Below are 57671 nucleotides of genomic sequence, written 5' to 3' on the forward strand. Positions count from 1 at the left end.
AATTCTCGGTACTTGCTGCAGCAGCTAGGCAAGCATTGATTATATCCATGCAATGTTGCAGCTTTTCTTCTTCAGAAGGCTCTTTTTCCTTATGCAGATCCATATTATTCAATGAAAGAACGGTTGATTGCTTAGAAATGTGTTTCATCAAGCGCCCAAGCACTTGTCCTGGTCCCAGTTCGATAAATTCATCTGTACCCTGGGCCAGCAGAAATAACATAGAGTCGTACCACTTCACTGTATTTGTCATCTGTTTTGTTAATGTCGGCACGATGTCTAGTTCATTTTTATACGGCTTGGAGGTTACATTGGATACGACCGGCCAATGCAAACGATAATAAGTATACTTCTTCAATTCCTGATGAAGATCGAGCGCAGCCCTGTTCATCAGATGGCAGTGGAACGGAGCACTTACTCTCAACGGGATACTTTCCCCTCCTGCTTGTCTAATCTCCTGATCTATAAGGCGTATGGGTTCAACTTCTCCTGAAATGACAAATTGTTCAGATGAATTGTAACATGCAATCTCAACTCCCCTCTTGTTCTTCATCCAGGTTGTATCACAAAGCTGATTTAAAAGCCGATAGGAAATTCCACGCACTGCCAGCATCGATCCTTCACCTTTGGGTACAGCTTGCTGCATAATCTTCCCCCGGCGGCTTACCAATTTTACAGCTTGAAAAAAAGGAATAGCGCCACTGCATGCTAACGCAGTATATTCCCCAAGACTATGGCCTGCCAGATAGTCCGGTTCGATCCCCCTTTCGTCCATATACACCTGGAACATGCTGTAACTTAATGTCAATAAGGCCGGTTGGGTAAATTCTGTATTCGCCAGTTTATTCTCATCTGTTCCAAAGCTCAATGCAGCAAGATCATAGCCCACAGCTTCAGATGCCTCTTCATAAATCTTTTGTACTCTACTATATTTGTCGTAAAGAGGTTTTCCCATTCCCGCAAATTGAGATCCCTGCCCTGGAAATAAAAATGCCGTTTTCCCCATGTTACCCCTCCTTGATTAAATTAAAGACCATATCCGCCAGATCATCGAATGACTCCTTTACTGCTGGCTCTTGCATTCTTCTTGGTTCAAAATAACAAACAACTTTTATACTGTTAAAAGCAAGTTCAAACTCTATAACGATATCAAAACAAGTCAATAAATTAACCCCGGATCTTTTTAGAGCCCTGTCATACATAAAAACGGCAGCTTCACTTAACTCTTTCTTTAACTTAATCTTTCGCAAATCGTCCAATTTAAAATAGGACTGTCCACCTTTTTGCAATTCCATATTCAAAGTATCCACAAATGATAGCTCTACACTGTTCTCTTGTTCCAGCATTGTATTAAGTACAATATTCTTCGCGTCTGCCAATTTAGAGAGGACCATGCCATAGCAGAACGCTAAATATTCCCCGATTGTAATTTGTTGCTCAGAACACACTATGGATAAGTTATTAAATGCATCATCAGAAATTTCGAAATGGAATATTTTAGCATGCTGTGCACTTGTCGAGTGCTTCACAAAGAACGCTGATGGTAGTTGGATGCAGGGGATACTAAATGCATCCCGGCTGGACAAAAACCTCGCCATTTTCACAATTGTAGGATTTGCAAATAAATCTGTTACAGAAATATTACGGTTATATGTGTTTTCAATTTGATCAGCCATTTGGTTAACAATCAATGATGTGGCTCCTGCTTCAAAAAAGTTGTCATTCACCCCAAGCTTGATATCCGGACAACACCTTCTCCATAGCTCCAACAGTTCACTTTCCAATCCTATTGATGGTGATTCAAGAGAAGAAGCTGATTCCAAATGACCTTGTAACTGCTCCATCTGTTGTAGAATAGAGTCGAATTTCCCTTCTTTATACCACTGTTTCAACATGAAACGTTGAATTTTCCCGCTCGTTGTTTTTGGCATATCGCTTACAGGAAGCACATGACTAACTTCCAGGCCCGTTTTCCAGCTTATAAGCCGTTTTAACACTACAGATTGTGCAACAAACGGTTCCAATGTTTGTTTGTGCCAGATAAAAATTAAAAGCTCGTCACTTTGCAGTTCATTGTTCCATATTCCGCAGGCTGCTATCTTGCCTAATTCAATACCATCGAGCTGTTGTGCCACGGTCTCTATATCCGAAGGATAAAAATTTTGACCATTTACAAATAAAATATCTTTTGCTCTTCCAGTCACGATGAGGCGCCCATTAAGAATGAATCCTAAATCCCCAGTATTTAACCAGCCATCAGTGCTGATGATTTCAGCACTTCCCTCCGGATCATTATAATAACCCGATGTTACATTATCACCTTGGATATGTATGATTCCGACATGCCGTTCAGGCAGCGCGGCATTCTTCTCATCACAGATGCGTAACCTGCAATGCATAACGGAATACCCTAAATCCACCAATCTCCAATGCTCCTCATGCTCTTCAAGTTCATTAATTTCAGAGCCGATAAACAATTTGCTGCGGTCCAGAGCAACAGTAGAAAGCCCCTCGTTAACCGGAGAAAAAGTAACAGCAAGGCTTGCTTCTGCGAGACCATAAACATTGAATAAACTTGATTTACTTAGTTGAAAGGGCTTCATTCTATCCATAAATTCCCAACAAATTCCTGGGGATATTGGTTCTGCACCATTAAATATTAGCCGAACGCAGCTAAGATCCCAATTTTTCTCTTGTTCATTCCTAAAAGATTGCAAAAAGTGTTTATATCCAAAATTAGGCGAGGAGGTTAAGGTAATCCGGTGTTCATTGATTTTGTCAAACCATATAGACGGCCTTCTAATAAAAAGATCAGTGGGAATAAGAAATAAATCTACACAGTTAGCCAGAGCACCTAAATGAAATCCAATTAGTCCCATATCATGAGTTAATGGAAGCCAACTTAAGGCTCTATCCCGAGACGAGATTTCTGCACCTGCCGTAATACCCTCCAAATTAGCAATTAAGTTACGATGTGTAAGCATTACCCCTTTGGGAGTCCCAGTCGACCCTGACGAGAATTGTATAAACGCAATATCATGAGGCTCAGGCCTATGGATAGATTTGTCGGAAACAAGAGCCTTATAATTTCCCGTATCTTCAAAATCTGATTCAAGAATAATTGATCGTTCTCTTATCGCCTCCAGGCTTCTAGACAAACTGTTTTTTTGAGCGAAGCTCTCCAGTTCAGTGAAGGTTCTTTCCACTCCAATTATGTAAGGATGAATCAGGATTTCCCAAATATTAAATATTTTTCGTTTATGTTCATCATTATGTCCGACTGATACAGGTACAGGTATAATCCCACCTATAATACATGCCCAAAATACGGTCAGAAATTGTTCATTATCTTCAATTTGCATAATTAACTCTTCACCATACTTAATTCCTCTTGAATGAAGAATATGTAAAGCCTTGCGTGCGTTTTGCATCAAGTCATTATAGGAAACATACTTCTCAAATCCGTTTCTTGAAATAAACGTAATTCCCCGTTCTGTCCCGGCATGACTAATCATCTCAACTAAACTTCCAAATGCCATAGCGTACTCCCCTTTATCATTTAAATACAATTATGTGCTTTACTCTCTGCTTCTTAATATTTCCACTAGTGAAATTTCCTTGACATGTCTGGACAGCATGATCTGAACGATCAGATAGGATATGAAAATAATTCCAATAGTAACAGCGTATAAATTCAATGGAATGACACTTTCAAATCCGGCAGCAACATTAGTTATCATATAAGGCCATATCAGCTTTACAAACCATGTACTTGCAGGTATCCCTAACAAGACAGCAAGTGCAACCGTATAAATTGTATTTCCAAGATATAATTTCCGGATTTCTTGTTCGTTATAACCAAACATTTTAATTAACGCAATACTGGAAATAGCCTTATCCACCATCATTTTCAGCAAAAGATATAGCACCAAAATAAAGATCACAATGGAAACTGTAAGGAGCATGGAAATTAAACTTCTCATAATATCATTGAATTTCGAAGCAGAGTCAGCCATATCTTCAAGTGTTATGATTGAAGCCACAGCATTCTGTTCTATATTCAATTCATTGGCAGATAACAAGGTGTTATAATATTCCCCGCTCTGCCCAAACACCTCCTTCATATGATCTATATTTGTAAAAATATATAGTCCTGGAGCGAATGGCACTACAGCTTTGACTTTAAAAGTGTAGCTTTTATCTACAATAGGATCTTTTAAGTTAATTGTGTCATTAGGCTCTAAACCATATTTATAGGCTACAGCGTTGGAAACATAGACATCATTGCGCTCCCCGCCCACTGTAAATTTAAAATATGGATTTCCCGGACGAATTCCAAAGAGATTAACCTCTAAATCTTTACCTGCCATATCCAGGTAACTGTATAACGGCTTGATATATGCCTTCTCACTATCCAATGGAGCTTCACTAAGTGGATATTTCAAGGCATACATATAGTTGTACTTCGCGTCTTCTGTTGCATGGGTGACATAATTATTGATTGTCCCTTTAATGCCAAAGCTGAATATCATTAATAGAATGGCCAGCATCAGTCCGGCAACAATGGTTATATTGGCTTTAAGTTCTCTCAGAAATTGACGAATACGGAAGCGCGAAATGAAACCTAAATTTCCCAGATTTATATTTATAATTTTGCTGTATTTCTTTTCTTTTCTCAGTAATTGAAGAGGCGGGGAAGATAACTTTCTGTTAATTGTCAGCATGTTCACAGACCAGGTTATTAAAATAGGGATTCCTATTCCATAAACCATAAGGTAGGGGCGGAGCACTGGCTGGATTTCTGGAAGAGAGTAGTACGAGGAAGTATCCTCAAGATAAGGTATCAATAGATAGCCTAGTACTGTCCCTACCAAGGATGCGGCAAAAACAAGAACACAAGGTAATATCATGTAGTGCTTCATCAGATCATTCTTACGGTAGCCTAAAGCGTACAGAGCGCCAATTACTGAACTTTCCTTAACAATGTTATGAGTAACAAATATGGATATCATATAAGCAACTAGCATTAATACAATGACACCTGCTATAAGTGAACTTGACTTATTGATTTGAGAATCCGACTTCACGCCATCAATTCTTGAGTTATCCTTCGCCTCCATGTAGTAAGTTAAATCCCCCTGTATGTATTCCTTCAGCTCCTTTGTGGTCGCCCCTTCATTAAGAAGGTAGCTGTAGTTATAAGTGATGGTATTTCCCTGATCCGACAATTCCTCAAATGCATTTTCTGAAACAAAAGCGATACTGAATTTGTCCGGATCAGCAACAACATCAAATGGATTTTTAAGCACTAAAGAATAGTCGGGTGCCGATCCTATGCCTGTTACAGTATAGCTTTCAGTCCCTAAATCAAGGAGATCATTTATTTTAATATGCTGGCTTTTGGCATAATTTTTATCTATTGTTAGTTGATTCGTTGAAACTGCAGGATTACCACTATCCAAAGTAACAGTATTCATGAGTACCCTGTTCTTGAAGATCCGAAGTACACCGCCGCTTAAAGTATCCAGATCAATATAAAAGTTCTCAGCCAAGGTCACACCAAGTTGCTCTACCTTGGTTTTCTGCTCATTTGAAAATGGAGTGATTACCGTAAATTCCCCATCCTCTATCAGATTGTTTTTTTTATTGGTATCGACTGTATAAAACACGGAATCAGCCGCTGCAGCCATACTTACAACAACACTTACGCTAAGAACTACGAGAAAGAATAAGGCGCCGTAACGATATTTATTTCCTTTCAATTCCCTTGTAATTCTTTTGTTAATAATCATTTTTGTCACCTACCATTCCAAATTCCCAGCAGGAGTCAGGATATCATTCCTGTAATCCTCAATGATCCTTCCATCCTTAATTTTTATTACTTTATGTACCATATCTTTGATTGCAGTATTATGTGTGACAATCAACATCGTAGTTCCATACTTTTCATTTATGTTTTCAAGCAGCATCAGCATTTCTATGGATGTTGAATAATCCAGTGCGCCTGTCGGTTCATCACATAGTAAAAGCTTAGGATTCTTTATTAATGCTCTTGCTATGGCGCATCTTTGTTGCTGCCCTCCAGACAATTGGGAAGGGAATTTGTTCTGGTGCTCTGCAAGGCCCAACGTATCCAGTAATTCTTGAATATCCAAGGGACTATCCGTCAAGAATTCCAGGACCTGAATATTTTCTTTTACTGTTAAATTAGGGATAAGATTATAGAACTGAAAAATAAAACCGAGATAATCCCTTCTGTACAGGCTCAACTCTTTTGGCTTTAAATTAGATATTTCCAGGTTCTCTATGGTGATGGTTCCGGATTCAATCTGATCCAATCCTCCTATTACATTCAATAATGTGGATTTGCCTGAACCACTTGGACCTAATATCACACACCGTTCCCCTTCTGCAAAAGAAACGGAGACCTTATCCAATACTTTGGTATGACTGGTGCCTGAGCCATAGTACTTTTCGACGTCTCTAATCTCCAGAAACATAGTAATCCCCCTTCATCAAGTGAAATAAATCACTAATGTATTCGCTAATACCTTATATTATTAATTGAATAAATGTTCATGCTTTAGATTAATTATATTTTCGACGGCATATTATGTCAATTATTTTTAATATGTAGAATATTATGTTATTTTTTTACTTTTCATACTCGAGTCCCCTTCCATTACAACAGCCAATTTAAGTTCACTTATTCCACTTCACTTCATTGTACTTCACTTCCCCACCCCGCGATTCCGGTTAGCTCCTCAAATTCCGCCGTTCCTTCTGCAATGCGCAACCCACAGGTTCAGAAAAATTCCCATATATTTTAACTTATACTAAAATTTATGTACATCTTATCCACAGCAAAAGCAATTCATAATTTCCTAAACAATAAAAAAAGATCGCATTGCCCCCAATACCCCATGAGAGTCATGCGATCTTCTCCTAGTCCTCTCCTCCAGAAAAAAGAGAGCACAACAAAAGAGAACTCAATAAGTTCTTTCCAAGCTGCTTCTAAAACAAGGTTTTAAAAAAATTTATGAATCAAGGATGCCAGGACGTGGGTAGGACCTCATAATGTATCATATCCCGTAGGATTAGAGCGCCATTGATCAGTCTCATTTTGATGTTATAAACAGTCTCAATTTACGTTATAAGCAACACGCCCTGACTTTACTTCCGGAGATTCCCCCGCTGCCTCATCCCCTCAAACAGCAGGATTGTCGCTGCCATCGCTGCGTTGAGCGATTCGGCGCGGCCGGCCATCGGAATGATGATGCTTTTGTCGACGAGGGCGGCGGTTTGCGGGGAGATGCCCTGGCCTTCACTGCCGATCAGCAGCCACTGGCTGCCGTGAAAATCATGGGTGTAGCAGGAATCCACACCCGTCAGCGAAGTGCTGACCAGCAGGGATCCGCGTTCCCGGGCCTGCGGCAGAATGCCGCTTAGCTCCCCCTCCACTACCGGAAGATGGAACATCGAGCCCATCGTGGACCGGATGGTCTTCGGGTTGTACAGATCGGCGCAGCCCTTGCCGAGGACCACACCGTCCGCGCCTGCGGCATCCGCGCTGCGGATAATTGTTCCCACGTTGCCGGGGTCCTGGACCCCGTCCAGCACTACTGCCCAGCTATCCTGCTTGGCAAGGATGGCCTCCAGTCCCTGCTGCTCCTTGCGCACAATGGCAAACACCGGCTGCGGGGTCCCCGTGCTGCTGCACTTGGCAATAACCGCCGCCGAGACGCCGATGACCTCCATGCCCTGAACCGCCTGAAGCAAAGGCTTCAATTCGGCAGGCATGCCTTTATCCAGATCATAAGCCAGGCACTCCACATCGGCTTCGGCCAGCAGCGCCTCCTGCACCAGGTGGATGCCTTCAACAATGTATTTATGGGTTTTGTCGCGGTGCTTCTTCTCCTGAAGTCCCGCCCATTCCTTCACCCGCGTATTTTGCGGAGATACTATTTCCATAAGGCCCTGCCTTTCTGTTCCTTAACACACTTATTGATACGCCATCTCCAGCTTTGTCAGGTTATCCTTATGGCCCACAATGACAAGCACATCGCCTTCGATCAGGCGGTCCTCCGCTCTGGGGGAGATGTTCATTTCCTCGCCCCGGCGGATGGCCATAACGTTGCAGCCGTATTTGGCGCGGATATTCAGCTCCTGCAGGTTTTTGCCCAGCATCGGCCCTGACACCTTCATATCGAGGATACTGTAATCCGGCGACAGCTCTATGTAGTCAAGAATATTGGGCGAGGCCAGATGATGCGCCACCCGCATGCCCATATCCCGCTCAGGGTAGATGATTTTGTCCGCACCGATTTTGCTGAGCACCTTGCCGTGCAGCTCGCTTTTGGCCTTGACCAGAATCGCCGGAACGCCAAGGTCCTTCAGAATCAGCGTCGTCAGAATGCTGGCCTGGATATCTTCTCCGATCGCCACCACCACCACATCGAAGTTGCGGATGCCCAGTGCGCGCAATGCCTCTTCATCGGTGGAATCGGCAGACACGGCATGGGTTACAATACCCGAGATTTCCTGCGTGCGCTGCTCATCGGCATCGATTGCCAGCACATCGAAGCCCATGCCGCTTAGCGCCTTGGCGACACTTGAGCCGAAACGCCCCATTCCGATGACGGCATATTGTTTTTTTGCAGCCATTTCTGTTCCTCCCGCTCACATTTTGCATCTCACACAGTATAGCATAAGGAGCCACAAACTTGAATTTTCGCCGCGCTCTCAGGGTACATTATAACGAGGCAATCCCCCTCAGAAGCAAGCTTTCGGAAACCGGGCTTTTGCTGTCCGAAAAAAACTTGCTGTACGGGGCAGAAGGTCCTAACCCAAACCAACTAAGGAGGCTCTACTTCATGCCGGTTACCATTGATTTGCGCCAGGCCATTATCCACAAGGTGCACGGGCAATCCGAAGCCGATCTGCGGCAGATGATTGAAGGCTCCGTGGACGGGCCGGAAACGGCACTCCCGGGACTCGGCGCTGTATTCGAAATGATGTGGAAGGATCTCGATCACGCCAAGCAGGATGCGCTGGTCTCGATGCTGCACAAACACCTGGAGAAGCTCACCCCCGGGTCCATCACCTCCTAGCAAGGGGCATTCAGCTAAAAAACTCCGCTATACACGGTGCAGCAACGCACGTGTAAGCGGAGGTTTTTGGCAAAAGGATGTCTCTTTATAGGCACGGCACAGGCTGGAGCACGTTACTCTCTCATCCCAAAATCAGCGCACACGATCTGTCCTCAATCTATAAATCCCTTCACTCAGGGAGCGGTTTCCAGGAACTTGGCGGTCGGGTTCTTCTCCATGGCGGTACGCATCGCATATTCGTTCTCGAACAGCACGACATAGTTGCCTTTCTTGTCTGTGACCAGTGTGGAATTGATGCGGAACTTGCTTGCGTCCGGTTTGCTCTCATCCACGATCCAGCGCGCAAACTGATAGCTCATCCGCTGCAGCTGGACATCTACGCCATATTCGCCCTTCATCCGGTATTCAAACACCTCGAACTGCAGCTGCCCGACTACTCCCAGCAGAATATCGTCGAAGCTGACTGTGCGGAACACCTGAATCATGCCCTCCTCGGTCAACTGGTCGATCCCCTTCTGGAACTGCTTCGATTTCAGCGCATTCTTGATGCTCACTTTGGAAAAAATTTCCGGCGAGAACGTCGGCAGCTCATCGAACTCGATATCTCCGGCTTGGCTCAGTGTATCCCCGATGCGGAAAATGCCGGGATCGAACAGCCCGATAATATCTCCGGGAAAAGCCTCCTCGACAATATCGCGGTCCTGAGCCAGGAATTGCTGCGGCTGGGACAGCTTGATCTCCTTGCCTGCACGCACATGCTTCACGCTCATTCCGCGCTCGAACTTGCCCGACACAATCCGCAGGAAGGCAATCCGGTCACGGTGGGCCGGGTTCATGTTGGCCTGGATCTTGAATACATAGCCGGTGAACTTCTCGTTGGTCGGCTCTACAGAACCGGCGGTGCTGCGGCGCGGCTCCGGCTTCGGTGCCAGCTCCAGGAAATTGTCCAGGAAGGTCTGCACACCAAAATTATTAATTGCACTGCCGAAGAATACCGGTGTCAGCTCCCCGCGCAGCACCTTATCATAGTCAAAAGCATCCCCCGCCACGTCCAGCAGCTCCAGATCCTGGCACAGCTGGTCATGCAGGTAATCGCCGGCCATCTCGCGGATGATCGGGTCATTGTAGCTTTCTACCTTTTGCACCTTAATTACAGAATGGTCGTCGCCCTGGAACAGCTCTACCTGATTCTTCATCCGGTCATATACACCGCACAGCTCGCGCCCGCCGCCGATCGGCCAGTTCATGGGTACGGAACGGATGCCGAGCACATTCTCCAGCTCTTCCATCAGCTCGAACGGGCTTTGGCCCTCGCGGTCCAGCTTGTTGATGAACGTGAAGATCGGAATGCCCCGCTTGGCGCATACCTGGAACAGCTTGATCGTCTGGGCTTCCACGCCCTTTGCCACGTCAATGAGCATGACCGCGCTGTCAGCAGCCGTCAGGGTACGGTAGGTGTCCTCACTGAAATCCTGGTGGCCCGGGGTATCCAGAATGTTCACCCGGTGATCCATATAGTCAAATTGCATTACCGATGAAGTGACCGAGATGCCGCGCTGCTTCTCGATTTCCATCCAGTCGCTTGTCGCATGCTTGCTCGCTTTGCGGGCCTTGACTGAACCCGCCAATCGGATCGCGCCGCCGAAGAGCAGCAGCTTCTCCGTTAATGTTGTTTTACCCGCATCCGGGTGGGAAATGATCGCAAACGTCCTGCGTTTGTCCACTTCCTGTTGCAGCTTCTGATCCGGTGCCTTATTCATTGCACATATCCCTTCATATATAAATTCATGCTTCTCTTCAATTGCCGGGAGTCATCAGATCGGTGCTCTGCCCATTTGTACAAATCCCTTCATTGGTGAATTTGCCGTTGCCCACAATACCTTAACAGTTACAATTCCGCTTCTAGTGAAAGCATCCTTTTTAGTATAGCAAAATCCGGTGAAGATTATCTACAAAAAAGCGGTTGCGGGCAAATTATCTTGAAACCGGACTTCAAACAGAATGGCCGGGCCAGCTTCATTCATCTCTTCAACAAAGCGCACTTTAATGCTGGAATTCTTCGGGTTGTCTGCTTTTACCGTCCGGTTCGCGGACTCGGCTTGATCAGAAGCTAAGTGGAAAAAGTAAAACTAAATCGCTTGAATCGTGGCTACAACCGGCGTTAGCGGGATTTTGTACACCTAATTGCAGACATTTCTCCCAATACAGCAGGTTTCAGCAGAAATAGTGATACTTTTTCCCACTATGAGTTCTCCACAGCCAAATGAAGTCCAGTTAGTGATACTTTTTCCCACTAAGAATGGCTACCTAGGCAGGAGTCGTGGCTACGGTGAATGTTTGGACTTTCTTAAAAAATCCCCCTGCAGCCATTGGGGGCCACTGCAGGAGGATTCTCTTCATGCCATATATCATTTACAGGTTAACTACCCGTTGACCTGCCATACCACATTGTCTTCATCCTGTCCGTTGACCGGCCACCAGTGGAAGCCTTCGCGGGCCAGCAGCTGATCGGCCTCAACAGGTCCCCAGGAACCGGCGGGATAGGAGGCCAGGTCGCCGGCGCCTTCCTTCCAGGCCGCGGCAATGCGGTCCACGAAGGACCAGGCCGACGACACTTCATCCCAGCGGGTGAAGTAGGTTGAGTCGCCGCGCGCGGCATCGTGTAGCAGACGCTCGTAAGCTTCAGGCGAATTGATGCCCACCATGCAGCTCTGGCAGAAGTCCATGGCCAGCGGCTGGATTTCCGACTCCGAGCCAGGCTTCTTGGCGTTGATCTTCACGTAGATGCCTTCCATCGGATTGACGCGGATGACCAGAAGGTTCGGCTCCAGCTTATGCTTTTGACCCAGATAGACGTTGGTCGGCATACCCTTGAACTCCACAACCACCTCCGTTGTCTTCACGGGGAGGCGTTTGCCGGTACGGATATAGAACGGTACACCCGCCCAGCGGAAATTGTCCACAAACACACGGGCTGCAAAATACGTTTCTGTATTCGACTCCGGATCAACCTTATCTTCCTGGCGGTAGGCCGGAAGGGTTTTTCCTTTGTAGAGGCCTTGTGTGTATTGTCCGCGCACCACGTTCTCACGGACATCGTCCGGGGAAGCATAAGGCCGCAGCGAGCGCAGCACTTTCACCTTCTCATCACGGATATCTTCAGCCAAAAGGCGGCTTGGCGGCTCCATCGCGATCATCGTCAGCAGCTGCAGAATATGGTTCTGGCCCATATCGCGCAGAGCTCCGGCATGATCATAATAGCCGCCGCGCTCTTCCACGCCTACGGTTTCCCCGAGAGTAATCTGAATGTTGGCAATATGCTTGTTGTTCCAGAGCGGCTCGAAGAAGGCATTGGCAAATCGGATGACTTCAATATTCTGCACCATTTCCTTGCCCAGGTAATGATCGATCCGGTAAATCTCTTCTTCCTTGAATACCTGGCGGATCTGTTCGTTCAGCTCCTCAGCGGATTCAAGGTTGTAGCCGAACGGCTTCTCGATCACGAGGCGGTTCCAGCCCCGGGTCTGCAGCATACCGCCGGCTTTAAGGTTGAACGAGACACTGCCGAACAGCTCGGGAGCGAGGGCGAGATAGAACATCCGGTTGCCCGGAATATGGAACTTCTCTTCCAATGCCTCTGTCTGCGCGTTCAGCTCACGGAAGCCGTCAATATTGTTGATGTCCAGGGACTTGTATTCAAAATGCTGCACGAACTCATTCCACTCGCCTGCATCTCCGGCCTGGTAGCGGCAGAATTCACGAATGGACTCCTTCACATCTTCACGGAATTCATCTTGGGTACGGGGACGCCGAGCCACGCCAATTACCGCAAAATCATGGGTCAGCTTGCCCTCACGGTACAAACTGTAAATCGCCGGGAAAAGCTTGCGCCGGGCTAGATCTCCGGTTGCCCCAAAGATAAAGAATACAGCACCGGGTGTATGCAGTGCATCAAGGGTTTGATTTTCAGCCATGGCTCCTCATCTCTCTGTATGTAATATAGTTGACAATCATTCTCAACACCGGACAGTTTATAAAATAATATGTCAACGGCGTGATGTCATTTTATCATATTCGCTGAAAGGATGCTATCAGATTTCTGACAGTTTTTCTCGGGATTTCGCAAATTTCCATTACTCTTTCTTATCCGTTTATGCGTTCCCGCTTATAGGACAGTACAGCCTGCCAATCACAAACATATTATAACCTCATGCCAAAAGCTCCGCAAACGCGGAGCCTGCGCGTGGAGCTTAGAGTGGGGATAAACAGCTTGACCGTCACAATTCTCGATAATATATCAGGCTTGGCATGAAACGGTTGCACCGGGGACGCCGCAGCTCAATATTCAATGGTAATCAAAGGAAATCCAAGTGTCACGCGGTTTGTATTATTGTTGCCGTTCTTATGAACCGCCAGCTGCAGCGCGATCAAATGGCTGCCGCTGCTGACCGCGCGCTCAAGGCCCGGCACACTGTAGGAGCGGCTGTATGTAGCGTTGTCTTCATAGCTCTCTTCCGGATTCATGCCGGGCAGCCGGGGCTGTAAAGATTGCTCGATGGAAAACAGTGCGGCCTCAGGCCCGCTCTGGTCCTTCGCAGCGCCCTGCAGCGAGACATTCCATTCGGCGGCAATGCCTGCCTGAAGCAGCTCCTTCCCGGCTGACACTGCAGCGGCCGGAAGTTCCGGCGCCTTCAGCAGGTCCGCCGTTTCGTAGGTCACGATCACATAGCTGCGTCCGCCACCCAGCTCGCTCCAGAACAGCGAGGCCTGCGCTCCGGCCAGAGCGGCAGCCGCGCGCGAGGTCATATGCCCGTCTTCATCAGACCGGCTGGCGTTTCCAAGGCCGAGCTTCCCCGCAAGGCGCTCTGCTGCATCTGCTGCGGAGGCATCGCTGCTGTATTCGCCCTGCCACTTCAGTACGAGCCGAAGCGGGGAATCCGGTTGGGTGGCAGTCATGCCAAGAGTAGTTAAAAGTGCAAGAGAATCAGCGAGACCGTCAATGCCCGCTTCGGCCGGGGATGATGCGTGAGGTGCGGCGGGGGAAGAGACTTCTTGCGGGGCCGCAGTTTGATAGGCAGGCGCTTGTGCCAATGATATGCTCCCAATTGAGCCAGCACCTCCGGCAGCGCCTGCACTGCGGAATCCGGCCGGCACTATGGCCGCCACGCACAATCCGATCAGCAGCAGCGTTCCCCTGCTTGTCCCTCTGTTCCCCATCGTCAATCTCTCCCTCTCTATCCTGGTCTAGCAATCTATTAAACAGGATATCCAGGAAGAGAGATTATATACCTGCGGCTATTCCGCAAGTCCATTCTTATAGGCATAAATGGCCGCCTGGGTGCGGTCTTCGACCCCCAGCTTGGCGAGAATATTCGTAACGTGGAATTTCACAGTCTTAATGCCGATAATGAGCTGGTCGGCGATATCCTGATTGGATTTACCCTGAGCCAGCAGCTTCAGCACTTCCATCTCGCGTTCTGTAAGCTCCTTGTAGGCCGGCGCTTCGCCGCCTTTGGCATTCGAGCGGAACCGGTTCATCATTTTGGAGGCGACCTGCGACTCCAGTACCGACTGGCCTCTGGCGGCGGCACGGATCGCATCCGCCACTTCGCTGGCCCGCGAGGTCTTCAGCAGATAGCTGAACGCGCCGGCCTCGATGACCGGATACATCTTCTCATCATCCAGATAGCTCGTCAGCACAATGACCTTGCAATCCGGGTACAGCTTCAGAAGCTGTCTCGTCGTTTCTATCCCGTCCATGCCATCCATGACCAAATCCATCAGGACGACATCAGGGTTGTATTCCTGGGCCAGCCGTATCCCTTCTTCCCCGCTTCCGGCCTCGCCCACCACTTCAATGCCGTCCTCGGTGCCGAGCACCGCGGCAAGCCCGATCCGGACCATTTCGTGATCATCCACCAGCAGTACTTTAATCGCTTCCTCCATCTCCATGGCTGCCCTTGCCTCCTATTCATTGACTAGCGGTACAGTAATCTCGATCCGCATGCCTTTGCCGGGAGCGGTAATGAATTGGATCGAACCCCCGGTCTCATTAATTCTTTCCTGCATATTCGACAGCCCGTAGGAAGTCTGCTTGCTCTCATCCATTTCAAAGCCAACCCCGTCATCGCGCAGCGTCAGCCGTAAGGTATCGCCCCGGCGGTGCAGCCGGATCTCCATCTTCTCCGCCTTGGCGTGGCGCAGTGTATTGGAGATGGCTTCCTGCACAATGCGGAACAAGTGATTCTCAACGCCCTTCATCAGCTGCACATCAGGGTCCATCTCGAACACAATGTCGATCGGAACCTTGATCTCCAGCTCCTTAATCAGCTCCTGCAGCCCTTGCCGCAGCCCCTTGCCCTCCAGGTAGACCGGACGCAGATGCAGCAGCAGGGCGCGCATCTCGGACTGGGCTACTGCGGACATTTCTTCGATCAGCGCAATTTGCCGCTGCGCCTTGTCAAAATCCTTCTCCAGCGTCCGCCCCACGGCCGTTGCCGTCATGGAGATCGCGAACAGCTGCTGTGACACGGCATCGTGCAGCTCACGCGCCAGCCTCTGCCGCTCTTCCATAATCGCCGATACGCGGGCCTGCTCAGCCAATTTGGCGTTATTGGTGGAGAGCCGCTGCAGCGTGTTCACCTGGTTCTCCCATTTGCCGCTGATGCGGCCAAGCTGCTGGCTGAGCCTGCCCAGCTCATCATTGCCAAGCTCCGGCATGGCCGGGGTCAGATTGCCTTTTTCCCAGGCCACCAGCGTTGCGCGCAGCCGTTCCAGCTTGTTTTTCGTACGGAAGCTCTGGTAAAAGCCAAAGCCCGTACCGAACACCACCGGCAGCAAAATCAGCGTTACCACTGTTGTAACCCCGATCTTCCAATCCTCAAACGGCTGCAAATATCCATATGTATACATGATATACAGGAAAACCAGCAGCATGACCAAAGAGAACAGAGCTCCCTCGCCCATGCTGCGTGTCACCATATTGCTGCTTTTTTTGCCCATGCCGGGAGCCCTCCTCCTTTGCCCTTCATGCCAGACCGGTCAGTCCGCCCGCACATCCAGGTCACCCATAATATAAGATATATTGAACTTCACCTTCTGCTCGCAGCTGTCGTAATTCGCCGACTTCCAGTTCAGCCGGTTCAGCATGCCCGTGTCGCGGTGGCTGCCGAACTCAATCGAGCCAAACAGCACAAATGCCTCAATCTCCACACCATAATCCTCGGACAGATAAATATCCGTATCCCCGAAGATCCCCTGGAACAGCATTACCGTCTCCGGGTCCTCCGCCATCGCCAATGACAGATCGATATCCGCTTCTCCCAGCACATGCCAGGCACTCAGGCTGCGCATGACCCACGGTGAAAGATCCCAGTCAAATCTGGACGAGAAGCTTTGCTTCTGCATAAACCCGCCTCTGCGCTGAATCCGTTTGGATTTCACAAAAAACATTCCCAGCGAAATCAGACAAATCGCCAGCACCAGCAGCATATGGTCCAGCAGCAGCAGCACTGCCCCGACCCCAAGCAGTGTGTAGCCCTGCTTAACCTTGCCCGACGTTGTCCGGTAAATCCCCAGCAGCAGAAAGAGGAGCGCGACAATGGAGAAAAAGCCGAGCCATCTGCCAAATATCATCATGCAGCCAATTCCAATCAGTCCGATGGCAATCAAACGATTCCGTTTATCCATTTCGCACCTCCTTTAAGTTTGTGAAGTAAGCTGCTCCCTATTCGAATCATGTTCGAGTTCTGAACTGGCCTGGCTGGCAATCTATTGCGCTTTATACAGCAGTTGACCCCGGAATCCGCCGAAAAATCAGGTCCTATTGCACTTTGTACATTAGAATCCCGTGTAAAGACGCCGTTCAGCCGAACATCAGAAAATCTATTGCACTAAATACAGCAAAGGCGATTTTCCGCTTTCTCCAGCTATTGCCGCATCCCGCTACAAAAGCCATACCGGTATGGAATATCCATACCGTATGGCTTTACCTTGATCAGCATATCATATCTGCCTATTGTTTAGGAACAGGCACTATTCTTCTTTTTTGTCCAAAGATGGAGAGGATGGCGGGGTGTTCAGCTTGCTCTTCAATGCGGCGAGCTGCTCTTCCACTTTCAGCTGCTTTTCGGCATCCACCGGCTTGCTGTATGCTGCCGAAGGGCTGTAAGGGGCACGCAGCACATCCGCTTCCGCTTCGAGCTGCATGATCTTCTCTTCCATACGGTGGAAGCCGAGTGACGCGCTGCCGCTTTCAATGGCATGGACACTGCTGATTTGCGACATCTGCTTCTTGGCCTTGGCCATTTGGGCACGGGATACCAGCTCATTGCGTTTGTTGCGCAGCTTGTAGAACTCATCCTTCATGTCATGCAGCTGCTGCACCAGTTCCTTGGCCTGCACTTCCGCCTGGGCATGAAGCTCGCTGTATTCGGTATGCTTCTGGTCGAAATAGATTTTTTCTTCCAGCAGCTTGCGGGTAACTTCCTCCTGGCCATTCTTCAGAGCGAGTTCAGCCTGAGCCGCACGCTGGCCGGATACCTTCGCTGCTTCTTCCACACGCTGCTTCATCCGGCGCTCATTGGCCATCTGCTTCGCTACGGTAACCTCAGCCTCGTGAATTTCAGCCTCCATATCGCGCAGATATTGGTTCAGCATCACGATCGGGTCCTCTACCTTATCCAGCAATTCGTTGACCGACGCCTTAGTCATATCCTTAATCCGTTGAAATACTCCCATAATTCACACTTCTCCCTTCTCGTATTTGGCAAGTTTTTGTTTAAGCTCTTCCACTTCTTTTTGCAGGGCCTTCTTCTCAATATCCTTCATCATGGCATCAATACCGGAGTCTTGTGCCGAATAAGCGTTAGCTTTGTCATAACCGGGGTTATAGCCCTGCTGGCCGCCGTAAGGGCCATATCCACCCTGTCCAGGACCATAAGGTCCCTGCGGGCCGCGTCCATGCTCAGGTCTGCCTGAGAAGGGTCCGCCGTATGAACCGCCCGGAGCACCGGGTCCAGGTCCGAAAGGATTATACTGGGTCGGCTCCTTGGGAATAATAAGCGCTGCGATAAAGTACACCAGAATGGTGGCTCCGCCGGTAAAAGGAATGCTGACCAGCAGCAGGATCCGGAACAGCGTGGAGTCGATGCCGAGCGTCTCGGACAATCCACCTGCCAGCCCTGTCATCACCTTGTCACGGGTTGAACGATACAATCGGGTCATAGAACTACTCCTTTCCATCGTTGTTCAGCTTCTCCTTCAGGCGGGCCATCTCTCTTTCGAGCACAGTCGCCACTGTTTCTCCAGCCTGAATGGCGTATTCCTGTCCCATGCGCCGCAAATCGCGCAGGCTCTTCGCTTCCAGCTCCCAATCCGTCATCCGGTCTTCCAGCCGGCCGAACATTTTGGGAACGTCATTGCCATTGCCATAGGCGGTGGCTCTCTGGTTCATGCGCTGCTGCAGCCGCAGCGACTCCATCCGTGCCGCGTAATACTGGCGTTTGCTGTATACCGTTTGATACTCTATTTTGAGTTCGTTCAGCTGGCCTTCCAGCTCGAACAATGATTGCTGGCTCTGCTCCAATAGACCGCTGTACTGCTCCAGCTTTTCCTCGTGAATAATCTTTTCCTGCAGCGCCAGCTTGGCCAGATGATCCTCTCCCGCCTTCAGCGCGAGCAGTGCCTGCTCTTCACGTTTGTTCCTCATGGCCGTCGCCTGATTCACCTGCTGCTGCAGTTGCTTCGTATGGGCTGCATATTGCTGGTACAGCCTCTCGGCTTCGGAGATTTCCTCACGGGTCGAATGTAGAAACTGATCAATCAGCTTCACCGGGTCCTGGCTCTGTTCCAGTCGTTCATTCAAGTTAGCTACGGTAATATCCCTCATGCGGCGAAAAACACTCATGATTTCCTGCTCCCTCCCTGCTTCTTAATTAAGTAAACCTCGAATGCTTAATATGTTCCGTTTCTTCTGCCCTTCAGCACCGAGATGCCCCAAACCACCAGCGCGATACCGAGCAGCGGTCCGATGATCCAGGAAAGCTTGGCGATCAGGGACATGACACCGATGAACAGCACCACCCAGCCGATAATCTTGCGTCCGCTTTTAATTCCGTAGTATCCGAGAACAACCAGCAATACCGGGAACAAAATTCTGAATATTCCGTGGATCAGCGGCAGGGCAATTCCCAACAGCATAATCGCTCCAAGCACGATCAGGACAATCGCCAGCCCGTTACCTTGTCTTCTTTGCATTTTTTTCTCACCGCCTTTCGTCGGCCTTGAACCTTATAGTCTTATTCTAGGGTAAACCGCAGACTTTCAAAACAGACTGTGGACGGTTTTATATACTGGACCTTAGTCGGGGAGGGGATGAGACTGCAGTTCTGGTCTGAACACAAATGACCCACAAGAGGCACTTTTCAGGAAGTGTCCTCTTATGGGTCACAGATCAGGATTGCGCCAATTCGGCTCTTTCTAATTCATTCAAATAGCTGTTCACGTCAACGCGGTATTTGGAGGTTCCCCCTTGGATCTCCCGAAGTACTTCGGCAGCAATCAGCAAAGCGGTCCGGTTCAGTGCTTCCTCAGCCGCACCCGCGACATGAGGTGTCAAGATACAGTTCGGCAGATGAAGCAGCGGATGCTCGGCGCCCGGCGGCTCGGCATCCAGTACATCCAGCACTGCTCCTGCAATTTTGTGATGGGCAAGCGCATCAGCCAGATCCCCCTCATTGACCACGCCTCCCCGTGAGGTATTGATGAGATAGGCAGTGTCCTTCATCCTCGCCAGCGCCGCCTGATCGATCAGGTTGCGCGTACTTGGCAACAGCGGCACATGCAGACTTACAAAATCTGCTTGCCGCAGGACTTCCTCCTGCGGAAGCAGCGTTATTCCGGTCACACCGGGAGCGATATCATTAGGAGTCAAGCGGGGATCGCTCCCGATCACGTTTAGGCCCAGGGCCTTGGCCTTGATACCTGTACGGTGTCCTATCTCGCCAATACCGATCAGACCGAGGGTTTTGCCTTGAATCTCCGTGCCGCCAAAGCGTTTGCGGTCCCAGCCGCCCAACTTTACATCAGACGAAGCGGCTAGTATGGGACGGCTGAGCGTCAGAACGGCGGCCAGCACATATTCCGCTACGGAGACGGCATTGGCGTTTTTGGCGCTGACCACCGGTGTTCCCCGCGAAGCTGTGGCGGTTAGGTCAATATTGTCCAGCCCGACTCCCAGCCGCCCGATAATCCTGATATCTCTCAGTTCGTCCAGCAAAGCCCCATTTACTTTCGTCTGATTTCGCACGATAAGCGCCTTGGCCTCTGCCGCGGCTTCCTTAAGCTGCTGAGCATCCGACCAGAGGGATGGATCGTAATGAACCGAATATCCGCTTTGGTTCAGCAAGTCCAGTCCGGCCGGCCCCATGGCTTCAGCGATAACAATGTCCAACTGCATCCCATCTCCTTCATTTAAGGGAATATTATATTTTAGAACAGCAGCTATTTACGCAATCCAAATTTTGTCGCCAATCCGCCGTAATATTCCGTTTCCTTCGTGATGAATTGATTGAAATCGTCCGAATTCAGGAAAGAGGGCAGCAATTTCATTGATTTCAGCTTATCCTGGAACGCAGTATCCTGTGCCAGTTCGGCCAGAGTGTCGCTCCATTTCCGGACAATATCCTCCGGAGTACCCTTTGGCATGCTTAACCCAGTCCACCAAAAGGCGGATAAATCGTTGAAGCCCTGCTCCACAGCCGTAGGTGCATCCGGGAAGAACGGGCTGCGCTCGGCGCTGGAGACGGCGAGGATTCTAAGATTTCCCGAATTGACCATGGTAGCCACCTCGCTGACGGGATGGACGGCAAGAATCGCATTTCCTCCGGCAATCAATGGAAGCGACTCCGCAGTACCCTTCGTTACGATCATGCGGGTCTGGGAAATGTCCACGCCCAATTGATCCAGCCATTCTGCTACCACATAGGTGGAGTATCCTGCTACTCCGGAGGTTGTCCAGCTTAGTTGACCGGGATTTTGTTGTACCCATTCCGAGAACGCTTTGAAATCACTCCACTCGGCATCGGACTTGACTGTAAAGGTTGGCGCATCTTCCACAATCCGCGCAACCAATTGCTGGTCTGCAAGCTTAATGGCCGGAGAATTATAACTCGCTTCCATCATGGAAGTATTTGAAACCACATTCGCCAGCACTGTGTATCCGTCGGCAGGCTGGCCCAGCGCATACTGGGCTCCGGTGGCTCCACCGCCTCCTGCCCTGTTAACCACCGTAACCGGCTGTTTCCATTTTTCGCTGACCGCATCCGCCACAGCGCGGGCTACCAGATCTACGCCGCCGCCAGCGGCATAAGGCACAACATATTCAATAGGCTTGACCGGATAATCCGAGGCGGCCGTATTGGGTTCAGCGGCATTCGTTGCCTGCTTATCCTGTGTGGAATTCGCTCCGCAGGCACTGAGTACAATGACTGCCGCAAAGGCTGCTGACGCCAGCATTTTTCTTTGATTAAAAATGTTGATTTTCATAATAATCCCCTTTTTATTTCTTCGATTTGATCTGTTTAGGACAGCGGGCTGATTTGTCCGGCTCCCTCTTGCTGCAGTCTTCGCTTAGTCCGCCTCACCAGAAGGTTGGAAATTACGACCATTAACACGGATAGCATCAGAAAAGTCAGCGCTAAAGGGCGGGTAAAGAAAATGGAAAAGCTGTCCGCTGACATAGCCATTGATTGGGTAAAAGACTGTTCCAGCATAGGTCCGAGAATTAAACAGAGCACCAGCGGCATAACCGGCCAGTCAAATTTATACAGAAAATATCCGAGAAATCCAAACAGGACCGCCACTACCACGTCGAAAAGGCTGTTGCGCACCGAGTAGGCCCCAATCACGCTGAGCATTAAAATGACCGGTGCCATAATCCCGAAGGGAACTGCTGTCAGTCTCGCCCATAAGCCAACCAGCGGCAGGTTAAGCACCAGCAAAGCAATGTTGCCGATGACCATACTGGCGATTACCGTCCAGACAAAGCCCCCTTGCTGCTCAAACAGCAGCGGACCCGGCTGTACGCCATAAATCATAAGTCCGGCCAAAAGAACTGCCAGAGGAGGCGAGGCTGGAATTCCAAGCGAAAACAATGGAATAAAGCCTGCCGAGCTGGTTGCATTGTTGGCCGCTTCCGGTGCGGCTACCCCTTCCATGGCCCCTTTGCCGAACAAATGGCGGCGCCTGGAGAACCTTTTAACCACATCGTAGGACAAAAAGGACGTAACAGCAGCGGAGCAGCCCGGCAGGAGCCCCATCACAAACCCGATAAGGCTCCCGGCGGCAATCGCCCCGGAGCTTTGCTTCAAATCGCTGCGGCTTGGGTACACGCTGCCAATCCGATCGGCAGGGACGGGGGGCTGCCTTTCTCCAATGCTCTTCAGGACTTCAGTAATGGCAAACAGGCCGATGATGATGCTTATCATTTCAAAGCCGCCTGACAGTGCAGGAACTCCGAATTGAAAACGGAACAGCCCGCTGGATGTTCCGAGCCCGGCCAATGAGAGCACAAAGCCGGAAAGACCCATAATGGCCGCCTTAATCATCGAACCGCCGGTCAGGCCTGATGTAACGGTCAACGCCAGCAGCATCACGGCGAAGAGCTCCGGAGGCCCGAATTTGATCGCCTGCTCAGCCAGAAAAGGTGCAAAAAACACCAGTCCTGCGAGTCCTAGCATCCCCGCTGCGAAGGAGGAGATAGCGGCAATTCCCAGGGCCGGCCCGCCCCTTCCCTGACGGGCCAGCGGATAACCGTCCAGACAGGTCGGTACGGACGATGCTTCTCCGGGAATATTAAGCAAAATTGCGGTGGTCGAGCCTCCGTACATAGAGCCGTAGTAGATGCCTGCCAGCATGATAATAGCTTGCGAAGGTTCCAAAGCCGCGGTTACCGGAAGCAATATGGCAATCGCCGAAGTTGGGCCCAGACCGGGCAGTACACCCACGAATGTGCCTATCAGCGCTCCCAGTACGGCCATGAGCACATTAAAGGGAGTAATGGCGGAAACGAAGCCATATCCCAGCGAAACGGCTGAGTCTAGCATAGCGGCCCCCTCACAGCAGCCATCTGCCGGACGGCAGGGGAGCATGCAGCCATTGCACAAAGATCAAGTACAAGGATACCGTCAAAATAAGTGCCGCCGCCAATGAAGAATACCAACGGAACAACCCGATTCCTTTGAACAGAATCACCGAGGCGGCGAGTGTAGCCATTAGATAGCCTGTCCATTGAATAAGAGCAATGTAAAAAAGGAGAATAACGGGCACCGCGAAAATAAGTACCGGCGTTCTGGGGGATGACTCGGTATCTTTACCCGCTTCGGGATGGTTACCGGCAGAACGATCACCTCGAAACGCCAAAATGAGTCCGAAAACAAGAAGTCCGCTTCCCACCACAAATGGAAAGAGATGATCACCGTTCAGCATAGCCATGCGGTATGGAAAAAGCCTGATAGCCTCCGCAATGGACGCTGAGCCGATGAGAATGGCAGCGGCTGCTCCTGTCCGGTCAGCTAATTTTACTTTCATTTGTATCCCGCCTTTGCGCAATATCATTTTAGAGCTCCAGATTCATTGAATCATTTTTCACTTATAATTCCGATAGTTTAAATGAGCTTTATGGAGATATTATCAAAAGCCTTTATCAAAAGTCAACGCTATTTTAGTGAAGTTTTTGATTATCAGGAAAGCGCTGGCGTTCGCCCATCAGCTCCTGAAGATTAAATTTGACCATTCGCGGCTGTATTTTAAAACGGGTTAACAGAATTTTTCTGTATCCGTTTTCACTCATTTGTAGCTTAATGTTGAAGTTTGACTTAAAATGTATAGAATTTGTTTAGAGCAACGTGATATATTGTGATAAATATTATATCTTCCTTGATTGGAGGGCTTGAATGCAAACATCTATTATTGTCCTGGCCCAGCAGCTGCCGCTGCTCAAATCATGCCTGGCCAGCATTGAGCTGTTCACCGAGTCCCCCTATGAGCTGATTGTGATTAATGACGGAGGAGACAAGGAAATCAGCAGCTATTTGGCCTTTTCCAAAAGAGCGCGCTCCTTCGCAACCAATCAGCCTGCCGGCGTTGCTGCCGGTTACAATCTCGGCGCTTCTCTGGCCGGCGGCGAGCATCTGATCTTCATGCGCGACCATATGATGGTCTCTGAAGACTGGCTGTCCAGTCTTAACGGCTGTGCAAGGCGGCATCCCGGCGCGGCTATGGTTGGACCGGTCAGCAACGACGTAAGCGGCCCGCAGCGGCTCCCGGTGCAATGCAGCGAAATGGAGCAGCTGGATCATATCGCGAAGTCCTTCGCCCTCTCCAAGGCCGGACAAGCCAAAACCGCTACACGGCTGCTCAGCCATCTGCTTCTCGTCCGGCACAGGGCCTTCGATGAACTTGGCGGCTTCGACGAAAGATTCGAAATGGAATGCTATGAGGATGATGATCTATGCTACCGCGCGCTGCAGGCAGGCTACAGCTTACATATTGCCCTGGATTGTTTTGTCCGCTATATCCAGCCCCCTCCACTGTTCCCTGATGATCCCAATTGGTACAACACACGCCTAAGTCTGAATCGAGAAAAAGCCAGGCAAAAATGGGGCTTTGACATTACAAGCGCCTTATATGAAATGAAAAGAAAAGCCACGGTCAGCCTGTGCATGATTGTAAAAAATGAGGAAGCCACCCTGAAGCGCTGTCTGGACAGCGTGGCTTGCCTGGTCGATGAAATCATTATTGTCGATACCGGCTCGACAGATCTTACCAAGGAGATTGCTTTGCGCTATACAGATAAGGTTGCCGATTTCACCTGGGTGGATGACTTCTCCAAAGCCCGGAATTATGCCTTCAGCCTGGCGACTCAGGACTATTTGCTCTGGATGGACGCGGATGATATTTTCCTGCCTGCCGATGCCGAGAAATTCACAAGGCTTACGGCCGCTCTGGACTGGGATACGGATGCGGTATCCATGAATTATAATCTTGCCTTTGACGAGCATGGCAATTTAACCTCCAGCTTGACGCGCAACCGCCTGGTTAAACGGGAAAATGGCTTCCGCTGGCACGGTGTGGTCCATGAATATCTGGAAGTGTCGGGCAAGGTTCACCGCTCGGACATCTCCATTACGCATGGCAGGATGCATGGGAACTCCTCCAGAAATCTGAATATCTACGAGAACCGCTATGCCGCCGGCGAGATTTTTTCCAGCCGCGATCTGTACTATTTCGCCAATGAGCTTAGAGAGCATAAACAATGGCTCAAAGCCATCTCTTTTTATGAAATGTTCCTGCAGCAGGTGGACAGCTGGGTTGAGGACCGGATTAATGCCTGCGGGAGCCTCTCCGATTGTTTCCGGGAGCTCGGCAACATCCAGGATGCAAAAGCAAAAGCGCTGCAGGCCTTCTCCTACGATCTGCCCCGTGCGGAAAGCTGCTGCCGGCTGGGGAGTCTGTATATGCTGGAGAATGACTTCAGCAAGGCAATTTTTTGGTATAAGCTGGCGAGCGGACTAACCAAGCCTGCGGATTCCTATTCCATTTTACAGCATGCCTGCTGGAGCTGGCTGCCCCATCTGCAGCTGTGTGTCTGCTATGACCGGATCGGCCAGTACGAGCGGGCGTGCGCCCACAATGAAAAGGCGGCGGAGTACATTCCAAATGACAGCAAGGTGCTGGCAAACAGAGCTTATTTCACCGGTTTGGGAGTCGCTGTGCAATCATATATTTTAGGGGGAAGCAATCAATGAAGAAGCTGCAGAACAGACCACAGTATACGGAGATCACAAACGAAACTCAAAATTTGAAGAAGGATATGAAGCCGGTTCTCATAAAAACCTCCATGGCAATGATGGTGGTCAGCCAGACAGCGGGTCTGCTTCCCGGTTTCGGCCTTGGCGGTACGGGAACCGCTTCCGCTGCGGAAAATAAGAGCTTCAACGATGTCAGCAGCAGCTCGTGGATGTACAAGTATGTCATGAAGATTGCCGCTCTTGGCTTCGCCGAAGGAGATACATCAGGCAATTTCAATCCGAAAGCTCCATTGACCCGCCAGGAGGCGGCTATTATGGCTGTCCGGTTCCTTGGAATTGAAAATCCTGCCCCCTCTTCATCTTCGCCTGCATTGGATGTCAGCAGTTGGGCCAGCTCCTGGGTGCAAACCGCAATCAGCGAAGGCTTGATTCTTCCCGGCGAAGAAACCGCCCAAGGCTGGGGCAGCCAGAATGCCAGCCGCGAATGGCTGACGAAGCTTGTGATCCGGCTGATCGGCAAGGAAACCGAGGCGCTGGCCCTTGCCAATGAAGCCCTTCCCTTTAACGATGACAGCCAAATCTCTTCCTGGGCTGCAGGCTACATCAACGCTGCTTCACAACTGAAGGTTGTACAGGGCTTCGAGGACAAAACCTTCCGTCCATCCGATGATGTTACCCGGGCTCAGGCGGCGGCCATATTCAGCTCGGCTGAAAAATATGCCGTTAATCCGTTGGACACGGTAGCCCGCGGCAAGATTATCAGCGTATCGGCTGGCAAAATCGGTGTATTGACTGAATCCGGGCAGACCATCAGTCTGGCCATTAATGGTTCCACACTTATTTTCGGGAACGGCGGAGCCTCGGCAGCCCCGGTGGCCGTCGGTCAGCCCATCACTGCCATCTACAGCAACGGTACGGCTTCTTATGTTGAAATAGCGGATATCAGCAAAGCGGAAATCACCTTGCCCGGGCCAAAAGGAGACACAGGGGCGACTGGAGCTGCGGGTGTTACGGGAGCGACCGGCGCAACCGGGGCAACCGGGGCCACGGGCAGCGCCGGGGCGCCGGGAGGACAGGGCGCTGTTGGCGCAACAGGGGCCACCGGCGTGACCGGGCCTGCCGGGGAGACTGGCGCTACGGGAGCAACCGGCGCTACGGGTGAGACCGGGGCCACCGGCGTGACCGGGCCTGCCGGAGAGACTGGGGCTACGGGGGCTACCGGCGCTACGGGTGAGACCGGGGCCACCGGTGCGACCGGACCTGCCGGGGTCACTGGGGTTACGGGGGCTACCGGCGCTACGGGTGAGACCGGGGCCACCGGCGTGACCGGGCCTGCCGGGGAGACTGGCGCTACGGGGGCTACCGGCGCTACGGGTGAGACCGGAGCTACTGGTGCGACCGGATCTGCCGGGGTCACTGGGGCTACGGGGGCAACTGGCGCGACTGGAACTGGCTCAACTACTGTTATTCCATTTTCCTCGGGAAGCCCGGTTGATATGAGAACTTACTTGGGGGGCGCACAGTCCGACAGGGCGCTGATCGGCTTCGGCAGCTCCCAGATCATTACTGTCAACGGATCTACCATCGATCTTACGGGCGGTGCCGGCACGAACATCAACTATGCTTTTTCAGCTCCCGGAGCCGGGACCATCACTTCACTCAGCGGGTACTTCTCCACGACAGCTGCTATGTCTTTAGTAGGAAGCAGCATCGCAATAACCGGTCAATTGTACATGAGTTCAACCCCCGATAATACCTTCACGCCGGTTCCCGGAGCCACAGTAGCCTTGTCTCCTCAATTAACGGGAATTTTATCGGTAGGTACAATTTCGTCCGGCATGACCACCGGACTCAGCATCCCGGTTACCGCCCAGAGCCGCCTGCTGATGGTCTACACAGCCACCGTAATCGCAGGCTTGGATGTCAGCATGACGGTTCCCGGCTACATCAGCGGAGGCTTGAACATGACTATGAGCAACTAAAACCTGCAATTCAATGCTATGCCTGAATTAAGAAGAAACGGCTACGCCGTCCTTGACCGGGCAGCGCAGCGGTTTGCATTTCAGGTGTAAGGCTGGCTGCTGAAGCCAGGTGGAAAGGTCACTTCATATTTCCCCAGCCGCTTTTTCGCAAGGTCTTAGAGGGAAAAAAGGACCCCTAATCGATCCGGTTCTCTCCCTTACAGAGGAATACGCCTGCATTAAGATGGAACTTGAACCATTCATCCAAAGGGCAGCCATTTTAGTGGTAAAAAGGATAACTAATCCACCGCATTCCGATCTTGGATCATTCCTAGTGGGAAAAAGTACACCTAATCCGGCTGAAATCAGCCATTTGGGGGGAGCGGGCCTCCATTAGGTGTACAAAATCCCACTAAAGCCCGTTCAAGCCAGAATTCCAGCCCATTAGTGTTACTTTTTACACTTCGCTTTCGTTCCTTATGAACCTCCTTGCTTTTCATCACCTTGTTCAGGCTCTCCGGTTCCATTCATCCTGAATTCCGTAGAGCTTTGTTAGATGATTTGTGGATACTTACTTTCGAAATTCAGGATAAAATCTTATATTTCAAGCAAAGCCGTCTTAATCGTCCTTAGAGGCAAAGCGGCGGCTGTTCAGGAGAAAGATACTTTATCAAGTGAACTCTATATTGATATCCTTTAAAAAGGCTGTTCCGTGCATCATTGCATGTGGACAGCCTTTGTTCATTTTACGGCCTCCTGAGTGGTGATGCGGTCAAATTACCGGCACATTATAGCGACACTTGTTGCATTCCCGTAACAATGACCACAGACAGCGGCCATCAAAGATAATACATTCGTCCATATGGAATCTGCTTTTCTCCATACGCTTGGCCGCGAAACAGACTTATAATGAGGCTGTCTCTCTATTTCACGCTTTCACTGCATATTCTAGGAGGTTGTTTCCTTGTCCATTATTTACGATGCCGAACAGCAAATTTTTCATCTGCAGACTGCAAATACCAGCTATGTATTCGGTCTTGCCCGCGGTTCCTACCCCGTGCATCTGCACTGGGGCCGAAAAATCCGCGGTTCCGCCATTTCCGACCTGTTTGGTCCCGGAGCTATGGGCTTCAGCAGCACCGTTGATCCCCAAGAACCCGCATTCTCCCTTGACACGCTTCCCCAGGAATATCCCGGGTATGGCTCAGGGGATTTCCGGGAGCCTGCTTACGAGGCCGAGCTTCCGAACGGCACAACCGTTACGGAGCTGACCTATATATCCCATAGCATTATCCAAGGAAAACCTCCACTGGAAGGGCTGCCTGCCGTATACGCCGAAAGCGGCGACGGGGCCGAAACACTGCAGCTTGTGCTGGAAGATGCCGCAGCAGGCCTGCGCGCTGAGCTGTCCTATACGGTAATGAACGGCTTCGACGCCATTATCCGCTCGACCCGCCTGATCAATACCGGAAGCGCTGCATTGAAGCTGAACCGTGCCTTGTCGGCAGCGCTCGACTTCCCGCATGACAACTACGAGCTGGTTCAGCTGTCCGGCTCATGGGCCCGGGAACGCCACCTGGTCCGTGCTCCACTGCATAATGGGCGGCAGGGCATTGACAGCAAACGCGGGGCCAGCAGCCATCAGCAGAATCCGTTCCTTGCCCTGCTCTCTCCCCGGACCGGAGAGGATAGCGGAGAGGCTTACGGCTTCAGCCTGGTCTACAGCGGCAGCTTCAGTGCCAATGCCGATGTGGACCAATACGGAACTACACGCGTCACTATGGGCATCAATCCGTTCGGCTTCCGCTGGCTGCTTGCTCCCGGCGGTAGCTTTCAGACGCCGGAAGCCGTGCTGGTCTACTCCGGCCAGGGGATCGGCGGCATGTCCCGCATATACCACCGGCTGTATCGGACACGACTGGCGCGGGGGCTCTACCGTGATGAGCCCCGCCCGGTGCTGATCAACAACTGGGAAGCCACCTACTTCAACTTCGATGCGGACAAAATCGTAGATATCGCCCGGGCCGGCAAAGTGCTCGGCATCGAGCTGTTCGTCCTTGACGACGGCTGGTTCGGCCGCCGCGACGACGACACCACCTCACTGGGAGACTGGTTCGTCGATACCCGCAAGCTGCCGCACGGTCTGCCCGATCTGGTAGAACGGGTCAAGGAACTCGGCATGCAGTTCGGCCTCTGGTTCGAGCCTGAGATGGTGTCCCCGGACAGCGAGCTGTACCGCGCCCATCCCGACTGGTGCCTGCATGTGCAAGGCCGCAGACGCAGTCAGGCCCGCAACCAGCTGATCCTGGATCTCTCGCGGCAGGAGGTATGCGATTATATTATTGATGCAGTCGGAAGTGTGCTGGCCGCGGCTCCGATTACCTATGTCAAATGGGATATGAACCGCCATATGACCGAGATCGGCTCTGCGGCCCTGCCGCCCGAACGCCAGGGAGAAACAGCCCACCGCTATATGCTGGGGCTGTACCGGGTTATGGAGGAAATCACCTCGAAATTTCCGCATGTGCTGTTCGAAAGCTGCTCCGGCGGCGGCGGCAGATTCGATCCGGGCATTCTCCATTACATGCCTCAGACCTGGACGAGCGATGACACCGATGCGGTGGAACGCCTCAAAATCCAGTACGGCACCAGTATCGTATACCCGGCCAGCAGCATGGGCTCCCATATTTCGGCTGTGCCGAACCATCAGGTTCACCGCAGCACCCCGCTCTCGATGCGCGGAGATGTTGCGATGTCCGGCAATTTCGGGTATGAGCTGGACCTGACCCGCTTCACGCCGGAGGAACAGGCCGAAGCCGCAGCCCAGGTCGCCTTTTATAAGGAAATCCGTTCCCTTGTCCAGCAGGGCGACATGTACCGGCTTCTCTCGCCGTTCGAGGGCAATGAAACAGCCTGGATGTTCGTGGCGGAAGACCGCTCCGAGGCACTGGCCGGCTACTTCCGCGTGCTGGCCGGACCGAACGAGAGCCGCCCGCGTCTTCGGCTCCAGGGCCTTGACCCGGAGAAGGACTACGTACTCCAGGAAACCGGCGCCGTATACGGCGGCGACCGGCTGATGTATGCCGGGCTGCTCCTGCCAGAGCTGCACGGTGATTTCCAGAGCAAGCTGTTCCATTTCGTCGCGGTGGCGGAATAGCAGCTATATCATCAGAAACGGACACCACCCTTAACCAAGGGGCGGTGTCCGTTTGTGGCTGGACTAATAAAGGAGGCTTCGTTACATGAATGTATTTTCTGCAATAGATTTGCCAGTTTTCGGGGACGAATCGCATTCTGCTGTATTTTGTGCAACAGAAATCGGGATTTCGGGTCAACATGCCCTTCTCTTAACCGGACGCTATTCCGGCCTGTCCTAAGCGTATCAAACTTGCCTGGACCCCTTCCGCTAAGGAGCTTTCAGTGCACCGACGGCTGTCTGCTTGGTATATCAAGCGCTGCTTGAGTTGTGCGCCGCTGCGGCTTGCCGCGGAAAATAGTTACCAAAACCACGGCAGCTATAATAATCACGGCGGCAAGCAGTGTATTTACTGTAAGCTTCTCCCCCACCATAGCCCAGCCAAGGAACACGGCGACAACCGGATTGACGAAGGCATAGGTTGATACCAGCGAAGAATCGGCATTCTTGAGTAGCCAGATATACGCTGTATATCCGATAATGGAGCCAAAGATAACCAGATAACCCAGTGCAGCATAGGAACGGAGGGAGATTCCGGGGACATCCAGCTTCGACCAGTCTCCAGTGAAATAGGAAAATGCAATCAGAAGCACACCGCCCGTCAGCATCTGCGCCGCCGTTGACATCAGCGGAGAATCCGGCATCCTTGCGCTGCGAGAATACATGGAACCTGCTGCCCAGCTCAGTGATGCTGCCAGCAAAGTGATAATGCCGATCAGATCGGCAGCCGTGCCGCTCTCACCCCGCCCCGGCTGGAAGACCAGCACGGCGATGCCCAGCAGACCAAGGATAATTCCGGCAATGACGCCGGTATTGGGGCGTTTGCCGCCGCGGCCGAACCAGCTAAACAGCATCATCCAGACGGGAACAGCGGCAACGATCAATGATGCAATAGATGAGGATACCCGTTGCTCCGACCAGGCAACCAGACCGTTGCCGCCGAGCAGCAGCAGCGCGCCGACGATAGCCGAAGACCTCCACTGGTGTCCTGCCGGACGTTTGGCGCCGCTTAATCTGGAGATCACATACAGAACCGCTCCCGCTGTAAAGAAGCGCACCCCTGCCATAAGAAAGGGCGGCATCGTTTCGATAGCGACCTTCATGCCGGCATAGGTGCCACCCCAAAATAAATATACCGACAACAATGCAATGCCGACCACATACACCGAATTTACTTTGGCCTTCTGCTTCATGCTGCACACCCTCTCTTGAAAAATATGTACATCTGCAAGACTTCACCGTCGGCTATACTCCCTTTATGCCATCTTCATACATAGTAGATAAAATAAAAGTAGTCGAGGTTTCCTTAATATCCGGTATCCGGAGAATTTCATCCAGCAGCAGGGTAAGCTGGTCGGGTGAGGCCACCCTCACCTTAAGCAGCATGCACCACTCTCCAGCCAGCCGCTGGCACTCTATAATGCTCACTCCCGGGATCTGAATGCTGATGATCTTGCCTGCCGCTTCCTTGAAGCCCTGGCTGACAACCTTTACGGAGATCATGACTTTAATTTTCTGATCCAGCTTGCTCCAGTCCACAATTCCTCTGTAGCCTTTGATCACTCCGCTCTTCTCCAGCTTGCCCACCCTTTGATGGACCGATGGCCGCGAGATATGCAGCAGCTTGCCGATCTCTTCATGGGGCAGTCTCCCGTTTTCCTCCAGCAGCTTTAGAATTTTGATATCCAGTTCGTCCATAGGACCGCCTCCTGGGCAAATTATAGCATGATTTGTTCAGATAATAACTAATCGTTACAGTAATAATCAAAATTCAAACGAATCGTGACAAAAATAAGATTTTTTCTTCTAAATCGTAATATTCCAATCTAAATCAGTCTTCAAAATAACGATTCGTAGGCTTGCTTTTACGCGCAAAAACCCCTCAAACCGCGGCTGCCGGCAAGTGAAGCTGACTTATGCCGCTGTCTGAGCAGGGTAGAGATAAGCTGAGTCCGCGCTGCTGCCAGCGGTTAGCCCCTGCCCGGCAGCCCGCCGAAAAGCTCCCCTTCCTCCAATCCCGATACAAAACGCTGCAGCCAGGCATAATATTCTACCGCATGCTGCAGCTTGTCCAAATCTCTGACGCAGGCCTGCCGCTCCTCTTCGGGAGTGTCCGCCGCCTGGGTTAGAGCCTCCAGTTCAGGGATTGCCGCGCCCATCGCCTCCTGCATCACATCAATCTCCCGCTGGAGCTTCAGGGTGAAAAAGTTCCTGAACGCCTGAAAGAAATCCGTTTCCGCCGCATACAGCTCCTTCCGCTCGCGCTTCTCATCCAGCTTGGTCACCATTCGGGAGGCGATCAGCGAGCGGACACCGTAGCTCATATTGCTTTTGCTCATATTCATAACCTGCTTCATTTCTTCGAGAGTCATTGGCTTGTCTTCAAAAAACATGATGCCGTAGAGCTGCCCGAAGGAATAATTCGCTCCATATAAGTCCATCGTCTGCGCTATCGCATCAATCACCCCGCGCAGCAGCAGCTCCCGCGGAGATAAATGCTGGTTGTCCTCGCCAAATACGGCCTGCTTCATTCGCTGCACCTTCACTCTAATTAGAATTGTTCCCTTAACATTACACAAAACTGAAGCTTCGCGGCAAAGTTTCTACAAATTTTACACAATTTCCGAACGATATTTACGTCTGCTTGACCATAGGGCCGCTTCATGAGTGTACAATTTTTTTTGAACAGAGAAGCTTTCCTCTGAATTATACCGCAACACAAAGAAGATGGAATGGGGTATCGGAACAAAAATGACACGCTCAAAGGTTATAAGCGGCTTGAAGCCCGTGCTGTTCACGCTGCCGGCAATGGTACCGTTCGTTCTGTTCTGGCTGGCGCCGCTGCTGTATGTGCTGTATCTCAGCTTCACGGAATGGGACTTTATGAGCCCGGAGAAAACCTTTGTCGGACTGCAAAATTATACCGATCTCTACAGCAATCCGGCCTTCTACAAAGCGCTGAGAGTTACTCTGCTCTTCTGTGCGGGAAGCGTGCTGCCGACCATCCTGCTTGGACTCGGGCTTGCCCTGCTGATGAACCGCAAGCTGAGAGGCTCCGCACTCTATCAGGTGCTGCTGTTCTCGCCATGGGTCACGCCGACCGTTGCCGTATCCATTGTCTGGTCGTGGATCTATGAGCCAGATGTCGGGCTTGCCAATACGGTGCTCGAGTTCCTGGGCATAGACAAAATCGGCTGGCTGCAGGACCCCAAATGGGCGCTGGCCGGAGTGCTGCTCGTGACGATCTGGAAGTCGGTGGGTTGGGCAATGATCTTTTATCTGGTGGCGCTCCGGAATGTCCCCTCCGATCTGCTCGAAGCCGGGGAGCTTGACGGGGCAAGCGCCGCGCAGAAGTTCCTTCGCATCACCCTGCCGCTGATCTCGCCGACCACTCTGTTTCTGTTCGTGGTGCAGATTATTCAGGCGCTTCAGGCTTACGATCAGATCAACGTGCTCACTCAAGGAGGCCCTTCCGGTTCCACCCGCACCCTGCTGTATCTGTATTATCAGTCCGCCTTCGAATCCTTCCAGATCGGAGAGGCTTCCACTGTAGCTGTCGTTCTGGTCTTCATCTGCATGCTGCTGTCGGTATTGTCATTCAGCGTCAGCAAGCGGACCACTCATTATCAATAATCTTATTCTTTTTCTTCTATATAAAGGAGGTCTAGCCGCTTGCGTATGCTCACACGACTGGGCGGGCCGGCCCGTCATGTTTTTTTTGCCGCGCTTGCCCTGCTGATGGCTTTTCCGTTCTATTGGATGGTCACCAGCGCACTCAAAACCAATGATGAAATCTGGCGCTCCCCGCCCACGCTTTGGCCTGAGGAACCGCTCTGGGGCAATTTTGCCGAAGCCTGGAACGAGGCGCCGTTCGCCAGATATATGGGCAACAGCATCTTTGTCGCCGGCTCCATCGTCATTTTGCAGGTCATTAATTCCGGCATGATGGCCTATGCGCTGACGCATATGAAATTCCGCCTGAAGGGGCTTTTTGCCGGAGTGATCCTGTTCGGTTATATGGTTCCGGCTACAGCGGTCTATTTGCCCGGTTATCTTGTACTGTCCGAGCTGCATCTGCTGAATTCCTATGCCGGGCTGATTCTCTCCAACTGCGTGAGCATCTTCTCGATCTTTCTGATCAGACAAGCGTTCCTGCAGGTATCGCATGAGCTGGTAGAGGCCGGTGAAGTCGACGGCGCCTCACATATGCGGATTCTCTGGACGGTGCTGGTGCCGGTGACAAGATCCTCCTTTGCCGTACTGGCACTGATTACCTTCATTGAACAGTACAACAATTATTTCTGGCCGATGCTGATTACCAAAGATCCCAGCCTCCAGCTCGTGTCCGCCGGTCTGCGCAGCTTTTTCGTGGAAGGAGGTGCATACGGATTGAAATGGCCGCTGATCATGGCCGCCAGCGCCTTCACCATCGCCCCGCTGCTGCTTGTCTTCCTGCTGGCGCAAAAAACAATTATGCAAAGTGTCAATATGACTGCCGGCTCCAGTAAAGGCTGAAATTTTACATTTTCAAACAAAAAGGAGAATGATGATGAACGTATTAAAAAGGCTATCGGCGGTATCCATGATTGCCGGATTCACAGTGCTCACAGCTTGCGGCGGAAATTCTGCCCCGGATGTTACGGAGGCGGGCGGAGCGTCGTCAGCTCCTGCCGTAGAAGCCCCTCCTGCCCAAAGCGCACCGGTAACCATCGAATTCTGGTATGGACTGGGCGGCAAGCTCGGAGAAAATATGGAATCGCTCATTCAGAAATTCAACGCCTCGCAGCAGGAGGTCATTGTTAAGGGCATTGTGCAGGCCGACTACACTGAAACCGAGCAAAAGCTCCAGGCGGCCATCGCCACCGGACAGGTGCCTGCCGCAGTGCTCTCCTCCAATGTAGACTGGGCGCGCAAGGGCTATTTCGCCTCAATGGATGAGCTGATTGCCCAACTGCCTGACTTCAATAAAGAGGATTTTGTCCAGACCTTCCTGAGCCAGGGCCAGGTCGATGGCAAGCAGTATTTCCTCCCGATGTATGGAACGACACAAATTATGTACTACCGCAAGGATGCTTTTGAAAAAAGCGGCATAGATGCGAGCCAGATTAAGACCTGGGAGGACCTCGCGGCGGCGGCGGAAAAAATGACGGTCAAGGACGGCGGCAAAACCACCTTCTTCGGCTGGGAGCCGATGTGGGGTTCAGGCAACATGATCGATGCCGTGCTGGGCAAGGGCGGCAGCATTCTCAGCGCGGACGGCACCACGGTGACGATTGATTCCCCTGAGTGGACCGGAACCTGGGATCTGTTCCGCAAATGGATTCATGAGGACAAGACGATGCGCATTCACTCCGGCGGACAAGGCTGGGAGTACTGGTACAAGACAATTGACGATGTAATGAAAGGCCAAGCCGCAGGCTATATCGGCTCCAGCGGCGACCAGGGAGATCTGGATTTCAGCATCGTCTCCGCAATGGAACAGCCGGGCTGGGCCGGGGTTGGCGAAGGCAAGCCGGTGGCACAGGCGATCATGGCCGGCATTCCGGCCAAGGCCGGGGATGCCGAAAAACAAGCAGCTATCAAATGGCTGACTTATTTCACGAACTCCGAGAACACCGCCTTCTGGTCCATCAACACCGGATACATTTCCGTCCGGCAGTCTGCGCTCGAAGATCCGGCCTTCATCTCGTTCAGTGAGACCAATCCGCAGATCAAAATTCCGTTGATGCAGGCGGCCCACGCCTCCGCCCCTTTCCAGGACCCTACCGGGGGCAAAATCAACGATGCGCTGACCATCGCCGCAGACAAGGTGCAGATTGAGAATATTCCGGCCGCCGAAGCCCTTAAGGAAGCGCAGCAAACCGCCCAGGCGGCACTGGACAAGCTGAAATAAACAGCGGTTATATACACCCTAATATTTTATGAGATGAACTATTGAATAAAGGAGGCGGCGCGATGCCAGAGCTTATCACTCCGCAAGGGAATTATTCCGTATCCGCCATCCTGTTCGACAAGGATGGAACGCTGGTGCAGTTCCTCTCTCTCTGGGGAAGCTGGAGTGAATGCTTCCTGGGGGAGTTCACCCGGCAACTGGAACAACGCGGGCTCAAATTTCCGGTGCAGATCCTGGCCTCCCTGCTGGGAACCGTTCATAATGCCGAGGGAAAGATAACAGATTATGACCGGAACGGTCCCTTGGCCATGGGGACGATGGGTGATCTTTACGCCATCCTGTCCTGGCAAGCTTATCTGCTTGGATTGTCCTGGGCGGAATCGCTGGAGCTGGTGGATGCGTGCCGCCAGGAGGCGGACGCCATGCTGGAGCGGAGCCGCCCGGCGCTCCCGCTTCCCGGCCTGCTGCGCTTTCTTGACGATTGTACCGCTCAAGGCCTGGCTCTGGCTGTGGTGACTGCCGATGACACCGCGGCGGCCGAAAACCATCTCCGCTGGCTGGGCATCCGTGAGTATTTCTCCGCCGTGATCGGCACGGATCAGGTAGAGCGGGGCAAGCCTTTTGCCGATATGGCGCTGCTGGCCTGCGAACGGCTGGAGCTGCATCCCTCCGGGGTCGCCGTCATCGGCGATACGAACGGCGATATGCGGATGGCCAGGGCCGCCGGGGCGCGTGTAGCCGTTGGAATAACCGGTGTGTCCGGTACAGAGGCGGACGGCGGGATTGCCGGTACAGCGGGTACATTGGCGGCATGCAATCTTTTGCCGGATGCAGATTCGCTTGTACAGTCCTTTGCAGAACTTAGCCTCGGAAGGAATGCACCTTGAGGGCTGAGGGCGCATGGGCCTGGTTTTTTCTGGCAATGGCTATTCTCTTCGAGCTGTCCGGAACCATCTCCATGAAAATCTCCCATGGCTTCACCCGGCCCTGGCCGTCCGTGCTCATGTTCCTGTTCTACGGAATCAGCTTTACCTCGCTGAATTATGCGCTCACCTCCATCAAGGTCGGCGTAGCTTATGCGGTATGGTCGGGTGCCGGAATCATTCTGATTTCTGTGGTAGGTGCGGTGTTTTTCGAAGAACGGCTGACGCTGTCCTCCCTGCTGTGGGTAACCGTCATTGTGGCCGGAATTGTGGGGTTGAACATCAGCGCCAAAGGACATTAGGATCCAAGTGGAAAAAGTAACATTAATCCTCGGCATCCGTCCCCTAAACCAATCGTAGCGGGAAAATGTGGACCTAATCCGCCCGATACCGCCCAAGTGTGGTGAATTTTTCAGGAATAAGTGAAAATCCCACTAAAAGCTGCTAGGGAACGGATTTTGACTAATTAGTTGTACTATTTCTACTTAGCTTCGCTTTCCATTAGTACTCTACATGCTCTACATGCTCTCGAGGGTGTTATTTCTCAGGGGCAGCTTATGTGTTTCTCGCAGCTGCGGCTGAAAACACCTACACAAATCCAAGCATCATTTAAGGAGGCTTCCTTGCTCATGAACACAATCAAGCTAAGCGGACAAGAGCCGCTGCTAACCTTTCAGGTAATCACGGATACCCATATCACTGCCGATCCCGCGCATGAGTACAATCTCAATTTTGAACGGGTACTGCGGGATCTGGCGGCGAATGCTCAAGGCAGCAGCGGGATCATGCATGTCGGGGACATAACGGATCATGGCTTCCCGGATGAATATGAGGAAGTCCGCCGCATCCTGCAGATGCATGAGGCTTCTCTTCCGGAGATCCGCTACACTTTGGGCAACCATGACGTTGGGCTCGGCCCCTGGCAATCCAGGCTGGCGGAGGTTGGACTCGGCGATTGGGAAGCCCGGCTGGGGATGTACACCTCGCATACCGGGATGCCTGGTCCTTATCATGACCGCTGGATCGGCGGGTATCATTTTATTTTTCTCGGCACGGAGGAAGGGCTGCCCGCTTTCTGCAGCCTGTCGGACGGGCAGCTGCGGTGGCTGGACCGGAAGCTTGGAGAGCAGACGGAGAACGAATTGGAACTTGGCGAGCGGTTGCTGAGCAGCATGGAGCTTGGAGGGCCGATGCAAACTGGCCGGGAGCTTGGAGAACAGAAGGAGAACGGTCAGGCATCCGGGGCAGCAGTGACGCCTGAACAGCCTATCTTCCTCTTTCTTCACCAGCCGCTGAAGGATACGGTAGCCGGATCGCTGGAGTCACAGGAGTGGTATGGAGTGACACAGGACAAGGAGCTGCGGGCTATCCTGTCCAAATATCCGCAGGCCCTTTTATTTACCGGCCACACCCATTGGGAGCTTGAGGCCGATAACACCATGTATCCCGGCAACGGGGAGACAGCTACCATGTTCAATGCCGCTTCAGTAGCCTACCTCTGGACCAACGCAGATGAACACAAGGCCGGCAGCCAAGGCTACTATGTGGAGGTCTATCCTGACAAGGTACTCGTCCGGGGCCGGGATTTCACTACGGGACGCTGGATTGAATCAGCGCAGTATGAGGTTGCCGCAGCCATAAATGTTCGCAGCTGATATATTTGGTATAGATAGGTCTGTTAAGGGCTATATATTTTTTGAACCTGAAAAGTTAAAGATAGCTGCAACAACGGCATTTCTGCCGTTATTCGCCGCCTTTCCGGCGGCCGGCGCTGCAACAACGGCATTTCTGCCGTTATTCGCCGCCTTTCCGGCGGCCGGCGCTGCAACAACGGCACTTCTGCCGTTATTCGCCGCCTTTCCGGCGGCCGGCGCTGCAACAACGGCATTTCTGCCGTTATTTCCGGCCTTTCCGGCGGCCGGCGCTGCAACAACGGCACTTCTGCCGTTATTTCCGCCCCCGGGCCGGATCAAAACAGCGAAGCTGCTCACGCAACGCTGCCTCAGAAAGCCGGCAGCGCAATATCCGCATATTCTTCCTCAAGGAATTTCTTTACTTCCGGGCCGCTGATGCGTTTCGCCAGCTTCTGGATAGCGTCGGAGTCCTTGTTGTCCTCCCGCGCCACCAGAGTGATGGTGAACTCGGAATCGTCACCTTCGGTAATCAGCGCATCCTTCTTCGGTGTCAGTCCGAGCGGGCTGGCATACGCCGGGGTCATCGCCACCAGATCCGCATCATCCAGCATGCGGGCCAGCATCAGCAGGTCAACTTCCTCGAACTTGAAGTTTTTTGCATTCTCGGTGATGTCGGCCTGGGTTGCCTGAATGCCCGCACCTTCCTTCAGCTTGATCAGTCCGGCCTTGGCGAACATTTGCAGCGAGCGCCCGATATTGGACGGGTCATTCGCCATGACCAGCGTTGCGCCTTCCGGCAGATCCCCAATCGCTTTATAACGCTTGGAGTAACCGCCGTAGATGGCGTCATATACAGGCTGTACCTCTGCAAGCTTAGAGCCTTTGCTGGCGTTGAACTGCTCCATGTATGGCACATGCTGGAAGAAGTTCGCATCCACCTCTTTATTCGCCAGCGCCTCGTTGGGCTGCACATTATCGGACAGGATGACGATCTCCATATCCACGCCGTCTTCCTTCAGCAGCGGCTTAACGATTTCAAGAATATCGGTCATCGGAGGAATAAGCGAGGCGACTTTGATTGCGGCAGGTTCAGTGCCGGTTGCCGCCGGTGTATTTCCGGCCTCCTTGTTGTTTCCACAGCCTGCGGCAATCATTGCCAGTACCAGCAGCATAAGCGTATACTTCATTGTCTTTTTCATAGTTGCAGTTAACCCCCATTTTTTGTTGTTCTGTCTTGCGAATTAGACGGGCCTGTTCCTTCAGCGCTTATCCAGCAGCCGCGCGAGCGTGCTCCCGGTAAACTGGATCAGTTGCACCAGTACGATCATTACGAAAATGGCGTAACCCATCACCTCGGTCTCAAAACGCTGATACCCGTAGCGGATGGCGAAGTCGCCAACCCCTCCACCACCGACCACCCCCATAACGGTAGAGAAAGAGATGAAGCTGATCGTCGAAGCCGTCAGCCCCAGCACCAGTCCCGAGCGGGCCTCCACATACAGAAACTTGAAGATCAGTCCCGTCTTGGAGGCTCCCATGGAGAGCGCCGCTTCAATCGTTCCCTTCGGCACCTCCAGCAAAGACTGTTCGACCAGCCGCGAATAATAGGCGATAGCGACGATGGACAGCGGCACTGTAGCAGCCATGGTGCCGATGGCCGTACCCAGCAGCAAGCGGGTGAAGGGAATCAGCGCAACCACCAGCAGCAGGAAAGGAAACGAACGAACCACATTGACGATGCCGTTCAGCGTAATCGACAGCGCCCTGTTCTCATACAGCTGGCCCTTGCGGCAAAAGTACAAAACGGTTCCCAAGGGGAGCCCCAGCAGCACTGCGGCGCCTACCGAACATCCAACCATTACAAAAGTTTCCCCAATGGACTGCCACATTTGATCCTGGTATTTCAGCATATCTTCAAACATGGGCTTCCCCCGCTTTGCCGGTAATCCGCTCACGGTAGCTTCCCGCATGGCCCGCAGGGGCAAGAAACCCGCCGTCTTCGCGGGAGAAGGAATCGATGATCCTCCCGCCTTCCATCACGGATACATCCGTGCAAATGCTCCGGACAACATCGAGCTCATGCGTAACAATGACGATGGTTACACCAAGTACAGTGTTGATATGCTGAAGCACGCCAAGGATATCTGCCGTTGTACCGGGGTCCAGTGCAGAGGTCGGCTCGTCGCACAGCAGCAGCTTCGGACTGTTCGCCAGCGCGCGGGCAATCGCCACCCGCTGCCGCTGTCCTCCGCTGAGCCGGGCCGGGTACTGCCCGGCTTTATCCTCAAGCCCCACAAACTGCAGGCATTCCCGGACACGCTCCATCCGTCCGCTCCGCGGCACTCCGGCCAGCTCCAGCGGAATGGCCACATTCCGGCTGACGGTCGCATTGCCTACCAGATTGAACTGCTGGAAGATCATGCCGATCTTCTGCCGTTCCTTGCGCAGCAGCTTCTCCGGCATTTCCGTCAGCAGTCTGCCGCTTACTGCAACGGTACCCGCATCAGGACGCTCCAGCAGGTTGATCAGCCGCAGCAGCGTTGATTTCCCGGCACCGCTGGCCCCGATAATACCGTGGATCGTTCCTGCCCGAACCTCAAGCGATACCCGGTCAACCGCATAATAGCGGCTGTCCTTCAGGTTGAAGCTTTTGCTTACCCCGCTCAGCGATAGAATATGAAGCCCCCCTCCCAGACTGCCCAAACTGCGGCACTTAGTTTTCAAACCAAGTGTATTATAATTATTTAAAAACTGTTTAATCAAAAATCTCTTTAAATAATAAGGCATTTTCTTCGCTGTGTCATCATTTTTCTAAAAATGATATATCAAGACCGTGGCAGTATTACCCGCAAAGGGTACTGCCAGCGTTCCTCCTAATCATTGTCCAAGCTGTCCCACGGCATGCATGGGCTGAAATCATTCCTGATCCGCAGCACTATAGCCGGGCATGCAAAAAACACCGCCGATTCGAAATCAGCGGTGGATCTTGAAGCCAATTTTCAGTCCTTCAATTCAGCAAGCCGCTCAAAAGCAGGCTTTGGCCGATGTCCTTCGTCGAACGGAAACGGCCAGTTCTTCCGTCCCCGGACCGGAAAATTGTCCAGCCAGGTATAATCATCCGCCGCTCCCCAGAAGGTGACCGCCGAGATGACCCCGCGGTATTCCTTCAGCAGCCGGAACAGGGCCTCATACCGCTGTGCCTGCAGCTCAAGCAGCTCTGCGGGAGGTGCCTTGAGATCCGTCCTGCGGTCCTCGAAACGGAACAGGGACATATCCAGCTCCGTGAGCTGAAGCTGGAGGCCCAGCGAGGCATACTTCTCAATGGCTGCGCGCACCTCATCCAGTGACGGATCATAGAGATTCCAGTGCGCCTGCAAGCCCACGCCGTGCAGCGGGGTTCCCTGCTGCAGCAGCGACTTCAGCAGGGTGTGGATTTTATCCCGCTTATGGGGGCGGGATTCGTTATAGTCGTTATAGAATAATAAGGCCTGCGGGTCGGCGGCATGGGCAAATTCAAACGCTTTGGAAATGAAATCCGGACCGGCGATCTCCAGCCATTTCGACGGGCGGAGAAGTTCTCCGCCTTCGTCGGCAATCACTTCATTGACGACATCCCATGCGTAAATGTCGCCCTTGTAACGCCCCACTACCGTTTGGATATGCGACTCCAGCCGCTCCAGCAGCATTTCCTTGCTGGCGGCACCGCCTTTTCCGTCCGCAAATAGCCAGTCGGTAGTCTGATTATGCCAGACCAGGGTATGCCCGCGCACCGCCAGCCCATGCTTCCGCGCAAAGCCGGCCAGTTCATCGGCCGCCTCGAAGCGGTATTCCTCCTCCTCCGGATGCAGACTCTCGAACTTCATCTCATTCTCGGCAGTGATGCTGTTGAAATGATAAGCCAGCAGATTTTCCTGTGAGCGGATCGTATGCAAATTCACAGCCGCGCCAATCTTGAAATCCCGGGCAAATACCGTTTTCAGTGCCGGCTCCGTAATATCCTTGCTCTCTCTCATGTTATGGCCTCCTTATAATCCGCAATAATTAAGCCAGTCAAAATAGGCCGGGCATAATGCCGCCTTCCCGTTGCCTGCGGCATACATACCGGCTACAACACCGGTGAACCCATTGAATTCCACCGCCTGCGGCGACAAGGCATAGGCCGTTCCGGCAGCCAGCTTGCTCCACCCGCGGCCATCCAGGGAATAGAACAGCCCATATTCCGTTGGATCAGCGGCAATTTTCAGGTACACTCTGCCCGCTTCCGCCGGGACCTCTGCTGCAAGCTGCGTCTGTCCTTTTACCGTCAAATAGGCGGCAATTACCGCATGCCCGTCCTTATGCGCCAGACAAATCTCGTAATGCGCCTGCTCATTCATTCGGACGCACAATCCGGCTGCTTCGCCCTCACCGGGTGATTCCAGCTCCAGCAGGGTGCTCCATTCGGCTTCCTTGTGCTGCTGTCTTCTGCCTACAAAAGCCAGCTCGCCGCCATCCCCCGGACCTGCGGCCTGTCCGTACAGCGCAAGCCAGCCCGGCCGTTCCTTCAAGGACCAGCTGCCCTCTGCCGGATTACGCACGAAGGTCAGGGCAAACGGCAGCTCAGTCTCATCAAAATCATAACTCCCGCGGAACCCGGCCGGCTCCAGCCCGGGCAGCGCCGGCGGTACGGGTTCGCCGGATATCGGCTCTGCCACCGGTTCCGGTGTTATCTGCGCCAACGGCTCCGGTGAGGACCCCGGTTCCATTTCCGTTACAAATCCCGGCACTTGTTCCAATTCCGGACCGGTTAACGGAATAGGTCCGACTGTCATATCCAATTCCACTGTCCCCTCATTGTTGTCAATCATCGGCCAGCCGTCTTCCGTCCAGCCCACCGGAGCAAGGAAGGTCTCCCTCCCAAGCACGCTGAACCCCTCTTTCCCCGGACGGACACCGAGAAATACTGCCCACCACTGCCCACCCGGTCCCTCAATCAGATCGGCATGTCCCAGATATTGAATCGGGTGCCCGATCCCGTTGTGGGTCAGGATCGGATGCGCCAGCTGCTCAAAGGGCCCGTACGGCTCCCTGCTGCGCCCGATAATCTCACGGTGCTCCGGGCCCGTTCCTCCAGAGGCTGACATTATATAATACAGGCCATCAATAGCGTACAAGTGCGGGCCTTCCGCCCATGGCCCCCCATCACCGGTCCAGACCACCGCCGGCTCGGACAAGGCCTCTCCGGTGGCGGCATCTATTTCGTACTGGATAATATGGGAATCATAGCCTGACCCCTCCTGAACCGTGACATATACCTTGCCATCCGCATCGAACATCAGGGAAGGGTCGATCCCCCCAAAGGGAACCTTTACCGGATCAGACCACGGCCCGGCCGGATCGGCAGCCGTGACGAAGAAATTCCCTATGCCGCTTACATTCGTGGTGATCATATAAAACAGGCCGTCATGATAGCGGATCGTTGGAGCATAGATGCCGCCGGAGCTGCTGCACCCGCGCAGATCCAGCTGGCTGATCCGGTCCAGCACATGGCCGATCTGCGTCCACTGGACAAGATCCCGGCTGTGAAAGATCGGGACCCCCGGAAAATACTCAAATGAGCTGCACACCAGAAAGTAGTCATCCCCCCTCCGGGTGATGCTGGGATCAGGATAAAAACCCGGCAGCACCGGGTTTTTATAAGCAATTTGTTGGGAAGAAGAAAGCGAAGCGTCCATCATGTGTATTCAGCCTTTCCAATGCCGGCTGCTTCCGGCAGCACCTATTCTTTTACACTGCCCACGTTCAGGCCCACGACAAAATACTTCTGCATGAACGGATATACGAGCAGGATTGGCACCGAAGCCACAACCGTAATAGCAGCCCGGATCGACAGCGGAGTCACCATGGCTTTGGCCGAATCCTGGTCCATCCCCACCCCTGCGGCAACATTCGGATTGCTGTTGGAGTTCATTGTGGAGGACAGCAGCTTCATCAGCTCATATTGCAGGGTACTCAGATTTTGTCTGGAGGAGGTGTAGATGAAGGCATCGAACCAGGAATTCCATGCGCCTACAGCTACGAACAGGGCTATGGTCGCCAGCACCGGCTTGCATAAAGGGAAAATAACCTGCATAAAAATCCGGAAATCTCCGGCACCGTCTATTTTTGCCGATTCCAAAAGACTTTCCGGAATTGTGCCGATATAGGTGCGGATAACAATCATATTAAATGCGCTGATCATGGACGGGAAAATATATACCCAGAAGCTGTTCAGCAAATGCAGATCCTTGATCAGGAAGTAACTGGGGATCAGACCGGCGCTGAAGTACATCGTGAGCACAAAAACGACGGTGATGGGCTTGCGGAAAACATATTCCTTCCGGCTCAGCGTATACGCAAGCATTGTAGTCAGGAAAATGTTGAGTATGGTAGACAGCACCGTCCGGGCAACCGAAATCAGGAAGGCGTCATAAATCGTCCCTGAAGCAAAGATAGCTTTATAGTTCTGAATTGTCCAAGCTCTCGGCCACAGGTAAATGCCGCCGCGGATAGTATCATTGCCCGCGTTAAACGAAACGGCAATCGTATTCAGGAACGGATATAATGTCACAAGCACCAGGCAGATCATAAAGACCGTGTTTAACGAGTGGAACAGAACCGGTTCAACCCTGCTGGAGCTTATGCTCTTTTTCATCGTAAACCCTGCTTTTTGTCCAGGACTAATTTGTCGGTTTGCCATGATTATAACAACCTCTCTTCCCCAAGCCGCTTCGAAATCCCATTAGCCATGAGCAGCAAGGTTACGCTGACTACGGTTTTGAAAATCCCGCCGGCGGTCGCGAGTGAATAATTGCCTTGGGCAAGCCCGTATTTCAGTACGAAAATATCAATCGTTTCTGCCCAGTCCACCACAAGCCCGTTTCCGAGCAGATACTGTACTTCAAAGCCCGCCTCCAGGACATGCCCAACGGACATAATCAGCAGAATAACGATCGTCGCTTTAATTCCCGGCAAGGTTACAAATCTCATTTTTTTGTAGCGGCTCGCTCCGTCAATTTCAGCGGCTTCATACAACGCGGGATCAATGGAAGCAATGGCGGCCAGATAAATAATCGTATTCCAGCCGACTTCCTTCCACACATGCGAGGCACCGACAATTCCCCAGAAATATTTGCCTTCACTTAGCCATAGAATCGGCTCTTTAATCAGATGCAGCTTCATCAGAACGATATTCACGATCCCGTCATTAATGGACAACGAGGTGGCCACTATGCCGGTAACGATAATCCAGGACAAAAAGTGGGGCAGATAGGAAATCGTCTGCACCGTTCTTTTCCAGAACACATTCTTGATCTCATTGAGCAGCAGCGCCAGCACGATGGCCGTCACAAAGCCGAGAACCAGATTAATGATCCCCATTGCCAGCGTATTGCGCAGCACACGGAGGAAATTATCATCGGTGAACAAAAATCTGAACTGCTTGAAACCGACCCATTCCTGTTCGCTGAAGGATTTGGCCGGCTTGTAATTCTGGAAGGCCATGGTCCAGCCCCAAACCGGGACATAGGCAAAAAGAATAATATAGAGCATTAACGGTACAGACATCCAAACGAGCTGGTTCTGGCTTTTAAGCAGAGACCAGGTGATCGGCTGCTTCTTCTTTTTTTTCTTGGGATGCCGGACGACGGTTTCTATTTTTAGGGTCTCAGCCATAGTAGTTTTCTCCCCGCTCCATCATTTTAAATTTGGGAAGCGGAAGGCCGGAACCGGCCCTCCGCCTTCTGATTCCGGAAGCTAATGCTCCATTACTTACTCCAGTTATCAATTCTCCATTTAATCTGCTCATTGATCTTGTCTTCATAGGCCTTCACATTGGCCTTCTTGATCTGTCCGACATAATCGCTCCAGACGGAATCGAACTCTGCCGGGCTGGCAAGGATGGCTTTAGGCAGGAACTTCGTCGACAATTCGTTCAGCTTGGTGTTGGCGATTTTGGCATCGGAGCCTTCCAGCAAGTCGATGGACCACGCCGGGTAATAGATCGGGTTGGCCGGCGGTTCACTGAAGAAGTCCACATAGGTATCGTAGCCATAAGCATCCAGAACTTCTTTGTCAAAAGGCTTCAGGCCTGCTTTGTATTCTTCGGGCTGTGCCGAAGCATCGGTGGCATTGCCGTCGCTGAAGCTTCCTTCCATCTTGGGCAGAAAGCCGAAGAAGGATTTGGCCTTGTTAGCCAGCTGCCAGGTGGCATCGGCTGCATTGTCGCGCTGTTCCTGTGTTCTCATAAATCTGCCGTTCTCAACGATGTAATCCTCGCCTTCAATCCCCCATGAGAACACCTTTTGCCAATCTTCCTGAATCAGTGTGTCGAGCATCTTGATGATCTTCACCGGATCTTTGGCATTAATGCTGATGCCGAAGCCGTTGTTAAGGTTCAGAACCGCGAGATCGCGGTAATAGTCTTTAGTTGACTCCTCATATACCAGCGGGAGACCTACATAAGTGCGTTCAATTTTCCCTTGTGTGGTCAGTGAATCCTCCGCAGCGTTGAAATTCCAGTGCTGGTCGAACATTCCCAGAACCGTGCCGCTGGACAGCTTCGCCATATACTGGTCGTAGTTCTGTACAAAGGTCTCTTTGTCGATCAGACCCTTCTCGTTCATTTCGTTCAGCTTCTGATAGTATTGCTTGGCATAGTCTTTGTCTGCAAAAATCTCTGCGACACCGTCAGTTACTACGACACCGCCATCATTCGGATGGCCGATCAAGTGCTGCGGTGCGTTGAACAGACCCCAGTTTCTCCAGTCAGAGTTAAGAATCTCGAAGCCGATAGTCGGGCTTCCGTCAATCTTCGGATATTTTTCTTTATATTGCTCAATCAGATCGAAGTATTCATCCAGTGTCTTAACCTTTGGATAGCCAAATTCCTTGAGGACTGCTTTTTGAATCCAGAAGGCCGGCCCTGAATACCAGGCGCTGTTCACCTTGCCGTTATAAACGCCATAGTTCGGCAGGATATAAATATGTCCGTCATTCGGGTCCTTCATCATGTTCCAGTAGTCTTCGTAATGCGCTTTCAAATTCGGCGCGTATTGTTCAATCAGATCTTCCAGCGGTATATACGCTCCTGCCGCCGTAAGCTTCGTATTTCCGGTCATCATATCCGGGTAATCCTGTCCGGCGATCATAACGCCCAGCTTCTGGTTAATGTCCCCGGCCAAATATTCGAAATTGAAGCTCGCTCCCGTTTCTTCTTTGATTTTCTTGAAAATCTTATTGTCCGGAGTCGTCTGCTGGCCGGCTTCTCCAATGAAAACGCTGACGTTAAATGGCTCGACCTTGCCGTCCGTGCTCGTACCGGCCGTCGCTTGTGTTCCACTGGTCTCTTCTACTTTAGCGGTATTATTGTTGTTGTTTCCGCCGCATCCGGCCAGTGTAAAGCTCAGGGATAACAGCATAATCAGGGAAAACTTGAACATTTGTTTCGACTTGCCCCCCATAAAGCACCTCCATATTTGGTTTGTATATCCTTATTGTAAGCACTTACATAACTAAATTATAAAGATGCTGCTGTGCAGAAAATACGAACGAAATAAAGGTATACCCCCAAAAAGTTTAGAACTTTGCATTGCGGTACTGCCCCGGACCCATACCCATTTTCTTCTCGAACTGCTTCAAAAACTGCCCATAATTCGCGTATCCCACCTGTTCGGCGATCTCGGAGAGCTTCATGGCATTCTGGCGGAGCAGGGCCACCGCCTCCTCTATACGCAGACTGTGCAGCTGCTCGTTGAAATGAATTCCGTTCTTCTTGCGGAGCAATTGCCCCAGATATACCGGATGAAGATAAAAAATCTCTGCCAGCTTCTGTATTGTCAGGCTTTCGCGGTAATGCGCTCCAATATAATGATTGATTTCTTGCACAATCCCTTGTGCGCCCTCATGCTGCGCCTGGATGAGCAGATCAATGCAGGCTTCGCCGCAGGCTGACAAAAGCTCAACCAGTCTCGTCAGCGATAGCATTGTATGCGTAATTCCGGCAGTGTCAGAGCCTCCCGTCAGGATAGACCTGCGGGCTTCACTGCTGTCCGGAATCAGCTCAACCATCCGGTACATGATATGAATCACGAGCTTCTTTACTACCTCGGGAGCCACATACTGTTCACGAAAACTGCCGGCCGCAGACATAACAGCCTGTCTGAATCCCGCCAGGTCCAGCGTATTGACAGCGGCCAGAACAGCGTCCAGAAGCCGGATATGGTCATAGTGATAGCTGAACGGCCGGGCCTGAGTCTCCCTGTAGCGCATAAGGCCGCTGGGCTCTGTCTGATAAAAGAAATGCATCAGCGCTTCCTTCGCGGTCCGGTAGCTGTCCGACAGGTAGAGCGGCGATGTGCAGGGGGCTCCCACAGCCATAAACAGGGGCATACCGGCATCCTGCAGCAGCGGGGCAAGCAGGTTCTCCGCTGACTCCATGGGCTGGCAGCCATAGCCGAAGACAACAGCAAGGCTGCCTGCTTCCAGATCAATTGCATACATCGCCGGCTGACCGGCGATGAGAACTGCGGCTCTCCCCCTCAGCCCGGCATACAGCTCCCGCACCGTCTGAAGCAGCAGCACATTCCACGAGGTTACCCCCTCCGGGAGTCCTGACGGAAGCTCCAGGTCCTGCTGGCCTTCCGGCTTATGATGCAGCAGAGCCTTGATTCTGACAACCGCCTCCTGCGAAGCGGCGATTTGATTCAGCAGCAGCCGGTGTCTGTCCTGCTCCAGCTCCTGATGAATTTCCCTCAGCTCTTCAGCAGCCTCTTCCGGAAAAATCGGCTTCAGCAAATAGTGATGAATGCCGTACCGGATAGCCGTCTGTGCATACTCAAATTCACTGTAGCCGCTCAAGACGGCGAACCGGATCTCCTCGGGTGCCTCCCTCCGCCAGGCCGCAACCATCTCCAGTCCGTTCATAAGCGGCATATTCACATCCGTAATGACCAGGTCGGGCCTCAACTGCTTCATAAGCTTCAGCCCTTCCAGGCCGTTGCTGCCGGTCCCGCAAATTTCGAAGCCCAGCGATTCCCAGTCGATCCACAGCTGCAGGCCCTCAAGGCTGCTCGGCTCATCATCAATCAGAAGCACTCTATATCTCATGATCCTTCCTCACCTTCGAATGGATTCAGTCTCTCCAGAAGCCTGAGCGGAATGCCAAAAGTAACCATCGTCCCCTGATCCGGCGTACTGATTATTTCAAAGCGGACCTGATCTTCGTAATACAGCTCCAGCCTGCGGCACACATTGCGCAGCCCAATATTCGCTCCCGAGGAATCTTCTTCCCGAACGGCATTCATCAGCTCCTTGAGCTGTCCGGCTTCAATCCCTTTTCCGTTATCGGAAACCGTGACCTGCAGACGATTGTCCTCCACCGCCGTCTTCACCGTAATAATGCCCCGTCCCTCAATGGTTTGCAGCCCGTGCTTGCAGGAATTCTCCACCAGCGGCTGCATGCTCAGCTTGGGAATCTTGTACCTTTTGGATTGCTCATCAATATCGAACACATAGTCAAACTTGTCCCTGAAGCGGAATTTTTCAATCTTCAAATACATCTCGATGAACGATATTTCCTCCTCCAGCGATACCAGATCCTCTTTCCAGCTAAGCAGCCTGCGCAGCAGCCTGGACAGGCTTTTCACAATATCCGTCACATCGGAGTAGTTGTTTTTGGTGCAGACGACCAGAATCGCATTCAGCGTATTGAACAGAAAATGGGGATTCATCTGGCTCTGCAGAAAATTCAGCTCGGCCCTGACGCGCTCCATCTCCAGATTTTTTTTCTGAATCTCCAGCTTGTACACATCATTGATCAGCGAGTTGATCCGGGTGGTCATCCGGTTGAAGTTATGGATCAGACCTCCGATCTCATCGCGGCCTTCTTCGATGCGGATCAGCTCAAACTTCTCGTTCGTCACCTTCTGCATATGTCTGGACAGCCGTTTGACCCGGTAGTTGTAGGATCTCAGCATCACATAGATAAAGCCGCTGGTCAGCAGCGTGACCGTAGCCGCCAAAAAAGCGGCGTACAGCCGCATGTCCAGAACCGCCTGCGTAATCCGCTCACCCTGGGTAATTCCGACAATACGCCAGCCCTTCAGATAGTTGGCCGTGCCCACAGCCGCAATCTGCACATCCTCCTGATTCCCTTCGTCCAGCAGCTTGAACTGCGGATAGGGCTCGTCGGTTACCCGCTGATAGCCGCTGTCGGCCGACATGACAATCTGGTTCTGCTCATTGACCAGGTACAGGCTGAGATAATCCTTTTCACGGGCAATCACATCATAAATTCCACTGAGGTCCAGATCGATCCGCACCAGCTTTTCAAATTTGTTGTAACTGCTGTAATTGTCCATAGTCTGAACTACGCTTAGTGTGGGAATGGATGAGGCGGCATTGCCGTTCTCTTTCGTTCGGTAAGCGGTAACAATTACGCGGTTGCTCGAAGCGCTCAACTGCTGGTACCATTCACTGGTCCAGACCTGAGGATTCATGACCTGATAGTTGCCCCCGGACACGATGGACCGGTTGTTCGTGAATATGCTGATCCGCTCAATCTGATTGTTCACCGGCATATAGCTGTTCAAGCGGTCCCGGAGCTGTTCGTCATACGCACTGTAAAAATCGATGGAATCCTTATACGTCCGGTCCAGCATCTCATACAGGTTCTTATCCGTGGACAGCGTGTAGCTGACGGCAACTCCGCCCTCGATAAAATCATGAATATCCTTCCGCGCCCGTTCCAGCGAGATTTCCAGATTCTGCTGTTCCCTGGATTTAATCAGCTCGGTAATCCGGTCCAGAAAGACCAGATTAATAATCATAATGGGAAGCAGCACACCTATGGAGTAAATCAGGAAAAATTTGTAGTTGAGCGGAATATCATTGACAAAATGAGTGAATCTTAATCTTTTTTTCTCCATGTCGCGCACCCGGCTTTCTTAGAGCTGCTTGTCCTTGTCCGCATGTTTGTATACGGAAGGCGGAACCCCGACCATTCCCTTGAATTTATCGATAAAATAATCCGTGTTCGAAAATCCGACCTGCTGCGCGATATCCGATATCTTAAGCTGTGTCCGTTTGAGCAGTCCCTTGGCTGCCTCTATCCGCTTCTCGTTCACATATTCGCTGAAGCTGCGCCCGGTCTCCTTGCGGAACAGCTGTCCCAGGTAGGTTGAATTCATATGGAATTTTCTCGCCAGATCCTGAAGCCGCAGCTTCCCCCGAAATTCCAGATCCACATATTGAATGACGTTAAATATCGTGTTCCCTTCATTGGCCTGCTTCAATTCCGCCAGATAGGCAGCGCTGTCCATACAGAGTCTGTCCACATAACCGCTCAGCAGAAAATAATCGCCAAGCTCTCCGAGACTTCCGTATTCCGCCTGCAGCCTGCCCATCATCGGGTCGGGATCGCCATTCATCTCCGCGATGTGGCGGCATAGAGTCATTTCCAGATGGGCAACCTTGGCCTGGACCTCCTCAACCGTAAGCAGCTTCCCGGCAAACTCCGCGAAGGCTTCCCTGACACAGAACTGCAGCTTCGCCGTTTCCCCCGCTTTGACCTTGTTCACCAGTTCTGCAAAGCCTTCCTCATGGCTTCCCTTGTCCGGCCTGCATTGCTTCAGGTCACTGTAATGGTAAATCCCTCCGCGCTCCCGCCGGTGCTTGAGCTTCCACACCTCAAGAGTCTGCAGATAACCCTCCCGGATGGATTGAACCCCGGTCAGCCGGTCGCTGACCATGACAGTCACCGGCTCCTGAAGCTGCTCTGCCAATTCCCTTTGCAGCAGACCGACGGCCTCTTCCAGAGCTTCGGAAGACAGCTTGGCGGACTGTACAATCATTCCGGCCCTGCCCGCCTCGTCCTGAAAGGCATAGCCCAGCTCCCAGGGAAATCCGGTATCCGGCTGTCTGTCCGCATCAATATTGAAGGCAGCAGCCGCAATTAGAATACACACCAGCTCGGCATCCTGTTCCAGGTGCAGCACACCCTTCGAGAGCCGCTGCAGCTCTTCGCTGTATTCGCCATGAATGAAACGGACCAGCAGATGGCTCACGATACAGGCCTGCTTTTTCGCGCGTTCTTTTTCGGAAGCGATTTCATTTCGAATCTGCTGGCTGAGCTCACTTAGCAGAATTCCAATTTCCTCATCGTCAACCGGCTTCAGCAGGTATTGATCCACCCGCTGGCGCAGAGCCGTTTTCGCATAATCAAAATCATCATATCCGCTTAAAATCACAAAACGCGGCGGCTTAGCCATAACTTCATTCAGCGCGGTGATCAGCTCCAGGCCGTTCAACACCGGAATATTAATGTCTGTGAGCACCAAATCCGGCCGAAGCTCCTGGATCATTCTCAGCGCATCCGGGCCGTTCAGCGCTTCTCCGCACACCTCGAATCCGTACCTGGCCCATTCCACCATCGTCCGCAGACCTTCGAGTACCCACGGCTCATCATCGACAAGCATCACCTTAAGCACATGCCCCGCTCCCTTCCCTAATCATGAAGAGCTGTATCAGCCAAATTATTATTAATTAGACTAGCACAATTGGATTATGTTGTGTACATTAACTGTAACAAGAAATTGTGTTAACTAACGTAACATTATCATTTACTTTTTGTTTTTTTTCTCTATAATTTTCAGTAATAAGGTTTCATTCAAGCGTAAGGGAAGTGAAGTTCTTGACGATTGCCGGGCTTCTTTCATCCAATGATTACAAGAAACGCTTGTCCCGCTGCTATAATGAAGTGCACAAGGAGTTGTATGGAGTCGGGGTGACGCAGCTCAAAATTGACGCCGCCGGCGAGTCAATGCTCATGTTTCTGGTGAAGCATCAGCGGGTGACCGCCCTGAAGGCGCTGGAGGAGCGTTATCCTGAACTTAAGCAGTCCGTTGATGCCGCGTTGCACCAGGAGTTCAAGCGGCGGATTCAGCAGAAGCTCACCGATGAGCTTAACCTGCCGGTCACAGGAGTACTGAGGGACTATGATCCCGGTACCAACTGGGCCTGCACGATTGTAATCAGTGAAGCCGTTGCCGGGCAATGATGCGGGATTGATCTCGCGGATTTCCCCAGAAGCCGGACCAACATAAGGTTTGCCTGATTTCTGTTCACAGACTGAAGGAAGCCGTTGATTAGAGAACCTTTCTATTTCAACGGCTTCTTTTTGTTTTTTCAAGTAGAAAATACAATTCGCAAAGGAGCATTTACTTATGAAAATTATCGTTGCCGTTACAGGGGCAAGCGGGTCAATCTACGCCTATTCACTGATCCGCAGCCTGCACCGGCTTGGCATAGAAGCCTATGTAATTGCCACCGCTGCCGGCGAGAACGTGATGAAATATGAATGTGGCGTGGAGCTGGGGGAAATTGCCGAATACGCCACCGTGCTGAACAATAATGACCTGTTCGCTCCCGTCGCCAGCGGCTCATTCAAGACGGACGGCATGGTGATTGTTCCCTGCTCCATGAACACCCTGGGCGCTATTGCGAACGGCATGGGCGACACGCTGCTCAGCCGGGCGGCCAGTGTTGTGCTCAAGGAGAAGCGCCGTCTGATTATAGTGCCGCGCGAGACCCCGCTGCACCTGATCCACCTGGAGAATATGCTGCGGGCCGCCCGTGCGGGGGCGGACATCATGCCCGCTTCTCCCGGCTTCTACAATCACCCCAAGGAAATCTGGGAGCTGGTGAATTTCATGAATGCACGCGTCCTCGATGCCCTGGGCATCGAGCATGAGCTGATGAAGCGCTGGGGTGAAGCATAGGGGGCGGCGCTGACGTCCAACCGAAACAGGGAAGCCCGCAGCCTGCTTGGCATGGCTGCGGACTTCCCTGTTCTTATAAGAGATAAGACTGTATAAGCTCCGTGCGGTCTATGATTTGCTGTTCACGCTAAGAACCTATCCCAAAATAAGTTATCGGGAATGAACGGATTGTACGCTTCTCCAAACGATCTGTGCGCAGGCGAAATGAAGCGAGGCTTCATAGTTCCGTGCCGGCAGCTCCCTTCCCAACACTTACTTCCACACTCCTTCGCTTACTCTTTCTCGCTGTGTGAGATTATTCGCAAGATTACTGCCGCGTGCCTCGAAATAACGGCAGAATTGCCGTTGTTGAGGCGAAGTTGAGCCGTGCGCACCGAAATAACGGCACAATTGCCGTTGTTGAGGCGAAGCTGGCCAGGGCTCAACGAAATAACGGCACAATTGCCGTTGTTGAGGCGGAGCTGGCCAGGGCTCAACGAAATAACGGCAGAATTGCCGTTGTTGAGGCGGAGCTGGCCAGGGCTCAACGAAATAACGGCACAATTGCCGTTGTTGGGGCGGAGCTGGCCCGGGCTCAACGAAATAACGGCACAATTGCCGTTGTTGGGGCGGAGCTGGCCCGGGCTCAACGAAATAACGGCACAATTGCCGTTGTTGAGGCGGAGCTGGCCAGGGCTCAACGAAATAACGGCACAATTGCCGTTGTTAAGGCGAAGCTGGCCAGGGCTCAACGAAATAACGGCACAATTGCCGTTGTTGAGGCGAAGCTGGCCAGGGCTCAACGAAATAACGGCACAATTGCCGTTGTTGAGGCGAAGCTGGCCAACTCTCATCACCTTATTTATTCTGGAATAGGCACTAAATGCTAATGCCGTCCTCCAAGCTCCGCACGAATTTTCAGGAACACCTGATAGCTCCGCTCGGCAACCTCCGAAATCGCAATCGGGTGGAAGCCGGGCAGATCCGCATACAGCATGTCATTCAGCGGTGCGGTCCAACTGGCCGGAAGCCGGGCCGCGCCCAGCTTCGCTCCCATGATGGAGCCGGCCGTGGCACCGTTGCAGTCTGTATCCATTCCGGCAGATACAGCGGCAACTACGGTTTTCTCGAAGTCATTGCCGCCGTACACAAGCGAGGCCGCGACAATTGCGGCGTTGTTATTGGCATGCACCGGGTCATAATGGCTGAACCGGTCCCATAGCCTGCCGGCCAGCTCCCGCTCACTGCCCGCTTTCTGTGCGATATCCATGCCCTGCCGCACATCCTCGGCCAGCCTGCAAGTCTGCGGAATTTCGCTCAGGCCAATCTCCACAATCCGCTCGTTGTCCAGCCCGGCGAACGCAGCGGAGATCATCGCTGCATTGAACATCTCGCCGTAAATTCCGTTCTTCACATGGGAGAAGGATGCATCCCGCCAGCCCAGCTCAGCGGCGAGCTCGGGATTGCCTGCCGCTCCGTAGGCCAAGCCGTCCGCACGGATAGCTGCGCCGATCCATTCACGGTACGGATTCAGGTGCATCCGAACCCTCTCCTGCCGCAGTGTCCAGTCCTCGGGCTTATCTCCGTGCAGATGGGAGGTTTCCCCGGCAAAATTCATGTAGGCCTGCGTCTCCGCCGTGCATACCTGGCTGTAGGTCAGATGCCCGTGCCACAGCTTGCCGATGTCCCATGAATCCCAGTCCAGCCCCTTTTGCTCCAGCAGCAGCAGACCCAGGACGGTATACCGGATATCATCATCGCTCTCCATGTACCTGATCTTCTCCCGGGTGCTTGTGAATGACCAGCCGCTTAAGGCCAGGCCGTATTCCTCCTCCGCCGTGGAATGCTCCGGAGTGTAGCCCGTAATCGGCCAGGCATCCGCGCCGCGGAACCACAGCTCGATGTTCTCCCAGCCTGGGCGGCCGTCCTTCCCGTACAGATAATCCCAATACTCCAGCGGCTTGCCCAGCGCACAGCCGACGCTCCTGCCGAGCCAGGCTCCATAGAATCTGTCTCTCCACTGCTCCGGAGTCCACTCCACCGCAAGCCTGCGCGGCCCTTCCGGGCGCAGCCGTCTGATCGCCGCGAGGTCCGACGGCTCCCGGTACGGGAAGTCTGCTGCCACATCCAGTGACATTAACTCCCGGTACACTTCCATAAGCTTCCCTTCATCGCCTCCGGCAGCGGCAAGCTTCTCTGCCAGGCTGCCGGTCCGGCAGCCCTCCTCTATACGCTGCAGCAGCTCCAGCCGCACCGTCTCCTGCAGCCGTTCCCAGCCTGCCATGCGCTATTTCTCTCCCGCCGCAAGCTCAAGCTCCCGGTCGAGTCTTTTCAGCGAATCAAACAGCAGCCGGATAAAGGCTTCCCGGTCTA

General features: G+C 52.2%; 51 protein-coding genes (2 of these 51 cut by a window edge). 14 read left to right on the forward strand and 37 right to left on the reverse strand.

Features of this window, described 5'->3' with window-relative positions:
- From fabD to HYD27_RS15395, 6 genes are all read right to left on the reverse strand, one after another.
- Positions 1-1003: the 5' portion of an ACP S-malonyltransferase gene (fabD, locus tag HYD27_RS15370; RefSeq protein ID WP_219216557.1), read on the reverse strand. Its footprint begins 218 nt before the window's first position; only the first 1003 of its 1221 coding nucleotides appear in the window; its start codon is at positions 1001-1003; the stop codon falls past the left edge of the window.
- A gap of 1 nt (position 1004) precedes the next feature.
- Entirely contained in the window at positions 1005-3536 is a 2532-nt protein-coding gene (locus tag HYD27_RS15375) for a non-ribosomal peptide synthetase (protein ID WP_219216559.1), read from the reverse strand.
- A gap of 39 nt (positions 3537-3575) precedes the next feature.
- A complete protein-coding gene (locus HYD27_RS15380; protein WP_219216560.1) occupies positions 3576-5789 on the reverse strand; it encodes an ABC transporter permease in 2214 nt (737 codons plus the stop codon).
- A 9-nt stretch (positions 5790-5798) separates the two neighbouring features.
- On the reverse strand, positions 5799-6497 hold the full coding sequence (locus tag HYD27_RS15385; protein WP_219216561.1) for an ABC transporter ATP-binding protein: 699 nt from the start codon (positions 6495-6497) through the stop codon (positions 5799-5801).
- Between the two features lie 673 nt (positions 6498-7170).
- On the reverse strand, positions 7171-7968 hold the full coding sequence (locus HYD27_RS15390) for a TrmH family RNA methyltransferase (RefSeq protein ID WP_219216562.1): 798 nt from the start codon (positions 7966-7968) through the stop codon (positions 7171-7173).
- A 30-nt stretch (positions 7969-7998) separates the two neighbouring features.
- A complete protein-coding gene (locus HYD27_RS15395; protein WP_219216563.1) occupies positions 7999-8661 on the reverse strand; it encodes a potassium channel family protein in 663 nt (220 codons plus the stop codon).
- Positions 8662-8870: 209 nt separating this feature from the next.
- Here HYD27_RS15395 and HYD27_RS15400 point away from each other — a divergent pair, with 209 nt between their 5' ends.
- Positions 8871-9107, forward strand: a complete 237-nt coding sequence (locus HYD27_RS15400) for a small acid-soluble spore protein SspI (protein WP_219216564.1) — start codon at positions 8871-8873, stop codon at positions 9105-9107.
- Between the two features lie 173 nt (positions 9108-9280).
- Here HYD27_RS15400 and HYD27_RS15405 read toward each other — a convergent pair whose 3' ends face one another.
- The 14 genes from HYD27_RS15405 to HYD27_RS15470 all read right to left on the reverse strand — a co-directional run bounded on the left by HYD27_RS15405 (position 9281) and on the right by HYD27_RS15470 (position 23696).
- Positions 9281-10867, reverse strand: coding sequence for a peptide chain release factor 3 (locus tag HYD27_RS15405; protein WP_219216565.1), 1587 nt, complete (start codon positions 10865-10867; stop codon positions 9281-9283).
- Between the two features lie 663 nt (positions 10868-11530).
- Positions 11531-13081, reverse strand: coding sequence for a glucose-6-phosphate dehydrogenase (gene zwf, locus HYD27_RS15410; protein WP_219216566.1), 1551 nt, complete (start codon positions 13079-13081; stop codon positions 11531-11533).
- Positions 13082-13445: 364 nt separating this feature from the next.
- Positions 13446-14324 carry a YwmB family TATA-box binding protein gene (locus tag HYD27_RS15415; protein ID WP_219216567.1) on the reverse strand — a complete coding sequence of 293 codons (879 nt, stop codon included), beginning with the start codon at positions 14322-14324 and terminating at the stop codon, positions 13446-13448.
- A gap of 78 nt (positions 14325-14402) precedes the next feature.
- Positions 14403-15059 carry a response regulator gene (locus tag HYD27_RS15420; RefSeq protein WP_219216569.1) on the reverse strand — a complete coding sequence of 219 codons (657 nt, stop codon included), beginning with the start codon at positions 15057-15059 and terminating at the stop codon, positions 14403-14405.
- 15 nt (positions 15060-15074) lie between these two features.
- Entirely contained in the window at positions 15075-16109 is a 1035-nt protein-coding gene (locus tag HYD27_RS15425) for a sensor histidine kinase (RefSeq protein ID WP_219216571.1), read from the reverse strand.
- Between the two features lie 39 nt (positions 16110-16148).
- On the reverse strand, positions 16149-16796 hold the full coding sequence (gene liaF, locus HYD27_RS15430; protein ID WP_219216573.1) for a cell wall-active antibiotics response protein LiaF: 648 nt from the start codon (positions 16794-16796) through the stop codon (positions 16149-16151).
- 345 nt (positions 16797-17141) lie between these two features.
- Positions 17142-17846, reverse strand: coding sequence for a PspA/IM30 family protein (locus HYD27_RS15435; protein WP_219216574.1), 705 nt, complete (start codon positions 17844-17846; stop codon positions 17142-17144).
- Between the two features lie 3 nt (positions 17847-17849).
- Positions 17850-18332, reverse strand: coding sequence for a PspC domain-containing protein (locus HYD27_RS15440; RefSeq protein WP_219216577.1), 483 nt, complete (start codon positions 18330-18332; stop codon positions 17850-17852).
- Between the two features lie 4 nt (positions 18333-18336).
- Positions 18337-19014 carry a PspA/IM30 family protein gene (locus tag HYD27_RS15445; protein WP_219216580.1) on the reverse strand — a complete coding sequence of 226 codons (678 nt, stop codon included), beginning with the start codon at positions 19012-19014 and terminating at the stop codon, positions 18337-18339.
- 47 nt (positions 19015-19061) lie between these two features.
- Complete coding sequence (locus tag HYD27_RS15450) at positions 19062-19364, reverse strand: hypothetical protein (RefSeq protein WP_219216582.1); 303 nt, start codon at positions 19362-19364, stop codon at positions 19062-19064.
- 196 nt (positions 19365-19560) lie between these two features.
- Positions 19561-20565 (reverse strand): hydroxyacid dehydrogenase, encoded by a 1005-nt coding sequence (locus tag HYD27_RS15455; protein ID WP_219216584.1) that lies wholly within the window; start codon positions 20563-20565, stop codon positions 19561-19563.
- A gap of 44 nt (positions 20566-20609) precedes the next feature.
- Entirely contained in the window at positions 20610-21653 is a 1044-nt protein-coding gene (locus HYD27_RS15460) for a tripartite tricarboxylate transporter substrate binding protein (protein WP_228745153.1), read from the reverse strand.
- A gap of 35 nt (positions 21654-21688) precedes the next feature.
- Entirely contained in the window at positions 21689-23212 is a 1524-nt protein-coding gene (locus HYD27_RS15465) for a tripartite tricarboxylate transporter permease (protein ID WP_228745154.1), read from the reverse strand.
- Between the two features lie 10 nt (positions 23213-23222).
- Complete coding sequence (locus HYD27_RS15470) at positions 23223-23696, reverse strand: tripartite tricarboxylate transporter TctB family protein (protein ID WP_219216586.1); 474 nt, start codon at positions 23694-23696, stop codon at positions 23223-23225.
- Positions 23697-24061: 365 nt separating this feature from the next.
- On the opposite strand from HYD27_RS15470, the gene HYD27_RS15475 reads away from it, so the two are divergent.
- From HYD27_RS15475 to HYD27_RS32430, 4 genes are all read left to right on the forward strand, one after another.
- Positions 24062-25915 carry a glycosyltransferase gene (locus HYD27_RS15475; protein WP_219216589.1) on the forward strand — a complete coding sequence of 618 codons (1854 nt, stop codon included), beginning with the start codon at positions 24062-24064 and terminating at the stop codon, positions 25913-25915.
- Complete coding sequence (locus HYD27_RS32550; RefSeq protein ID WP_219216590.1) at positions 25912-27900, forward strand: exosporium glycoprotein BclB-related protein; 1989 nt, start codon at positions 25912-25914, stop codon at positions 27898-27900. Before HYD27_RS15475 ends, HYD27_RS32550 begins: the two co-directional genes overlap by 4 nt.
- Positions 27901-28843: 943 nt before the next feature.
- A complete protein-coding gene (locus HYD27_RS15485; RefSeq protein WP_219216592.1) occupies positions 28844-31036 on the forward strand; it encodes an alpha-galactosidase in 2193 nt (730 codons plus the stop codon).
- An 85-nt stretch (positions 31037-31121) separates the two neighbouring features.
- Complete coding sequence (locus HYD27_RS32430) at positions 31122-31256, forward strand: hypothetical protein (protein WP_255596459.1); 135 nt, start codon at positions 31122-31124, stop codon at positions 31254-31256.
- Between the two features lie 40 nt (positions 31257-31296).
- Here HYD27_RS32430 and HYD27_RS15490 read toward each other — a convergent pair whose 3' ends face one another.
- The 3 genes from HYD27_RS15490 to HYD27_RS15500 all read right to left on the reverse strand — a co-directional run bounded on the left by HYD27_RS15490 (position 31297) and on the right by HYD27_RS15500 (position 33606).
- Entirely contained in the window at positions 31297-32268 is a 972-nt protein-coding gene (locus tag HYD27_RS15490) for an EamA family transporter (protein WP_219216594.1), read from the reverse strand.
- Positions 32269-32320: 52 nt separating this feature from the next.
- The gene (locus tag HYD27_RS15495; RefSeq protein ID WP_219216597.1) at positions 32321-32773 is read right to left on the reverse strand and encodes an Lrp/AsnC family transcriptional regulator; all 453 of its coding nucleotides are present in this window, start codon (positions 32771-32773) and stop codon (positions 32321-32323) included.
- 272 nt (positions 32774-33045) lie between these two features.
- Positions 33046-33606, reverse strand: coding sequence for a GbsR/MarR family transcriptional regulator (locus HYD27_RS15500; RefSeq protein ID WP_219216599.1), 561 nt, complete (start codon positions 33604-33606; stop codon positions 33046-33048).
- Between the two features lie 220 nt (positions 33607-33826).
- Between HYD27_RS15500 and HYD27_RS15505 the strand changes: the two genes are divergently transcribed.
- The 6 genes from HYD27_RS15505 (at position 33827) to HYD27_RS15530 (ending at position 39546) form a co-directional block, all read left to right on the forward strand.
- Entirely contained in the window at positions 33827-34708 is an 882-nt protein-coding gene (locus HYD27_RS15505; RefSeq protein WP_228745155.1) for a carbohydrate ABC transporter permease, read from the forward strand.
- 45 nt (positions 34709-34753) lie between these two features.
- Entirely contained in the window at positions 34754-35590 is an 837-nt protein-coding gene (locus HYD27_RS15510) for a carbohydrate ABC transporter permease (RefSeq protein ID WP_219216688.1), read from the forward strand.
- Between the two features lie 34 nt (positions 35591-35624).
- A complete protein-coding gene (locus tag HYD27_RS15515) occupies positions 35625-36968 on the forward strand; it encodes an ABC transporter substrate-binding protein (protein WP_219216602.1) in 1344 nt (447 codons plus the stop codon).
- Between the two features lie 62 nt (positions 36969-37030).
- Entirely contained in the window at positions 37031-37855 is an 825-nt protein-coding gene (locus HYD27_RS15520; protein ID WP_219216604.1) for an HAD family hydrolase, read from the forward strand.
- A complete protein-coding gene (locus HYD27_RS15525; protein WP_219216606.1) occupies positions 37852-38193 on the forward strand; it encodes a DMT family transporter in 342 nt (113 codons plus the stop codon). Before HYD27_RS15520 ends, HYD27_RS15525 begins: the two co-directional genes overlap by 4 nt.
- A gap of 327 nt (positions 38194-38520) precedes the next feature.
- Positions 38521-39546, forward strand: coding sequence for a metallophosphoesterase family protein (locus tag HYD27_RS15530; RefSeq protein ID WP_219216608.1), 1026 nt, complete (start codon positions 38521-38523; stop codon positions 39544-39546).
- Positions 39547-39576: 30 nt separating this feature from the next.
- Here the strand turns inward: HYD27_RS15530 and HYD27_RS15535 are convergent, their stop codons facing one another.
- From HYD27_RS15535 to HYD27_RS15590, 12 genes are all read right to left on the reverse strand, one after another.
- Entirely contained in the window at positions 39577-39882 is a 306-nt protein-coding gene (locus HYD27_RS15535) for a hypothetical protein (protein ID WP_309242073.1), read from the reverse strand.
- 11 nt (positions 39883-39893) lie between these two features.
- Positions 39894-40724 (reverse strand): MetQ/NlpA family ABC transporter substrate-binding protein, encoded by an 831-nt coding sequence (locus tag HYD27_RS15540; RefSeq protein WP_219216610.1) that lies wholly within the window; start codon positions 40722-40724, stop codon positions 39894-39896.
- A 60-nt stretch (positions 40725-40784) separates the two neighbouring features.
- Positions 40785-41447 carry a methionine ABC transporter permease gene (locus tag HYD27_RS15545; RefSeq protein ID WP_219216613.1) on the reverse strand — a complete coding sequence of 221 codons (663 nt, stop codon included), beginning with the start codon at positions 41445-41447 and terminating at the stop codon, positions 40785-40787.
- Entirely contained in the window at positions 41440-42201 is a 762-nt protein-coding gene (locus HYD27_RS15550) for a methionine ABC transporter ATP-binding protein (protein WP_309242074.1), read from the reverse strand. The genes HYD27_RS15545 and HYD27_RS15550 overlap by 8 nt, the downstream gene beginning before the upstream one ends.
- Before the next feature lie 323 nt (positions 42202-42524).
- A complete protein-coding gene (locus tag HYD27_RS15555) occupies positions 42525-43538 on the reverse strand; it encodes an endo-1,4-beta-xylanase (RefSeq protein WP_219216617.1) in 1014 nt (337 codons plus the stop codon).
- A 12-nt stretch (positions 43539-43550) separates the two neighbouring features.
- Positions 43551-45242 (reverse strand): glycoside hydrolase family 43 protein, encoded by a 1692-nt coding sequence (locus tag HYD27_RS15560; protein ID WP_219216619.1) that lies wholly within the window; start codon positions 45240-45242, stop codon positions 43551-43553.
- A 41-nt stretch (positions 45243-45283) separates the two neighbouring features.
- Positions 45284-46243 carry a carbohydrate ABC transporter permease gene (locus HYD27_RS15565; RefSeq protein ID WP_219216621.1) on the reverse strand — a complete coding sequence of 320 codons (960 nt, stop codon included), beginning with the start codon at positions 46241-46243 and terminating at the stop codon, positions 45284-45286.
- A gap of 2 nt (positions 46244-46245) precedes the next feature.
- Positions 46246-47217 (reverse strand): ABC transporter permease, encoded by a 972-nt coding sequence (locus HYD27_RS15570; RefSeq protein ID WP_219216623.1) that lies wholly within the window; start codon positions 47215-47217, stop codon positions 46246-46248.
- 92 nt (positions 47218-47309) lie between these two features.
- Positions 47310-49004, reverse strand: coding sequence for an extracellular solute-binding protein (locus HYD27_RS15575; RefSeq protein WP_219216625.1), 1695 nt, complete (start codon positions 49002-49004; stop codon positions 47310-47312).
- Between the two features lie 115 nt (positions 49005-49119).
- Positions 49120-50649: a response regulator gene (locus HYD27_RS15580; RefSeq protein ID WP_219216626.1), complete on the reverse strand. Its 1530-nt coding sequence runs from the start codon at positions 50647-50649 to the stop codon at positions 49120-49122.
- Positions 50646-52469 carry a sensor histidine kinase gene (locus tag HYD27_RS15585; RefSeq protein WP_219216627.1) on the reverse strand — a complete coding sequence of 608 codons (1824 nt, stop codon included), beginning with the start codon at positions 52467-52469 and terminating at the stop codon, positions 50646-50648. Before HYD27_RS15585 ends, HYD27_RS15580 begins: the two co-directional genes overlap by 4 nt.
- An 18-nt stretch (positions 52470-52487) precedes the next feature.
- The gene (locus HYD27_RS15590) at positions 52488-54029 is read right to left on the reverse strand and encodes a response regulator (protein WP_219216628.1); all 1542 of its coding nucleotides are present in this window, start codon (positions 54027-54029) and stop codon (positions 52488-52490) included.
- Between the two features lie 203 nt (positions 54030-54232).
- Between HYD27_RS15590 and HYD27_RS15595 the strand changes: the two genes are divergently transcribed.
- The 3 genes from HYD27_RS15595 (at position 54233) to HYD27_RS32050 (ending at position 56188) form a co-directional block, all read left to right on the forward strand.
- Positions 54233-54598 carry a Na-translocating system protein MpsC family protein gene (locus HYD27_RS15595; protein WP_219216629.1) on the forward strand — a complete coding sequence of 122 codons (366 nt, stop codon included), beginning with the start codon at positions 54233-54235 and terminating at the stop codon, positions 54596-54598.
- A 166-nt stretch (positions 54599-54764) separates the two neighbouring features.
- Positions 54765-55319 carry a UbiX family flavin prenyltransferase gene (locus HYD27_RS15600; RefSeq protein WP_219216630.1) on the forward strand — a complete coding sequence of 185 codons (555 nt, stop codon included), beginning with the start codon at positions 54765-54767 and terminating at the stop codon, positions 55317-55319.
- Positions 55320-55636: 317 nt separating this feature from the next.
- A complete protein-coding gene (locus tag HYD27_RS32050) occupies positions 55637-56188 on the forward strand; it encodes a hypothetical protein (RefSeq protein ID WP_228745157.1) in 552 nt (183 codons plus the stop codon).
- On the opposite strand, the gene HYD27_RS15610 is transcribed toward HYD27_RS32050, so the two are convergent.
- Entirely contained in the window at positions 56185-57582 is a 1398-nt protein-coding gene (locus HYD27_RS15610) for an ADP-ribosylglycohydrolase family protein (RefSeq protein WP_219216631.1), read from the reverse strand. The genes HYD27_RS32050 and HYD27_RS15610 overlap by 4 nt on opposite strands.
- A 3-nt stretch (positions 57583-57585) precedes the next feature.
- A protein-coding gene (locus HYD27_RS15615) for a nucleoside hydrolase (protein WP_219216632.1) crosses the window boundary here: on the reverse strand, positions 57586-57671 show its 3' end. The gene runs 871 nt beyond the window's last position; the window shows 86 of its 957 coding nt (coding positions 872-957); the start codon falls outside the window, past its right edge; the stop codon is at positions 57586-57588.

It is taken from the genome of Paenibacillus sp. S150 (assembly GCF_019352175.1).
In the GTDB taxonomy this organism is placed as follows: domain Bacteria; phylum Bacillota; class Bacilli; order Paenibacillales; family Paenibacillaceae; genus Paenibacillus_AQ.

Bases quoted from the DNA above. Each gene is read 5' to 3' on its own strand.
- HYD27_RS15375 (WP_219216559.1), bottom strand. From the start codon at position 3,536: ATGGCATTTGGAAGTTTAGTTGAGATGATTAGTCATGCCGGGACAGAA.
- HYD27_RS15380 (WP_219216560.1), bottom strand. From the start codon at position 5,789: ATGATTATTAACAAAAGAATTACAAGGGAATTGAAAGGAAATAAATAT.
- HYD27_RS15385 (WP_219216561.1), bottom strand. From the start codon at position 6,497: ATGTTTCTGGAGATTAGAGACGTCGAAAAGTACTATGGCTCAGGCACC.
- HYD27_RS15390 (WP_219216562.1), bottom strand. From the start codon at position 7,968: ATGGAAATAGTATCTCCGCAAAATACGCGGGTGAAGGAATGGGCGGGA.
- HYD27_RS15395 (WP_219216563.1), bottom strand. From the start codon at position 8,661: ATGGCTGCAAAAAAACAATATGCCGTCATCGGAATGGGGCGTTTCGGC.
- HYD27_RS15400 (WP_219216564.1), top strand. From the start codon at position 8,871: ATGCCGGTTACCATTGATTTGCGCCAGGCCATTATCCACAAGGTGCAC.
- HYD27_RS15405 (WP_219216565.1), bottom strand. From the start codon at position 10,867: ATGAATAAGGCACCGGATCAGAAGCTGCAACAGGAAGTGGACAAACGC.
- zwf (WP_219216566.1), bottom strand. From the start codon at position 13,081: ATGGCTGAAAATCAAACCCTTGATGCACTGCATACACCCGGTGCTGTA.
- HYD27_RS15415 (WP_219216567.1), bottom strand. From the start codon at position 14,324: ATGGGGAACAGAGGGACAAGCAGGGGAACGCTGCTGCTGATCGGATTG.
- HYD27_RS15420 (WP_219216569.1), bottom strand. From the start codon at position 15,059: ATGGAGATGGAGGAAGCGATTAAAGTACTGCTGGTGGATGATCACGAA.
- HYD27_RS15425 (WP_219216571.1), bottom strand. From the start codon at position 16,109: ATGGGCAAAAAAAGCAGCAATATGGTGACACGCAGCATGGGCGAGGGA.
- liaF (WP_219216573.1), bottom strand. From the start codon at position 16,796: ATGGATAAACGGAATCGTTTGATTGCCATCGGACTGATTGGAATTGGC.
- HYD27_RS15435 (WP_219216574.1), bottom strand. From the start codon at position 17,846: ATGGGAGTATTTCAACGGATTAAGGATATGACTAAGGCGTCGGTCAAC.
- HYD27_RS15440 (WP_219216577.1), bottom strand. From the start codon at position 18,332: ATGACCCGATTGTATCGTTCAACCCGTGACAAGGTGATGACAGGGCTG.
- HYD27_RS15445 (WP_219216580.1), bottom strand. From the start codon at position 19,014: ATGAGTGTTTTTCGCCGCATGAGGGATATTACCGTAGCTAACTTGAAT.
- HYD27_RS15450 (WP_219216582.1), bottom strand. From the start codon at position 19,364: ATGCAAAGAAGACAAGGTAACGGGCTGGCGATTGTCCTGATCGTGCTT.
- HYD27_RS15455 (WP_219216584.1), bottom strand. From the start codon at position 20,565: ATGCAGTTGGACATTGTTATCGCTGAAGCCATGGGGCCGGCCGGACTG.
- HYD27_RS15460 (WP_228745153.1), bottom strand. From the start codon at position 21,653: ATGAAAATCAACATTTTTAATCAAAGAAAAATGCTGGCGTCAGCAGCC.
- HYD27_RS15465 (WP_228745154.1), bottom strand. From the start codon at position 23,212: ATGCTAGACTCAGCCGTTTCGCTGGGATATGGCTTCGTTTCCGCCATT.
- HYD27_RS15470 (WP_219216586.1), bottom strand. From the start codon at position 23,696: ATGAAAGTAAAATTAGCTGACCGGACAGGAGCAGCCGCTGCCATTCTC.
- HYD27_RS15475 (WP_219216589.1), top strand. From the start codon at position 24,062: ATGCAAACATCTATTATTGTCCTGGCCCAGCAGCTGCCGCTGCTCAAA.
- HYD27_RS32550 (WP_219216590.1), top strand. From the start codon at position 25,912: ATGAAGAAGCTGCAGAACAGACCACAGTATACGGAGATCACAAACGAA.
- HYD27_RS32430 (WP_255596459.1), top strand. From the start codon at position 31,122: ATGAATGTATTTTCTGCAATAGATTTGCCAGTTTTCGGGGACGAATCG.
- HYD27_RS15490 (WP_219216594.1), bottom strand. From the start codon at position 32,268: ATGAAGCAGAAGGCCAAAGTAAATTCGGTGTATGTGGTCGGCATTGCA.
- HYD27_RS15495 (WP_219216597.1), bottom strand. From the start codon at position 32,773: ATGGACGAACTGGATATCAAAATTCTAAAGCTGCTGGAGGAAAACGGG.
- HYD27_RS15500 (WP_219216599.1), bottom strand. From the start codon at position 33,606: ATGAAGCAGGCCGTATTTGGCGAGGACAACCAGCATTTATCTCCGCGG.
- HYD27_RS15505 (WP_228745155.1), top strand. From the start codon at position 33,827: ATGACACGCTCAAAGGTTATAAGCGGCTTGAAGCCCGTGCTGTTCACG.
- HYD27_RS15510 (WP_219216688.1), top strand. From the start codon at position 34,754: ATGCTCACACGACTGGGCGGGCCGGCCCGTCATGTTTTTTTTGCCGCG.
- HYD27_RS15515 (WP_219216602.1), top strand. From the start codon at position 35,625: ATGAACGTATTAAAAAGGCTATCGGCGGTATCCATGATTGCCGGATTC.
- HYD27_RS15520 (WP_219216604.1), top strand. From the start codon at position 37,031: ATGCCAGAGCTTATCACTCCGCAAGGGAATTATTCCGTATCCGCCATC.
- HYD27_RS15530 (WP_219216608.1), top strand. From the start codon at position 38,521: ATGAACACAATCAAGCTAAGCGGACAAGAGCCGCTGCTAACCTTTCAG.
- HYD27_RS15540 (WP_219216610.1), bottom strand. From the start codon at position 40,724: ATGAAAAAGACAATGAAGTATACGCTTATGCTGCTGGTACTGGCAATG.
- HYD27_RS15545 (WP_219216613.1), bottom strand. From the start codon at position 41,447: ATGTTTGAAGATATGCTGAAATACCAGGATCAAATGTGGCAGTCCATT.
- HYD27_RS15555 (WP_219216617.1), bottom strand. From the start codon at position 43,538: ATGAGAGAGAGCAAGGATATTACGGAGCCGGCACTGAAAACGGTATTT.
- HYD27_RS15560 (WP_219216619.1), bottom strand. From the start codon at position 45,242: ATGATGGACGCTTCGCTTTCTTCTTCCCAACAAATTGCTTATAAAAAC.
- HYD27_RS15565 (WP_219216621.1), bottom strand. From the start codon at position 46,243: ATGGCAAACCGACAAATTAGTCCTGGACAAAAAGCAGGGTTTACGATG.
- HYD27_RS15570 (WP_219216623.1), bottom strand. From the start codon at position 47,217: ATGGCTGAGACCCTAAAAATAGAAACCGTCGTCCGGCATCCCAAGAAA.
- HYD27_RS15575 (WP_219216625.1), bottom strand. From the start codon at position 49,004: ATGGGGGGCAAGTCGAAACAAATGTTCAAGTTTTCCCTGATTATGCTG.
- HYD27_RS15580 (WP_219216626.1), bottom strand. From the start codon at position 50,649: ATGAGATATAGAGTGCTTCTGATTGATGATGAGCCGAGCAGCCTTGAG.
- HYD27_RS15585 (WP_219216627.1), bottom strand. From the start codon at position 52,469: ATGGAGAAAAAAAGATTAAGATTCACTCATTTTGTCAATGATATTCCG.
- HYD27_RS15600 (WP_219216630.1), top strand. From the start codon at position 54,765: ATGAAAATTATCGTTGCCGTTACAGGGGCAAGCGGGTCAATCTACGCC.
- HYD27_RS15610 (WP_219216631.1), bottom strand. From the start codon at position 57,582: ATGGCAGGCTGGGAACGGCTGCAGGAGACGGTGCGGCTGGAGCTGCTG.